63 protein-coding genes are annotated in these 53475 nt (G+C 61.5%); 44 read left to right on the plus strand and 19 right to left on the minus strand.

Annotated features, from left to right (window positions below; all coding sequences use genetic code 11):
• The first annotated feature begins 155 nt into the window (after positions 1-155).
• The 9 genes from OJ996_RS26595 to OJ996_RS23040 all read left to right on the plus strand — a co-directional run bounded on the left by OJ996_RS26595 (position 156) and on the right by OJ996_RS23040 (position 5123).
• Entirely contained in the window at positions 156-473 is a 318-nt protein-coding gene (locus tag OJ996_RS26595) for a hypothetical protein (RefSeq protein WP_425605572.1), read from the plus strand.
• Between the two features lie 55 nt (positions 474-528).
• Entirely contained in the window at positions 529-924 is a 396-nt protein-coding gene (locus tag OJ996_RS23005) for a hypothetical protein (protein WP_264516053.1), read from the plus strand.
• Between the two features lie 195 nt (positions 925-1119).
• The gene (locus OJ996_RS23010; RefSeq protein ID WP_264516054.1) at positions 1120-2067 is read left to right on the plus strand and encodes a hypothetical protein; all 948 of its coding nucleotides are present in this window, start codon (positions 1120-1122) and stop codon (positions 2065-2067) included.
• Positions 2064-2492, plus strand: coding sequence for a hypothetical protein (locus OJ996_RS23015; protein WP_264516055.1), 429 nt, complete (start codon positions 2064-2066; stop codon positions 2490-2492). Before OJ996_RS23010 ends, OJ996_RS23015 begins: the two co-directional genes overlap by 4 nt.
• A gap of 48 nt (positions 2493-2540) precedes the next feature.
• Positions 2541-2876 (plus strand): hypothetical protein, encoded by a 336-nt coding sequence (locus tag OJ996_RS23020; protein WP_264516056.1) that lies wholly within the window; start codon positions 2541-2543, stop codon positions 2874-2876.
• A gap of 46 nt (positions 2877-2922) precedes the next feature.
• Complete coding sequence (locus OJ996_RS23025) at positions 2923-3165, plus strand: hypothetical protein (protein WP_264516057.1); 243 nt, start codon at positions 2923-2925, stop codon at positions 3163-3165.
• 100 nt (positions 3166-3265) lie between these two features.
• Positions 3266-3508 carry a hypothetical protein gene (locus OJ996_RS23030; protein WP_264516058.1) on the plus strand — a complete coding sequence of 81 codons (243 nt, stop codon included), beginning with the start codon at positions 3266-3268 and terminating at the stop codon, positions 3506-3508.
• Positions 3509-3600: 92 nt separating this feature from the next.
• Positions 3601-3933 (plus strand): hypothetical protein, encoded by a 333-nt coding sequence (locus tag OJ996_RS23035; RefSeq protein WP_264516059.1) that lies wholly within the window; start codon positions 3601-3603, stop codon positions 3931-3933.
• Complete coding sequence (locus OJ996_RS23040; protein ID WP_264516060.1) at positions 3930-5123, plus strand: SGNH/GDSL hydrolase family protein; 1194 nt, start codon at positions 3930-3932, stop codon at positions 5121-5123. Before OJ996_RS23035 ends, OJ996_RS23040 begins: the two co-directional genes overlap by 4 nt.
• Here OJ996_RS23040 and OJ996_RS23045 read toward each other — a convergent pair.
• On the minus strand, positions 5092-5370 hold the full coding sequence (locus OJ996_RS23045) for a hypothetical protein (protein WP_264516061.1): 279 nt from the start codon (positions 5368-5370) through the stop codon (positions 5092-5094). The two genes, OJ996_RS23040 and OJ996_RS23045, sit on opposite strands and share 32 nt — an antisense overlap.
• A 154-nt stretch (positions 5371-5524) precedes the next feature.
• Here OJ996_RS23045 and OJ996_RS23050 point away from each other — a divergent pair, with 154 nt between their 5' ends.
• Both OJ996_RS23050 and OJ996_RS23055 read left to right on the plus strand, forming a co-directional pair.
• Entirely contained in the window at positions 5525-6052 is a 528-nt protein-coding gene (locus OJ996_RS23050) for an acyltransferase family protein (protein ID WP_264516062.1), read from the plus strand.
• Between the two features lie 108 nt (positions 6053-6160).
• The gene (locus OJ996_RS23055) at positions 6161-7798 is read left to right on the plus strand and encodes a hypothetical protein (protein WP_264516063.1); all 1638 of its coding nucleotides are present in this window, start codon (positions 6161-6163) and stop codon (positions 7796-7798) included.
• A gap of 11 nt (positions 7799-7809) precedes the next feature.
• On the opposite strand, the gene OJ996_RS23060 is transcribed toward OJ996_RS23055, so the two are convergent.
• Together OJ996_RS23060 and OJ996_RS23065 are read right to left on the minus strand one after the other, a co-directional pair.
• Positions 7810-8640, minus strand: a complete 831-nt coding sequence (locus tag OJ996_RS23060) for an alpha/beta fold hydrolase (RefSeq protein WP_264516064.1) — start codon at positions 8638-8640, stop codon at positions 7810-7812.
• Between the two features lie 43 nt (positions 8641-8683).
• Positions 8684-9436, minus strand: coding sequence for an SDR family NAD(P)-dependent oxidoreductase (locus OJ996_RS23065; protein WP_264516065.1), 753 nt, complete (start codon positions 9434-9436; stop codon positions 8684-8686).
• A gap of 206 nt (positions 9437-9642) precedes the next feature.
• Between OJ996_RS23065 and OJ996_RS23070 the strand changes: the two genes are divergently transcribed.
• The 4 genes from OJ996_RS23070 to OJ996_RS23085 all read left to right on the plus strand — a co-directional run bounded on the left by OJ996_RS23070 (position 9643) and on the right by OJ996_RS23085 (position 14508).
• Positions 9643-10320 carry a hydrolase gene (locus tag OJ996_RS23070; RefSeq protein ID WP_264516066.1) on the plus strand — a complete coding sequence of 226 codons (678 nt, stop codon included), beginning with the start codon at positions 9643-9645 and terminating at the stop codon, positions 10318-10320.
• A gap of 240 nt (positions 10321-10560) precedes the next feature.
• Complete coding sequence (locus OJ996_RS23075) at positions 10561-11808, plus strand: alginate export family protein (protein WP_264516067.1); 1248 nt, start codon at positions 10561-10563, stop codon at positions 11806-11808.
• Positions 11809-12129: 321 nt separating this feature from the next.
• Positions 12130-12687 carry an antibiotic biosynthesis monooxygenase gene (locus OJ996_RS23080; RefSeq protein WP_264516068.1) on the plus strand — a complete coding sequence of 186 codons (558 nt, stop codon included), beginning with the start codon at positions 12130-12132 and terminating at the stop codon, positions 12685-12687.
• 18 nt (positions 12688-12705) lie between these two features.
• A complete protein-coding gene (locus tag OJ996_RS23085) occupies positions 12706-14508 on the plus strand; it encodes an amidohydrolase (protein ID WP_264516069.1) in 1803 nt (600 codons plus the stop codon).
• Positions 14509-14984: 476 nt separating this feature from the next.
• Here the strand turns inward: OJ996_RS23085 and OJ996_RS23090 are convergent, their stop codons facing one another.
• Positions 14985-15518 carry a hypothetical protein gene (locus tag OJ996_RS23090; protein ID WP_264516070.1) on the minus strand — a complete coding sequence of 178 codons (534 nt, stop codon included), beginning with the start codon at positions 15516-15518 and terminating at the stop codon, positions 14985-14987.
• Positions 15519-15584: 66 nt separating this feature from the next.
• On the minus strand, positions 15585-17093 hold the full coding sequence (locus tag OJ996_RS23095) for an FAD-dependent oxidoreductase (RefSeq protein ID WP_264516071.1): 1509 nt from the start codon (positions 17091-17093) through the stop codon (positions 15585-15587).
• A gap of 134 nt (positions 17094-17227) precedes the next feature.
• Between OJ996_RS23095 and OJ996_RS23100 the strand changes: the two genes are divergently transcribed.
• Positions 17228-17617 (plus strand): hypothetical protein, encoded by a 390-nt coding sequence (locus OJ996_RS23100; protein WP_264516072.1) that lies wholly within the window; start codon positions 17228-17230, stop codon positions 17615-17617.
• Positions 17618-17779: 162 nt separating this feature from the next.
• Here OJ996_RS23100 and OJ996_RS23105 read toward each other — a convergent pair whose 3' ends face one another.
• Positions 17780-18286: a hypothetical protein gene (locus OJ996_RS23105; RefSeq protein ID WP_264516073.1), complete on the minus strand. Its 507-nt coding sequence runs from the start codon at positions 18284-18286 to the stop codon at positions 17780-17782.
• A gap of 133 nt (positions 18287-18419) precedes the next feature.
• Complete coding sequence (locus tag OJ996_RS23110) at positions 18420-19613, minus strand: alpha/beta hydrolase (protein WP_264516074.1); 1194 nt, start codon at positions 19611-19613, stop codon at positions 18420-18422.
• A 301-nt stretch (positions 19614-19914) separates the two neighbouring features.
• Here OJ996_RS23110 and OJ996_RS23115 point away from each other — a divergent pair, with 301 nt between their 5' ends.
• Positions 19915-20382, plus strand: a complete 468-nt coding sequence (locus OJ996_RS23115; protein WP_264516075.1) for a hypothetical protein — start codon at positions 19915-19917, stop codon at positions 20380-20382.
• Between the two features lie 21 nt (positions 20383-20403).
• Positions 20404-21192 carry a DUF2383 domain-containing protein gene (locus OJ996_RS23120; protein ID WP_264516076.1) on the plus strand — a complete coding sequence of 263 codons (789 nt, stop codon included), beginning with the start codon at positions 20404-20406 and terminating at the stop codon, positions 21190-21192.
• An 87-nt stretch (positions 21193-21279) separates the two neighbouring features.
• Here the strand turns inward: OJ996_RS23120 and OJ996_RS23125 are convergent, their stop codons facing one another.
• The 9 genes from OJ996_RS23125 to OJ996_RS23165 form a co-directional block, all read right to left on the minus strand.
• Complete coding sequence (locus OJ996_RS23125; RefSeq protein ID WP_264516077.1) at positions 21280-21753, minus strand: hypothetical protein; 474 nt, start codon at positions 21751-21753, stop codon at positions 21280-21282.
• 188 nt (positions 21754-21941) lie between these two features.
• Complete coding sequence (locus OJ996_RS23130; protein WP_264516078.1) at positions 21942-23081, minus strand: hypothetical protein; 1140 nt, start codon at positions 23079-23081, stop codon at positions 21942-21944.
• Positions 23078-24109 carry a hypothetical protein gene (locus tag OJ996_RS23135; RefSeq protein WP_264516079.1) on the minus strand — a complete coding sequence of 344 codons (1032 nt, stop codon included), beginning with the start codon at positions 24107-24109 and terminating at the stop codon, positions 23078-23080. The genes OJ996_RS23130 and OJ996_RS23135 overlap by 4 nt, the downstream gene beginning before the upstream one ends.
• A 340-nt stretch (positions 24110-24449) precedes the next feature.
• Entirely contained in the window at positions 24450-26489 is a 2040-nt protein-coding gene (locus tag OJ996_RS23140; RefSeq protein WP_264516080.1) for a glycoside hydrolase family 172 protein, read from the minus strand.
• Positions 26490-26598: 109 nt separating this feature from the next.
• Positions 26599-28824, minus strand: a complete 2226-nt coding sequence (locus OJ996_RS23145) for a xanthine dehydrogenase family protein molybdopterin-binding subunit (RefSeq protein ID WP_264516081.1) — start codon at positions 28822-28824, stop codon at positions 26599-26601.
• Positions 28821-29819, minus strand: a complete 999-nt coding sequence (locus tag OJ996_RS23150) for an FAD binding domain-containing protein (RefSeq protein ID WP_264516082.1) — start codon at positions 29817-29819, stop codon at positions 28821-28823. The genes OJ996_RS23145 and OJ996_RS23150 overlap by 4 nt, the downstream gene beginning before the upstream one ends.
• Positions 29816-30346 carry a (2Fe-2S)-binding protein gene (locus tag OJ996_RS23155; RefSeq protein ID WP_264516083.1) on the minus strand — a complete coding sequence of 177 codons (531 nt, stop codon included), beginning with the start codon at positions 30344-30346 and terminating at the stop codon, positions 29816-29818. Before OJ996_RS23155 ends, OJ996_RS23150 begins: the two co-directional genes overlap by 4 nt.
• Positions 30347-30472: 126 nt before the next feature.
• On the minus strand, positions 30473-31876 hold the full coding sequence (locus tag OJ996_RS23160; protein ID WP_264516084.1) for a cryptochrome/photolyase family protein: 1404 nt from the start codon (positions 31874-31876) through the stop codon (positions 30473-30475).
• A gap of 51 nt (positions 31877-31927) precedes the next feature.
• Entirely contained in the window at positions 31928-32188 is a 261-nt protein-coding gene (locus tag OJ996_RS23165) for a hypothetical protein (protein ID WP_264516085.1), read from the minus strand.
• 281 nt (positions 32189-32469) lie between these two features.
• Here OJ996_RS23165 and OJ996_RS23170 point away from each other — a divergent pair, with 281 nt between their 5' ends.
• The 8 genes from OJ996_RS23170 (at position 32470) to OJ996_RS23200 (ending at position 37566) form a co-directional block, all read left to right on the plus strand.
• Positions 32470-33552 (plus strand): DNA-directed RNA polymerase subunit alpha, encoded by a 1083-nt coding sequence (locus tag OJ996_RS23170; RefSeq protein ID WP_264516086.1) that lies wholly within the window; start codon positions 32470-32472, stop codon positions 33550-33552.
• 21 nt (positions 33553-33573) lie between these two features.
• On the plus strand, positions 33574-34080 hold the full coding sequence (gene rplQ, locus OJ996_RS23175) for a 50S ribosomal protein L17 (protein WP_319800710.1): 507 nt from the start codon (positions 33574-33576) through the stop codon (positions 34078-34080).
• A gap of 123 nt (positions 34081-34203) precedes the next feature.
• Complete coding sequence (locus OJ996_RS23180; RefSeq protein WP_264516087.1) at positions 34204-34749, plus strand: DUF5990 family protein; 546 nt, start codon at positions 34204-34206, stop codon at positions 34747-34749.
• Positions 34750-34782: 33 nt separating this feature from the next.
• A complete protein-coding gene (locus OJ996_RS23185; RefSeq protein WP_264516088.1) occupies positions 34783-35142 on the plus strand; it encodes a hypothetical protein in 360 nt (119 codons plus the stop codon).
• Between the two features lie 63 nt (positions 35143-35205).
• Positions 35206-35859 carry a hypothetical protein gene (locus OJ996_RS23190; protein ID WP_264516089.1) on the plus strand — a complete coding sequence of 218 codons (654 nt, stop codon included), beginning with the start codon at positions 35206-35208 and terminating at the stop codon, positions 35857-35859.
• A gap of 106 nt (positions 35860-35965) precedes the next feature.
• A complete protein-coding gene (locus tag OJ996_RS26600) occupies positions 35966-36337 on the plus strand; it encodes a DUF6331 family protein (RefSeq protein ID WP_425605573.1) in 372 nt (123 codons plus the stop codon).
• 193 nt (positions 36338-36530) lie between these two features.
• Entirely contained in the window at positions 36531-36947 is a 417-nt protein-coding gene (locus OJ996_RS23195) for a hypothetical protein (protein WP_264516091.1), read from the plus strand.
• Positions 36948-37122: 175 nt separating this feature from the next.
• Entirely contained in the window at positions 37123-37566 is a 444-nt protein-coding gene (locus OJ996_RS23200; protein WP_264516092.1) for a hypothetical protein, read from the plus strand.
• A 191-nt stretch (positions 37567-37757) separates the two neighbouring features.
• On the opposite strand, the gene OJ996_RS23205 is transcribed toward OJ996_RS23200, so the two are convergent.
• The gene (locus tag OJ996_RS23205; RefSeq protein WP_264516093.1) at positions 37758-38462 is read right to left on the minus strand and encodes an IS5 family transposase; all 705 of its coding nucleotides are present in this window, start codon (positions 38460-38462) and stop codon (positions 37758-37760) included.
• A gap of 588 nt (positions 38463-39050) precedes the next feature.
• On the opposite strand from OJ996_RS23205, the gene OJ996_RS23210 reads away from it, so the two are divergent.
• The 5 genes from OJ996_RS23210 (at position 39051) to OJ996_RS23230 (ending at position 42657) form a co-directional block, all read left to right on the plus strand.
• A complete protein-coding gene (locus OJ996_RS23210) occupies positions 39051-39437 on the plus strand; it encodes a hypothetical protein (RefSeq protein WP_264516094.1) in 387 nt (128 codons plus the stop codon).
• A 662-nt stretch (positions 39438-40099) separates the two neighbouring features.
• Positions 40100-40300 carry a hypothetical protein gene (locus OJ996_RS23215; protein ID WP_264516095.1) on the plus strand — a complete coding sequence of 67 codons (201 nt, stop codon included), beginning with the start codon at positions 40100-40102 and terminating at the stop codon, positions 40298-40300.
• Positions 40301-40834: 534 nt separating this feature from the next.
• On the plus strand, positions 40835-41335 hold the full coding sequence (locus OJ996_RS23220; RefSeq protein WP_264516096.1) for a DUF6714 family protein: 501 nt from the start codon (positions 40835-40837) through the stop codon (positions 41333-41335).
• A 122-nt stretch (positions 41336-41457) separates the two neighbouring features.
• Positions 41458-41946 (plus strand): DUF4259 domain-containing protein, encoded by a 489-nt coding sequence (locus tag OJ996_RS26605; RefSeq protein ID WP_425605574.1) that lies wholly within the window; start codon positions 41458-41460, stop codon positions 41944-41946.
• A 297-nt stretch (positions 41947-42243) separates the two neighbouring features.
• Positions 42244-42657, plus strand: a complete 414-nt coding sequence (locus tag OJ996_RS23230) for a hypothetical protein (protein WP_264516098.1) — start codon at positions 42244-42246, stop codon at positions 42655-42657.
• A 37-nt stretch (positions 42658-42694) separates the two neighbouring features.
• Here OJ996_RS23230 and OJ996_RS23235 read toward each other — a convergent pair whose 3' ends face one another.
• Positions 42695-42964, minus strand: coding sequence for a hypothetical protein (locus OJ996_RS23235; protein WP_264516099.1), 270 nt, complete (start codon positions 42962-42964; stop codon positions 42695-42697).
• A gap of 107 nt (positions 42965-43071) precedes the next feature.
• Between OJ996_RS23235 and OJ996_RS23240 the strand changes: the two genes are divergently transcribed.
• The 9 genes from OJ996_RS23240 to OJ996_RS23280 all read left to right on the plus strand — a co-directional run bounded on the left by OJ996_RS23240 (position 43072) and on the right by OJ996_RS23280 (position 47703).
• Positions 43072-43242, plus strand: coding sequence for a hypothetical protein (locus OJ996_RS23240; protein ID WP_264516100.1), 171 nt, complete (start codon positions 43072-43074; stop codon positions 43240-43242).
• 58 nt (positions 43243-43300) lie between these two features.
• Positions 43301-43546, plus strand: coding sequence for a hypothetical protein (locus tag OJ996_RS23245; RefSeq protein WP_264516101.1), 246 nt, complete (start codon positions 43301-43303; stop codon positions 43544-43546).
• 78 nt (positions 43547-43624) lie between these two features.
• Complete coding sequence (locus tag OJ996_RS23250; RefSeq protein WP_264516102.1) at positions 43625-44122, plus strand: hypothetical protein; 498 nt, start codon at positions 43625-43627, stop codon at positions 44120-44122.
• A 14-nt stretch (positions 44123-44136) separates the two neighbouring features.
• Positions 44137-44484, plus strand: a complete 348-nt coding sequence (locus tag OJ996_RS23255) for a hypothetical protein (RefSeq protein ID WP_264516103.1) — start codon at positions 44137-44139, stop codon at positions 44482-44484.
• A gap of 126 nt (positions 44485-44610) precedes the next feature.
• The gene (locus OJ996_RS23260) at positions 44611-45147 is read left to right on the plus strand and encodes a hypothetical protein (RefSeq protein ID WP_264516104.1); all 537 of its coding nucleotides are present in this window, start codon (positions 44611-44613) and stop codon (positions 45145-45147) included.
• A gap of 33 nt (positions 45148-45180) precedes the next feature.
• The gene (locus OJ996_RS23265; RefSeq protein WP_264516106.1) at positions 45181-45600 is read left to right on the plus strand and encodes an SMI1/KNR4 family protein; all 420 of its coding nucleotides are present in this window, start codon (positions 45181-45183) and stop codon (positions 45598-45600) included.
• Between the two features lie 277 nt (positions 45601-45877).
• Entirely contained in the window at positions 45878-46336 is a 459-nt protein-coding gene (locus OJ996_RS23270; RefSeq protein ID WP_264516107.1) for a hypothetical protein, read from the plus strand.
• A gap of 409 nt (positions 46337-46745) precedes the next feature.
• Positions 46746-47045, plus strand: coding sequence for a hypothetical protein (locus OJ996_RS23275; protein WP_264516108.1), 300 nt, complete (start codon positions 46746-46748; stop codon positions 47043-47045).
• A 55-nt stretch (positions 47046-47100) separates the two neighbouring features.
• Positions 47101-47703: a hypothetical protein gene (locus OJ996_RS23280; protein ID WP_264516109.1), complete on the plus strand. Its 603-nt coding sequence runs from the start codon at positions 47101-47103 to the stop codon at positions 47701-47703.
• 74 nt (positions 47704-47777) lie between these two features.
• On the opposite strand, the gene OJ996_RS23285 is transcribed toward OJ996_RS23280, so the two are convergent.
• Positions 47778-49043 carry a helix-turn-helix transcriptional regulator gene (locus OJ996_RS23285; RefSeq protein ID WP_264516110.1) on the minus strand — a complete coding sequence of 422 codons (1266 nt, stop codon included), beginning with the start codon at positions 49041-49043 and terminating at the stop codon, positions 47778-47780.
• A gap of 124 nt (positions 49044-49167) precedes the next feature.
• Here OJ996_RS23285 and OJ996_RS23290 point away from each other — a divergent pair, with 124 nt between their 5' ends.
• The 4 genes from OJ996_RS23290 to OJ996_RS23305 all read left to right on the plus strand — a co-directional run bounded on the left by OJ996_RS23290 (position 49168) and on the right by OJ996_RS23305 (position 53474).
• Positions 49168-51624, plus strand: a complete 2457-nt coding sequence (locus OJ996_RS23290) for a beta strand repeat-containing protein (RefSeq protein WP_264516111.1) — start codon at positions 49168-49170, stop codon at positions 51622-51624.
• A 131-nt stretch (positions 51625-51755) separates the two neighbouring features.
• A complete protein-coding gene (locus OJ996_RS23295) occupies positions 51756-52097 on the plus strand; it encodes a hypothetical protein (RefSeq protein ID WP_264516112.1) in 342 nt (113 codons plus the stop codon).
• A gap of 115 nt (positions 52098-52212) precedes the next feature.
• Positions 52213-52725 carry a P-loop NTPase family protein gene (locus OJ996_RS23300; RefSeq protein ID WP_264516113.1) on the plus strand — a complete coding sequence of 171 codons (513 nt, stop codon included), beginning with the start codon at positions 52213-52215 and terminating at the stop codon, positions 52723-52725.
• 107 nt (positions 52726-52832) lie between these two features.
• Positions 52833-53474: a DNA alkylation repair protein gene (locus OJ996_RS23305; protein ID WP_264516114.1), complete on the plus strand. Its 642-nt coding sequence runs from the start codon at positions 52833-52835 to the stop codon at positions 53472-53474.
• Position 53475 lies beyond the last annotated feature (1 nt).

Below are 53475 nucleotides of genomic sequence, written 5' to 3' on the forward strand. Positions count from 1 at the left end.
AATCCCGTCGTTTGATCCGCGACCACGAGGTAAGGATCGAACATTCGGAAGCGCTGATCTATCTCTCCATGACCAAGCGCATGCTCGCAAGAATCGACGCCTGACCATTTTTCAGACAGCTTCTTAGGAAGAATGGTAACAAAACTCGCGCAGGGGTGAGTCGCAGAAATCGTGCTGACTGGAGAGCCGTGAAAAAATTGTGGGACGAATTGGGCTACGGCGAGATCCTGAGCCAAGAAAACCGGCTGAGGATCGATAACGGCGTGGTTCCTAGGGTGGACGAGGATTGGATCGCGATTCATCCGGAGGACGAGGGCTTGCTGGGTGAGAAGATCTCTATCCACCATATTCTGGGTCTGTCACTAAGCGTTCCTGCGCCCCGAACCAGACATTATGACTCGCACAGGCCGGGTGGTCCCCGATACAATTGGGGACACGTGCCATCGCAATTGCCGATCTACCGCGACCGCTAGAGAACCTATCTGATGCCAAACAATGATTCACCCTGATCATCCTATCCAGACACTCTTGTTCTTCGTCGCCTCTGAGTTTGGAGACGCAGATATTTCAAGAATTGAGGGCTTTGTTGACAACCTAAAGGTGAGCCGTGCGTGGATGATCCATGCGCCAGTATTTGTGAACGAAGAGGACGAAGAGACATCGACTTTGGGGCTTTACTTGGATCTCTATTCAGCACTCCCGCCGGCAGATCTTCCTCTGGAAGTCGATCGCCAGGCTCTAGAAGAAGTGAAAGAGCTTGTTTCACACATCCAAGCCCTATCGAGAACTACTGGTCTTGCTTTTGATGTAACTTTGGATGAAGATGACATAGGTTCAATCGAGAACGGCGAGCTGGATCGAAACTTTCGTGTCGGGTTCTTGGAAGAGTGGGAGCGAGTGTTGGTAGAACGGGAGGGCGGGTGACATCTTCCGGATGCCGCGTTCACGGCGGCGCGGGAGCTCCGGCAGGGTCCGCGGAAGGGAGATACCGGATCTAACAGTTCAGCGTTGGCCGAGGATCGGGGCCGGTCGGCCAAGCCTGCGGTGGACCAAGCCTATGCTCGTGTCCGGCAGGGCCTGGCCGGCATCGGGCTCCGGCACGGTCGAGGTGCCAGGAAGGTGAAGACCTTCCTGCCCGGTGACTCGCTGCCAGCCTATCAGAAGGGAGTGGCGAAGCTTGCACGGGCAGTGCGAGACGGCGGCGGTGACGTGACCGGCCCTCTGCGGGATCACGCCGCGGACATCGCTGGCGCGGTGATGAACCGAGGCAAGCAGGACGAGGCTCGCTTGATCGCCAGCCTGCGCGGGGCCGAAGCAGGCTCCGCGGAGCCGGTCTTGCCCGGGGATGTGATGTCGCTCGAGGGCGATGCCAAGCGCACCGCGATTCAGGATGCCTTCGCGAAGCTCGCGATAGACCATTCATTCGGGCGCTTGGCGGACGTGAAGGTTCCGGAGAATCTGCTGCCGCTCTTCCGTGCCGTGAAGGAGACGACACGGGCGGTGCTGGGGGTGGCGCGTGAAATCGAGAGGACGGGAACAAGAGGTAACTCGGTGGCGAGGAAGCCGGATACTCTTCGACCAACGGCGGGCGCAAAGTCCATCAGCTCGGGGAGAAATGAAGATACAAGGAGAATAAGGCGAGAAGCCGCCTATTCAGAATTTGAAGCGATGATCGAAGCGCTTGGGCTTCCTCTTCTAATCACTCCGGAGGAAGCGAAGATGCGCAGGAAACCGTTGCATTTTGGGCGTGCTACAACAAAAGACTACAATCAAACCTACGACAATGCATATGAAGAGTATGAGGGTCGAGTCGTTATTCATCACTCGGTGGAACAGCGCTATTCCGAAGATCAAGGCGGGTTCATCGATCCGACGAAAATTCATTCGCTTGAAGTGCTTCGTGGTATACCGCTAGAGCTCGTGAGAGTTTTACACGGCAAGATCATTCAGATGGAGATGAATGACTTTCGTCGGAGGAATGCGGATCCGTCAGAGCAAGATCTTCTGGACTTTGCGAGCGAGATCGATGCACGATTTGGTCAATACTTTCTTCCTGTAATCGAATGAGAAAATACTATGAGTTGGATCTGGCGGCTCCGGGTGGGCCAGGCAGAAGGTCTGTTTCGGAAGGAGGACGTAATCCGAAGGTTTATTATTCTCTGCACGTCGTCTTTGAGAGTTGGTTGGGTGATGAACTGGTTCATTTCTATCCCTGTTTCCTCGTAAGCAAGGATTTGGGAGCAAAGTTCCAAAGTGCTGGATTGACCGGGTTCGAGTTGGCCGATTTCGAAACCGAGAAGGACAGTCAGTTCGATCTCGTTTACGGGGGTCTGAAGCTGCCTGATTTCTGGTGGTTGAAAATTACGGGTCGGCATGGAGCGGATGACTTCTTTCTAAGCGATCAGTACTGGATGATTGCATCCGAGGATGCTTTGGACGTGATTGGGACGGCGAATGTACCCACTTTGGCTGCCGACGAGTATCTCGTCTGACAGCACCCTGAATTGCCGGACGTCTTGTTCCCTCGTGTCACCTATGGAATGAATCAACAGATCTACTACGAGCTCACTTTGGCCGCTCTTGGTGGCCCCGGCAAGAGTTCCGAAGCAACTGGCGAGGGAGTTTTCAAAGACTACACCACGCTGCACGCTGTCTTCGAGAGCTGGCTGGGAGATGAGTTGCTGGAGATCCTTCCCTGTTTTCTCGTCACATCATCATTGGGCTTTCATCTCTCATCCGAGGGCTTCTCGGGTTTTGAACTTCATGATGTGGAAGTGGAGAAGGGCAGTCAGTTTGACTTGGCCTATCCCGGTGTGGATCCGCGCGGCGGGGCGGGCGCTCAGACAAGGTCCGCGGACAGGAGATCCCGGATCTAGCGGTTCGGCGTCGGCCAAGGATCGGGGCCGGTCGGCCAAGGTTGCGGTGGACCAAGCCTATGCTCGCGTCCGGCAGGGCTTGGCCGGCACCGGGCTCCGGGGCGGTCGCGGTGCCACGAAGGTGAAGACCTTCCTGCCCGGTGACTCGCTGCCTGCTTATCAGGAGGGAGTGGCGAAGCTCGCGATGAATGTGCTGCACGAGCGCGCCTATGCGGGGGACGCAGCGGAGCCGCAGGCCTACCGCGTGCGCGCCATGCGCTACGCGCGGACGGGGCCTGCCAGGGCGTGATCCGCTTCTTCAAGGGCGGGACATCGGGGATGTCTTCGAGGAGTTCTCGGAGGACGCGCTGGCCCGCGGACTGCACGACCGGCTCGTCGATGGCAGCGCGGTGCTGCGGGACCTGCGCAAGGTGGAGCAGGCCACCGGCATGGAGCTGCTGCCGCGCGATTACGGGATCGATCCCGCGGCGCCGGACCCGATGCCTCTGTTAGAAGGCTTCTCCAAGCTGGCGCGGGCACATGCCTGGGGCCAGGTGCGCACGGGCGCGTTGCCGGAGCGGACCTCGCGCTGGATGGACATGCTGGTGGCCACGCAGGCGAGGATGCTGCGGCAGGCGGGTGCACGGATATGATCTGTTAGATCCGGACTTGGAAATTTCCGAAGTGAGGCCGGCAAGGAGAGTGTCCGTTGCCCGGAGAGGGCAGGGGGTGGCATGCTAGGGGAATGGCTCAAATCACACTGAATGCCTCGGGCGGGATGAATGCCCCGGTGCTGGAAACGCTCGATGCCGGCTCGCGCTATCTCTTCTGGTTCTACGCGGATATCGCGAATGCGGGGCTGAACCAGCTGCATGAACTCTCGCCGCTCTCGATGCCCGTGCCTTTCTACAGCGAGGTGGCGGGCAGCGCGCCGGTCGCCTTCGATCTGGCGGTGGCCAGCGGCGGGCGGATGGAGTTCACCGCGGCCACGGGGCAGATGCATCTCTATCTCTCGAATGGCACGGCAGCCAATGCCGGCAACGTGATCGAGTACGGCTTCACCCGCATCCCCCGATGAGATCCTTCCTTCCTCCCACCGGCTGTTCGCCGGGTTGTAGTGCGGGTCTCGCGAAGACGGCGGACAAGCCCTTGCTGGCGCGGCTCGCGCTGGTGGGTGATAGCATCACCGAGCTGGGTGCCTCGAGCATGTACGTGCTGAATGCGGTGGGCGCATGGGGCTGGGCGCGTTGCTTCAATGGCAGCGGCTGGGACCCCGTGAGCAGCGGTAGCAAGCTGACCTTCGCCACCAGCGGGAAGCGCAGCGACGAGTTGAACGCGCTCTGGCTTTCCGCCGTGGTCGCCGCCAAGCCGGATGCCTGCGCCTTGCTCTACGGGGCGAACGATGCCGCGCAGCTGCGCACGGCATCCGCCTTCCTCGCAAGTTGCGGCGAGTCGATCGATACCTTGCGTGCCGCGGGGATCCGCCCGCTGATGTTCGAGGTGTTGCCGATGAGCGGCAGCGGCCAGGAATCGCGTCAGGCGAAGGTGGCGGAGCTCAATCTGGCGCTGCGCACCTACTGCCGCCAGCGCGGCGTGCCGCTGTGCCGCTGGGCGCATGTGCTGGAGACGACTCCGGACACGGGCATCGGCAGCGCGAGCTACACGCCGGATAACATTCACCCCAATGCGCTGGCCTCCTCAAGGCTGGGCCGCTACATGGCGGGCTTCCTGCGCAAGCACTTCCGCTTCGCGGACGTGTGGAAGAACACGAACTGGATCTCCCCGAACTGGCGTCTGGAGGGCAATGCCACCGATCCCTTCGGCTGGAACGCCTATCCCCCCTCGGGCGGGAGCATCGGTGCCAAGTCGATCATCCCCGACCCCGCCGGAAACTGGTGGCAGGTGGAGATGGTGAAGGGGACTTCGTCGTCGTATTTCAGCTTCGCTACATTTGGAGCGAATACTGTTGGGTCGATTGTGGGGAGAACCGTCGAGTCACTCTGTGAGGTTCAGGTCGTCGCGGGACAAGTTGGCATCAACTGCTTGCAGGGCTACGCAAGTCCCTCGTCCCAACTGCAATACGCCGTGAATAGTGCTGCGGATCCGTCTTGTAAGATTGACGCATCTGATGGGCTTTTTGTCCTGCGGCCGGGACCACGGCAGATGGCCGCCGGTCTAACATCAGTCTATGCCCTTCTGCTTGCTGCTCCCGTAGGAGCAACAGCCACGGTCAGGATTAGAAGGGCAGGGACTCGGGAGATTTTTTAATGGCGGGATTATGAGCAGAGACAAACTTGTAGAGATTGCGAATAATGACACTCCCCATGGAGTCGAGATTCCAGGGAACTGGCCAGGCGTATTGGCTTGGGTTCTGGGGCGCTTCGGGCTCGGTGTTGGTGTCGCTATTGTCTTTGGATGGTTTACGGTGAAGGTCTACGGGGACCTGCAGAGACAGAATGACAGGATCTTGGACGCGTTTCGTCAGCAGACATTGAGCAATGCCGAGCACGTTCATGCTATTCGGGAATTAGCGAAGAGAATTGAGGATGCTCATCGGCGAGCTGATGAGGGTCTCAAGTAGCATCCAGCCGTTGTAATTTGACGCTGGGAAGAATTCTGATTGGCGCGAGGGAACTGGCACAATAGCTAACCGTTCATCAGCCTGGCGAATGCAACGTTTCAATCAGATCGACATCCTCAGAGCGATTGCTGTGCTCTTGGTTCTTGGGAGGCACATGAGCAGTTGCCCTCCCGAGGTGAACATGGCGGTGCATAAGATGACCGAGGCCTGGATCCGCGGCGGTTGGATAGGAGTCGATCTCTTCTTCGTGCTTAGCGGATTCCTCGTATCGGGGCTGCTGTTTCGCGAGCATGATCGCTCTGGTAGAATCGACGCGAAGCGATTCTTGATTCGGCGGGGTTTCAAGATCTACCCACCGTTCTGGCTCTTGATCCTCGCCACGGTAGTTCTCGGGGCTTTGCGTGGTAGGGGGCTAGAATGGGAGAAAATCTGGGCGGAACTGCTCTTCGTGCAGAACTATTTTCCCGGAATCTGGGTTCATACTTGGTCGTTAGCGGTGGAAGAGCATTTCTACCTCTTATTGACATTCGCGTTTCTCTTGGCGTTGAGGTTTCGAAGAGACTGCCCTTTCTCGGTCATCCCGGTGGCGTTTGGTGTGATTTCGGTTTTGTGTTGAGTTTCCGGACCGAAGGAGCATTCCAATCTGGGACAACTCGAGAAGGTGTTCGTGGGAGGATTCCCCTTTGTTCCCTACGGCCAATTTGAAAAGCATGAGAAAAGAGCCTTGGCCGTAAAGGAGGCGGCTGAATCCAAAAGGAAGGAAGCCGAATCCAAGGAAAAGGAAGCCGAACTCAAAAAACAGCAGCTTGAGCTCGCGATGGAGGATGTCGAATCGAAGCAGAGGGAGGCGGAACTCAAGAAGCAGGAGCTTGAAACCACGGTGGAGCAAGCCGCATTGAAGAAGGCGGAAGCCGAATTCAAGGCGAAGGAGGCAGAATCCAAGAATGCCGAAGCCGAGCTCAAGACTCTGGAGGTTTTGAACTGGGAAAAGCGCCCGACTCCTCTTGCGGTTCCTGATGGCGTGGATGTGCCCGCCATGCAGATGCAGGCGCAAGCGCTTGAATCGGAGGTTCGGGAGCTCAAGACCGAGGTCAGGATCCTTGAATCCAAGTCTGAGTTGCTCGAATCCGCGTCAAAAACGCTCGAGTCCGAGTCCCAGTTGCTTCAGAGCGAGACCAAGGTGCTCCAGAACAACTCTCAAGTGCTCAAATCGGAAACTGTGGAGCTCGAGGGCGCTTCCCAGCAACTCAAGATGGAGTCCCAACCCCTCGTTGAGGAAGCATCCGAACTGCTAGGAGAACTCGCGGCCATGGGATACTTCGAGCCCGTGGACGATCGGAATCTGGTCATCACTCTCCCTAGGAACCGGACATGGACGCTGCCCACGGGGATCCATGCCGTGACCGGCGAATTTAAAGAAGATGCAGCAGTAGATGGAGCCATCACCTTCGGAACCATCACGCTCAGCGACCCAGCCTCGATCCATGTCGCTCCCATCACCACCGCCATCGCGATTCCTTCGCAGGTTCCTGCCGAAGGCATCACTGTCACGGTGGCGGGACTCAATCTGGATCGCATCAAGTCCGCCTACTGGAACTCCAACCTGGCTCCGGTGGACATCATCGGCCAAGGCAAGGAGAAGCTGGTGCTTCGCATCAAGACGGCGCCCCCGAATGGAACGAAGGAGATCCTGATTAGCGACTCCTTGCCTCCGGGGTTCAGTTCCAGCTCGCTGGATTACTCCCGCAGCATTGTAGGATCCGTCCCGGTGACGGTCCAAGAGCGGGCCTTGGCCCTCGCTTCGGCGGCGGAGAGCGTAAAGCCGGGTACCGCGACGCTGACCTTGTCCGGATTCTTCCCGGCGGGAACCACGGCCTCCCTCGGCGCGGATTCCACGCCGGTGAAGCTGGAGATTACGGCCGATGGCAGCAAGGCGACGGTCACGCTCGGCGCGATCTTCGACGTGCTGGTCCTGGGCAAGCCCTCGGCGAAGATCCCGCTCGTCTTCAAGTCGGGCAAGGACAGCGCCACGGTCAGCCTGAACTATGTGAATGCCAAGGTGTCGGTCGTCGGCATCTACCCCACAGTCCTCCCGGCGGCCTCGATCCCGAAGGAGATGAATATCGTGGCCCGCTTTGATCCGGCCTACAACGGGGATGCCATGGTGCTGGTCGGCGGTCTTTCGCTCGGTGTCCACAAGGTGGACGCGAGCGGGACCATCTCGATCAAGGATCTGAGCACGCGGATCACCCCCGATCAATTGGAGGCCTTGGAGAAGAAAGCCGATCTTGTCCTCCTGATCGGGAATGAACCCTTCAATCTGGAGAAGGTGATCTCCATCGTGCCACGTCCGAAATCATAGCGGGTTTGGCCCTACCCCCTCACAAACTCCAGCAGATCCCGGTTCAGCTGGTCCTTGTGGGTATCCGTGATGCCGTGCGGGGCGCCGGGGTAGACGAGGAGCTTGGCGTCCGGCACGAGTTTGGCGGATTCCAGCGCGCTGATGGCGATGGGGACGACTTGGTCGTCATCGCCGTGCAGGACGAGGGTGGGGATGTCGAACTTCTTGAGGTCCTCGCGGAAGTCGGTTTCGGAGAAGGCCTTGATGCACTCCAGCGTGTTCAGGTGGCCGCCCATCATGCCCTGTAGCCACCAGGCGTCGATGATGCCTTGGGAGGGCTTCGCGCCCGGGCGATTGTAGCCGAAGAAGGGGCCGGAGGGCACGTCCTTGAAGAACTGCGAGCGATCCGCGAGCTGCGCGCTGCGGAAGCCGTCGAAGACTTCGATCGGGATCCCGTTCGGGTTGTCGTCGCGCTTCACCATCAGCGGCGGCACGGCGGAGATCAGCCCGGCTTTCGCGAGGCGCTTGGTGCCGTGGCGGCCGATGTAGCGCGCCACCTCGCCCCCGCCGGTGGAGAAGCCGAAGATGACGGCGTCCTTCACATCGAGGTGATCGAGCAGCTGCGCGAGGTCATCCGCGTAGGTGTCCATCTCGTTCCCGCTGGCCGTCTGGTCGGAGCGGCCGTGGCCGCGGCGGTCGTGGGCGATGCAGCGGTAGCCCTGCCCGGCCAGGTAGATCATCTGCGCCTCCCAGCTATCCGCGGTGAGCGGCCAGCCGTGGCAGAAGATGATCGGTTGCGCGGAGGGATTGCCCCAGTCCTTGTAGTAGAGGGAGGTGCCGTCGGTGGTGGTAAAGGTAGCCATGGTGGTAGGAGATGGTAGATGTTGGATGGGAGATGGTGGAGGTTTATTTCAGCCCGCCGCTGATGGTGAGGGTAGTGCCGGTGACCCACACGGCATCGTCCGAAGCGAGATAGACCACGCCGGGCCCGATGTCCTCGGGCTGGCCGATGCGGCCCAGCGCGGTGGCTTCCCCTAGCTTGATGAAGGTATCCAGCAGACCCTGCGCGTGCACGCCGTCGGATTCGATCGGTCCCGGGTTCACGGAGTTCACGCGGATCTTCCGCGGCCCCAGCTCCTTCGAGAAGGTGCGGGTCAGCCCGTCCACCGCGGACTTCGTGGCATTGTAGACACCGGTGCCTGCGGGCGAGTCCATGCTCACGATCGAGCTGGTATTGATGATCGCGCCGCCCGCCGGGTTGAAGTGCTTCAGCGCCTCCTGCGTGGCCAGGATGGTGCCCAGCACGTTGATGTCGAAGAGCCGGTGGAAGTGCTCCGGCGTGATCGCCTCCAGCGGCTTGAAGTCGAAGACCCCGGCATTGTTCACCAGGATATCGATGGGGCCGTAGGCGGCCACGCTGTCCGCGATCAGCTGCGCGGCGTCTTCCGGCTTGGCCACGTTGCCTTGTAGGGCGATCGCCTTGCCGCCGGCGGCGGTGATGGAGGCTACCACCGCATCGGCGGCGTCCTTGCTGGCGGAGTAGTTCACCACCACGGAGGCTCCCTCCGCGGCGAGTGCCTTGGCAATGGCGGCGCCGATGCCTTTCGATGAGCCGGTCACGATCGCGTGTTTGCCGGCGAGTTTCAGAGTTAGTGCCATGGGGTGGGGATTGGGGTTGGAGGTTCAGCGGGGAGATTGGGGAGGGCTTGCCCGGTGTGACCGGGGAATTGTTTCCCGGCACGGGGAGGTAACCGCGGGGCGAGATTGGAGGGCCTGAGAAAATTTCCGGTCACGCCGCGGCGCGCTTCCCCAATCAGGGCAGTGAGGCGCGGTCCATCGCGCCCGCTCTACCGAATCCCACTGCCATGAATCCCTACCACAAGCTTTACACCGCCGAGGATAGCGTCGTCGTCTTCATCGATCACCAGCCGCAGATGACCTTCGGCGTGGCGAATATCGACCGCGCCACCCTCATCAACAACGTCACCCTGCTCGCGAAGGTGGCGAAGGAATTCAATGTCCCCGCCATCCTCACCGCGGTGGAGACGGAGTCCTTCAGCGGCTACATCTGGCCGCAGCTTCTCGATGTCTTCCCGGGCCAGCCGGTGGTCGAGCGTTCCTCGATGAACTCGTGGGATGACGAAGGCTTCCGCGAGGCGATCCGCGCCACGGGCCGGAAGAACATCCTGCTCACCGGCCTGTGGACGGAAGTCTGCGTGACCTGGCCGACCATCGAGATGCTGGGCGAGGGCTACAACATCTACGTGGTGGAGGATTGCTGCGGTGCCACCTCCCAGGCCGCGCATGAGGCCGCGCTGTCCCGCATGGTGCAGGCCGGTGCCGTGCGCGTCACCACCATCCCCGCCTTGCTCGAGTGGCAGCGGGATTGGGCGAAGCGCGAGCACTACAACAATCTCATGGGCCTGATCAAGAACCAGGGCGGGGCCTATGGCGTGGGCGTGGAGTATGCCTACACCATGGTGCACAAGGCGCCGCAATCCGCGATCAAGCCGCAAGTGGTGCCGCCGGGTAAGGGGCACTAAGAATTGGATCTTCCGCTGGGAGCGCGGAGCCTCCGGCCCGCAGAAGTCATCTTGCATACCGCTTCATGGCAGAGACGGCATTGCCTTCGCGCGACTCTGCGGAGAGCATCTCGAAGGCGATGCCACCCGTGACTTATCGATCTCACGCCAGATAACTTCTGCGGGCCGGAGCTTGTCCGAGAAGGCAAAAGGATTCGTGTCGGACCACTCCGCAAAGCCGGAGTTCCGCGCTCCCAGGCTATGCTCCGCTACTTCATCACTCTCGCCTGTCTCTCGACCGCCGGTGCCCGGGAATGGGAACTCGGCATCGAGGGCCATGCCCGGACGATGTACGAGAGCTATGACAACATCGACTTCGGACTCGGCCCGGTGGCGGATGACGATTGGATCCACCAGCGGGTGCAGCTCATGGCCCGGCTGGACCGCGGCGAGGCCTTCCGCTTCGCCGCGGAGCTCACCTGGGGCGAGATGTCCGGCAAGGAATCCCCGCTGGCCCCGCCGGATGAGGATGAGCCGGATCTGCTCCAGCTCTACCTGCAGGGGCGCGTGCCCCTCGGCGGGGCGGATGCGCTGGAGCTCCGCGCCGGCCGCCAGACGCTCTACTACGGATCTGGTAGATTGCTCGCCGCGCGGGAGGGCGCGAATCAACGCCTCTCGCACGATGCCGTGCTGCTCTCCTGGCAGCGCGGGGAGGACACGCGGGTGGATGCCTTCATCGCCTCCCCGGTGGAGGTGGAGCCCGGCAGCTTCGACAATGCCTCTCGGCCGCATGCCCGCCTGCTCTGGAGCCTCTATGCGGTCGCGCCTCTGCCCTGGGGGCGGGATCACTTCGTGGATCTCTACTACATCGGCCTGCGGGATGAGGATGCCATCGGCATCGGCCAGGAGACGCGTCACACCCTCGGCGCCCGCTTCTGGCGGGAGGAGGGGCCGTGGATTCATAATACCGAGTTGATCGGTCAGTTCGGCAGCATCGGCGAGCGGGACATCGCGGCAGGTGCGATCAGTCTCGGCTTCGGGCGCCGGTGGGAGAGCTTGCCTTGGCAGCCCACCCCGCAGCTCCGCGCGGACCTCATCTCCGGCGGGGACGATGGCCGCGGCACCGTGCACACCTTCAATCCGCTCTTCCAGGCGAACAACTACTTCAACGAAGGTGGCTTCCTCTCGCCCTCGAATCTCTACAATCTGAATCCGCTCGTCAGCCTGAAGCCCTGCGAGAGCGTGGAGCTCCAGCTCGGCGTGAACTTCCAGTGGCTCTTCAGCCGCAACGATGCCATCTACACCCCGCCGCTGCAGCCGCTCGTGAGCCCGGATCCGCAGGGGGATCGCTACCTCGGCACCTCCTTCAATGCCTCCGTCTCCTGGCAACTGCGGGAGAATGTGGAGCTCTTCTTGGGCTACACGCACCTGCAGGCAGGAGATGCGCTGGAGGCCGTGGGCGGGCGGGATGTGGACTACCTGCAGAGCAGCTTCAGGGTGGCGTTCTAACAGGAGTGAGCACATACGCGATTGTGGCTTCAGCGTGTAAGATGTCCCCCGTTCGCGGCGCAGCCGCTATGGAGTGCGGCGAGGATCGCCGCTTTTGTGCGAGCTCGCGGATGAGAACGGCGACGGGAGAGTGATCCAGTGTCCGCTTGGGGCATCCGTCTCCGGGATCTCCGCACGTCGCTATCCCACCCAGACCCTCCCCAAAGCGGCGATGCCCGCCGCACTCCGAAAGAGCCTGCGGCTCCAAGGGGGAACACTCGGGATGAAAATCGCGTGAGCGCGGTCACACGCCGTCCCGGTTTCCCAATCAGAAGGGGAGCCATGTCCCCGCCACCCGAAGACCACAGCGTGACCGTCGTCGTCCGCCGCCGCACGAAGCCCGGCTGCGAGGCGAGCTTCGAGGAGGAAATGCAGCGCTTCACCTGCTTCGTGCTCGGCTTCCCGGGGAACCGCGGCATCCACATCCTGCGCTCGGACCAATCGAACCCGCGCGAATACACCGTGGTCGATCGCTTCGAGAACATGGATGCGCGCCACGCCTTCACCGCCACGGAGGACTACCGCGTCTGGATGAAACGCCTGCGAGAGCTGAGCGTGGAGGACCCGCACATCGAGGAGATGGAGGGACTCGCCGGCTGGTTCACCATTCCCGGCGAGCCCGCCCACAAGCCGCCGCCGAAGCCGAAGATGGCGCTCGTCACCTTCATGGGCGTCTATCCGCTCACCTCGCTGCTGCCGCCCTTCTTCGGCAAGCTGCTACCGGCCTGGCCGCACCTGCTGCGGAATGTCCTCGTCACCGGCCTGATCGTCGCCCTGCTGACCTGGGTGGTCATGCCGAATCTCACGAAGCTCTTCAAGCGATGGCTTTTCAAGGCATAGCCCAACATTTCCAACTTTATGAACACACCTGATCTCATCCTCAAGAACGGCAGGGTCACCACGCTCGACCCCGCGAAGCCGAATGCCAGGCACGTCGCGATCAAGGACGGTCGCATCCTCGCCGTCTCCGATGACGAGATCGCGCCGGGCCCGGATACCAAGGTGATCGACCTGAAGGGCCATCGCGTGATCCCCGGCCTGAATGACTCGCACCTCCACCTCATCCGCGGCGGGCTGAACTACAACATGGAGCTGCGCTGGGACGGCGTGCCCTCGCTGGCGGATGCCCTGCGCATGCTGAAGCTGCAGGCCGCGCACACGCCCGCGGGCCAGTGGGTCCGCGTCGTCGGATCGTGGAGCGAGTTCCAGTTCATCGAGCAGCGCATGCCCACGCTGGAGGAGATCAATGAGGCCGCGCCGGATACGCCCGTCTTCATCCTGCACCTCTACTGCCGCGCGCTGCTGAACCGCGCCGCTCTCGTTGCCTGCGGATACACGAAGGACACGCCCGATCCTCCGGGCGGCGAGATCCAGCGCGACAAACAGGGCAATCCCACCGGCCTGCTCATCGCCCGGCCGAATGCGATGATCCTCTACGCCACGCTGGCGAAGGGCCCGAAACTCCCGGCGGAGCATCAGCTTAATTCCACCCGCCACTTCATGCGCGAGCTGAACCGCCTCGGCGTCACCAGCTGCATCGATGCCGGCGGCGGCTTCCAGAATTACCCGGACGACTACGAGATCATCCGCCAGCTCCACGGCCGCGGCGAGATGACCGTGCGCATCGCCTACAATCTCTTCACCCAGAAGCCGAAGGAGGAGAAGGACGACTTCGCCCGCTGGATGAAGATGACCAAGCCCGGCGATGGCGACAGCTTCTTCCGCATGAACGGGGCAGGGGAGATGCTGGTCTTCTCCGCTGCGGATTTCGAGGACTTCCTGGAGCCGCGCCCGGATCTCGCGCCCTCGCTGGAGCAGGAGCTGGAGACGGTGGTCACCGCGCTGGCCTCGAATAGCTGGCCCTTCCGCCTGCACGCCACCTATGACGAGAGCATCAGCCGCTTCCTCGATGTCTTCGAGCGCGTGAACAAGGAGGTGCCCATCGGCGGGCTGCATTGGTTCCTCGATCATTGCGAGACCATCTCGGATCGCAATCTGGACCGCGTGAGGGCGCTCGGCGGCGGCATCGCCATCCAGCACCGCATGGCCTTCCAGGGGGAATACTTCGTCGATCGCTATGGCGCGAAGGCGGCGGAGCGCACCCCGCCTGTTAGAAAGATGCTGGAGCGCGGCATCCCGGTCGGCGCGGGCACGGATGCCACCCGCGTGGCGAACTACAATCCCTTCAACTCGCTCTGGTGGCTCGTCAGCGGGAAGACGCTCGGCGGCCTGCAACTCTACAAGGAGGACAACCGCATGAGCCGGGAGGAGGCACTGCGCCTCTACACCGCGGGCAGCGCCTGGTTCTCGCGTGAGGAGAGCGTGAAGGGCCGCATCGCGCCCGGCCAATTCGCCGACCTCGTCGTCACCAGCGAGGACTACATGGAAGTGGCGGAGCACAAGATCCGCGACCTGGAATCCGTGCTCACCATCGTGGATGGCAAGCCGGTGTATGCCGCCGGGGACTTCAAGCAGCACGATGCGCCCGCCATCCCGATCCTGCCCGAGTGGTCGCCGGTGAAGCGCTTCGGCGGCTATGGCGCCCCGCTCTGGGATGGCCGCGTGACCATGTCCCAGCGCGGCGTGGCACCACGCGCGACACCCGCGCAGCAGCCGCTCTCCCAGCTCTGGGGCTCGGGCTGCGATTGCTTCGTGTTCTGAGATGGCTTGTAGGGATCAGGAACGGGGACATTCCTGTCCCCGTTGCAGCGGCATCGCCGCCTTGGACTGCGCGCAGCCTGCTGCCGCTTTCGGCAGGCAGCCTGCTGCCGTGAAGCAGTGAGGAGGGTCACGGGTTTCTCTCCGGGAAGACGCAGAGTTACCGGGGAGCTTTCTTGATTGAGAAGCTCGGCATCGACGGGCGGGGGATCACCGGAAATCGATAGTGCACCACCCGTGCTCCGCAGCAGGCTGCACGCAGTCCAAGGAGCCTGCGGCTCGGAAGAATCGCCACCACTTCTCCACGAGCTTCATCACGCTTGCCGTTGATGACTGGAATGTCGCCTCAGGAGTAGCGGAAGGACTCTCGTCCTTCCGGCTTCTCGCGTTTCCCCCGCAAATCGCTATCGTCTTCTCCATGACATCCTCCCCCAGCCGGAAGGACGAGAGTCCTTCCGCTACATCGCCTTGAGACCCGATCACTTCTCAGGCACGGGGGCGTCCTTTCCCTTGTCGGGCGATGCGGGGGCGGGCTTCTTTTGATAAGCCCGGTGCTCGGCGACGATCTTGGCGAGTTCCGCGCTGTAGCCAACCCGGCAGGACGGATCCTGCGGATCGACGAAACGGAACTTCTTGCCATCCTGGTCCTTCTCTTCCGAGACAAAGACATACCACAAGGTGCCCAGCATCTTCTCCGGATCCACGGCCTTGCCATCGAGATAGTGCCGGTAATCGAAAAGGTCGCCGACCTTCTTCTCGCCGCGGACTACATCGACGATGGTCGAGCGGAGTGCCAGTTCTTCCCACTCAGGAACGCTTCCGTGCTGCTGGACCTTATATCCATGGATGCAGACGAGATAAAGCTCGGGTCGACTCTCGAGGCCGCGGTGAAACGCATTGTTATGGAACCATTCATTCCATCCTACGAATTCGTCGTCATCCACGTGGTGTTCACCGGCGAGGAGGGACACGGCAAGACCCGGAAGAATGCACAAGGTGAGCCAGGGTTTCATAAGGCGTGAGATCGGAGCTTCTTCGCATGAGAGCCAATGCGGCGGAACTTGGCAAGAAGACGTGGATCACGCATCCCCGTGCCACTGCCAGCCGGGGTGGCGGATGAAGGCCAGGGTGTCCTTCACGTCGAGCCCGGCTTGCGCCTGCGCGCTGAAGTGCTGGCGGCGCGCCTCCCAGCGGGCGAGGTCATCCGGTGGCGGAGTGTAGCGGGCGCGGTAGGGGTGCTTGTTCCCCACGAGCATGACGAGGTGCCCCTCCAGCCCGAAGTCATTCTGCATGCCGGAGAGGCGGTAGCGGCAAAAGCCGTTCGGGCCGTTCTCCTCGTAGAAGTCGAGCAGGGCTGTTAGATTCCCGAGCTTCGTTTCCGCTCGGCAGTGGTCCCAGAAGGGCGTTTGCGGCGCGGCGTTCAGCTTGTAGTGCAGGGCGAGGAAATCGCGGATGTCCGTCCAGCCGCGACCGGTGAGCTCATTGAAGAGATCGCGCAGGCCGGGCGTGGGCATCAGGCGGCTGCGGTTCAGCATTTCCACCAGGCTCTGCAGATTCCCGCAGACGATCATCAGTGCGGTGGCTTCCAGCGGTTCGACGAAGCCGCCGGCATTCCCGATCGCGACGACATTCTCGGCCCACTGGCGGCGGTAGCAGCCGCTGCGGAATTTCACGATGCGCGGGGAGGCCGGGGCCTTCGGGTTCTTGCGCCGGAATTCCTCCGCCGCCTGCTCGTCGCTGATGAAGCTGGAGGAGTAAACGTAGCCGCGGTTTACGTGGTGCTCGTGCTCGATCTGCCAGGCCCAGCCCGCATCCATCTGCTCCGCGGTGGTATAGGGCAGGATCGGCTCGTCCGGCCCGCGGTCCCAGCCGCCGACCACGGCGCGGTCGCAGAAGAGGGCGTCGGAGAAGCTTTGGTACGGTTCCTCTAGTACCTTTCCCAGCAGCTCGCTGCGGAAGCCGCTGCAATCGATGAAGAAATCCGCGGCGAGGCGCTGGCCGTCTTCGAGCGTCACGGCGGCGATCGGTCCCTCCGGCAGGCGCTCGGCACCGGTCACGCGGCCATCGATGATCTCCACGCCGCACTCGCGCGCGACCTGCTCCAGCACGCTCACCAGCTTCTCGTTCTCGATGTGGAAGGCGTGCCAGCCCTCGATGTCCGGGCAGCCGTTCTCCTGTTTCGCGAAGGCCTTGCCATGCCACATGAGCGCGGAGGGCAGGCTGGTGCAGCGGAACTCATCGTCGCAGTAGTAGCCGTTCGGCATGCGCAGGTCCGGCGCGGTGTGGTCGAGCTGCTGGTCGAAGCTGTAGTCGAAACGCCCGCGCACTCCCCACAGGAAGCGGATGCCGAGCTTCCACGTGGGCTCGGCGAGGGTGTGGAAGGCCTTCCGGTTCAGGCCGAGGTAGTCGAAGAGGTGCTGCGGGAAATTCGGCGTGGTGCCTTCCCCCACTCCGATCACGCCGATATCCGGGCTGCGGACGATGCGGACATTCAGCATCGGCAGCTTGCGCTTCAGGGAGAGCGCGGCGAGCAGGCCGGCACTGCCCGCGCCGAGCACGAGCACGTCTTGGATGGGTTTCGCGGACATGGGGAAGGGTTTCCGCGCAGGATGGGGGAGGGGAAGAATCGCGGTCAATCCGACAGCGAGGCAGCGGCGGGGAGCATTGCCATCCCGGGGGCGAGCCGCTAGCAGGGCGGGTGATGGGAAGACACCTTGCACTCATGATCCCACTGCTCGCCCTCTCGCAATGCGCGCCTGTGGGAAAGGCAGTGCCGAAGGTATGCGAGGTGCATCGCATCGCTCTGGAGGAGAAGCATGGATACGGTCCGGATCCGGGGATCATGGCGGACCCGAACTGGAACTACACCCGCTATGCCTCGGAGGCGGAGCACCGGCATCCCCATGCAACGCCGTGGTACTTCGGCAATAGCCCCCATGAGAACTGGTCGGATCGGAGGACCGTGAAGGTCTGTCCGGATTGTGACCGGGAGCTCAAGAGATCCTACGCGGAGTACAACAAACTATCGCCGGCGGCAAAGGACAGTCGGTGGCAGAGGCACCTGGCAGCGGAGGTAGAGAGGGAGAAGAAGGTGGGGACGGATCAAAGGTAGCGGGACGACTTCGTCGTTCCGGCGGGGGGCGGAGCGGAGAACTCCTTGACGATCCCCGGGTGGATACACCTTGCCGGCGGCATGAAGTGCTCCCGCTACACGGAGAGTATGGCGAAGCGCGAGAGCGGCTTCTGGCGGACTGAAGTCCGCGCTCCCGGGATCTCACTTCTGCTCCGCAGGCTCGGCTTTCTTCGGCTCTTCCTTTTCCTTCTTCTTCTCGTCGGGCACGCGGGTTTCGATGCGCTCATTGCCTTCGGCATCCAGGAAGCGGAATTCCTTCTCGGTCAGCCGCACGATCGTCTGCGTCCACTTGGTGCCCACCGGCATGCTGCCGGCATCGCTGGTCTTGGTGACCTCGAAGGTGAGCTTGTTGCCTTTCACCGTCCACTTGGCCTCGGCGGAGAATTCCGTCTTCTGGCCGCCCACGTCGAATTGCCCCTTCGAGACGCTGGTGCCGTCCGCCTTGTAGGTATTCGTGCCGGTGGCGCTCATGCCCTCCTGCTTGACCTCGAACTTCCAGACGCCCACGAGCTCCTTGCTGTAATGGGCACCGGCCTTTTCCTCGGCGGCGGCCTCTTCGGCGGTCGGAGCGGGCTCCGCATCCTGGGCACGCAGGGCCGGAGCGGCGAGGAGCAGGCTGAGAAATGCGAGGGGCAAAGCGGAATTCATCGCCACATGTCAGCCGAGGAGCGGGGGCGAGTCAAGGGAGGCACCCGCGAAATCTGCGGAGACCCGTACGCAAGAAACCCCGCGATTCGCATCGTGGGGTTTCCGGCAATAGGGGGAGGACTTTCGGCGGGGATTATTCCTCGTCCGCGGGGTTCGGTCGACGCACCGCGGCATTGGTATCTCCGGGGAAGGCTTTCTTCAGGTTCCCGGCAGCGTGGTTCAGTGCCTCGCTGGCGGTATCCACCACGGCACCCATGCCGAAGAACTCGTGGGTCACGCCTTCGTAGTTCTTGTAGTCCACGGCCACGCCATCGCCTTGCAGCTTCTTGGCCAGTGCCTCGCCGTCCGAGCGCAGCGGGTCGATGTCCGCGGTGATGATGGTGGTGGGCGGCAGGCCTTGCAGGGTCTTGGCCTCGAGCAGGTTGATCTCATGGTTCTTCCAGTCCTCCTCCTTCGCGAGGGTGTGGTCGAAAAACCACTTCATCATCGCGGCATTCAGCGGGCTGGCGAGGCCGTGCTGGCGATAGGACTCCGAGTCCATGCTGGTGGTGGCCACGGGATAGACCAGCACTTGGTGCACGGGCATCTGCATGCCCTTGGCCTGCGCCATCACCGCGAGCGATGCGGCCATGTTGCCACCGGCGCTCTCGCCCACCACGGCCACCTTGCTGGCATCGCCGCCCCACTGGCCGGCATTCTCCAGCGTCCACTGGTAGGCCCCGAAGACATCCTGGTGCGCGGCGGGGAACTTGTGCTCCGGCGCGTGCCGGTAGTCGGTGGAGATCACCACGGCATTCACCGCCTTCGCCAGTGCGCGCGGCGTGGCATCGTAGGTATCCAGATCCGCCAGCACCCAGCCGCCGCCGTGGATGTAAAGGATCACCGGGAAGGGTCCATCGCCTTCCGGCTTGTAGACGCGGCCATCGACATCTCCGGTGGAAAGCTTGATCTTGATGTCATCGATCTTGCCGAGTTTCTCCGGAGACTTGCCTTGCTCTTTCATCAGCTTCGCCACCGCGTCCGCGGGCGAGGGCTGCTTGCGGGCCTCCCCAGGAGAGAGCTCGGTGATCGGCTTGCCGCCGAGGGAGATCAGCTTGTCGAGCACCGCCTGCATCTGTGGGCTGGCTTGGGCGCGCGGTTTGGTCGTCTCGGTCGGCGCGATCGCTGCGGGGCCGTCGACCACTTCGGCGCCTTTGATCGCGTCCTCGCCGACCACGGGCGATCCGGGTGTGGGCCCGGGACCATCGGCGGCATGAGCGGTCAGGGCACAGCCAGCGGCGATCGCGATGAGATGGAAACGATGCGGATAATCAATCGTTGGTTTCATGGCTCGGTTGTCAGTTGAGATTTCGCGTCAATCCATCGCTCGCCCCATGCCAAGCGGCCACGACCTTGGTCCTACGGCACTTCCGCGATTCCGGAGCACGGCGAAGTACGCAGAACGCAGTAATTGCGAGCGCGTTCTGCCCGGGGGCAAACGGGCGTTGCATAATGCGAGTCCGGGAGGGGCATCGCGCACCTTGCGGCCGCTGCCTCCGCGCCCGCTCCGATTTCCCGCTCCTTCCTTACCAATCACTTGCCGATTGCGCGGAGCGATGGCCTATTCCTTGCGATAGGAGGAATCTGTCATGAATACCCGAGCAAGCGATCACTATACGGCTCACGGAGCCGACCTGGATCCCCAAGGGAACCACAAGCGCGACACGCGCCCCTCTCGCGACATCCCGCAACCGCTGGATGCCGAACAACACTGGAACGAACTCCACCGCAGCAATGGCCGCCGGCACGAGTTCATCGAACGCGCCAAGAAGCACGTGAAGAACGCCTCCGTGAAAGACATCGTGGGCGCGGCGGCCGTCGGGCTTGCGCTCGGCTACGTGCTCTTCTCGCCGCGGCGTAGCAATGGCCTGCGCCAGCTGCTCCTGGGCTCGCTGCTGCCGGTCGCCACCAAGGGCGCGCACGATGCGTGGGACAGCGTTCGCAAGAACCGCACGCTCTCCGACATCGGTGATCGCGTGACGAACTTCAGCGATTACATGGGCGACCGCGCTCATGACCTCGCCCACCGTGCCTCGAAGCTACGCAGCCGCTGGTAACCCTTTACCCCTAGAGTCCCCGTGAGCATTCGACCTGCTGACATTCACCCCGACGAGTGGGTGGAAGAAAAAGTGGTGACCGGCAAGCAGCGCTTGCTCGAAGCCCGCAACGAGATCGAGAGCGCCGTGGTGGAGCATCCGCTTCGCTCGGTAGGCATCGGCTTCGGCATCGGCTATCTCGCCCGCAGCCTGCCCATCGGGCGGGTGCTGGTAGGCGTGGTCCGCCTCGCAGCCCCCGTGGTCCCCTATGCCCTGCTGGCTGTGGGTGCGGCGCGGGCCTACGAGATCCTGCGCAGCGACCGCAATCCGGACCGCGCCCTGCCCTTCCGGGGCGCACGTCCTGCCGGTCCGGTGGCGCTCGATCCGGTGGATGTGTGCATCAACAGCTGCAACAAGCTGCTGCGTGGTGAGCTCTCTGCCATCGATACCTACACGCAAGCCATTGCCAAGTTCGGCGTGGGTGCGGATCGCGATACCTTGCGCCATCTGCTGGCCGTTCATGAGGATAGCGCCAGCCGCCTGCGCCAACACATCATGGAGATGGGCGGGCAGCCGTCCTTCGACTCCGGGATCTGGGGTGACTTCGCGAAAGCCGTGGAGGGCACCGCCCTCGCGCTCGGCGAATCACCTGCGCTGGCCGCACTTCAGGCCGGGGAAGAACATGGCGTGCGCGAGTATGAAGCGGCGCTGGAAGATCCTCAGGTGATGGAAGACATCAAGAGCGCCATCCGCCAACACAACCTGCCGCGTGCCCACGAGAACATCAACACGCTGCTGCGCCTGAAGGCGAAGGAAGTTTCGGTCCTCTGACGGGGGGACCCTCTGCGAAAGAAGAGCGGTGCCCGGGCTGGGCACCGCTCTTTTTAATAGCAGGGTTGGAGGGTCCACGGACCTTTGTCACACCGGCAGCTCCGCGCCGGCGGGCAGGGTGCCATAGTAGAGTCCCTGCGTGCCCGCATAGATGGCCTCGAAACGATCGAGGAAATCCTTCGGCGTCTGCCTCACCACCACGTCGCGGCCGTTCGAGTAGTGGTAGATGTATTTGCCATCATAGATACCCACGTGCTTCTGCGGGATGTTCCCCATCGTGTGCTTCGAAAGGCTCACGTTGGTCCGCGCGGTGACGAAGGCGATGCAGGGGAACGGCGCCGCCTCCTTGAACTCGCCCACCTCCGGACAGTCCGCGAAGAGCTCATGCACGCGCAGGCAGGCCCCGCCTTTCTTGCCGCGGCGGTGGACCTTGCAGTCGTAGCCGGTATCGAGATTCAGCACGTGTCCCACGAAGTGCGCGCAGTGGTTCGCGCTGCTGTCGTGGAAGCCGTTTCCGCAAAAGTCCCCGATCGTTTTCCCCAGTGTCTGGCTCAATTTCATATCCCCCCATCATGGGCAGGAATGAGCTGTTAGATCGATGCTACGGCTAGGCTTTTAGCACGAAAGGTGACGGCAAGGAGCGATTTTTTTCGAGTCAGCGGATGATGTGCGGCCGCATCCCGTCGTCCCGCCTCCCTCGTTCATACCCCGTCCGGACCGCCGAGCCATTTCCGCTCGGATACATGCTCTCAGTCATCCCAAGCGCGGTTCACCATCTCCGCCCAGCGGGCTCGCGCGCGATCGTGTGTCGGACCAACGATCTCCTTCCGCCAAGCCTCCTCCACCGCCGCCTTCGCCCGCATCCTCTCCGCCTTGGGGATCTCCTTCCACGAAGGGTCCAAGGTCTCCTTGAAGCGTGTCTCTGCCAGCGTCCTTTCAAGATATCGATTCTCACCGCCGACGATTCTCGCCGAGCGTAACAGGCTTGGATCGGGCTTGCCTTGGCTCGACAACGCGATCGTCGCCCATATGTCCAAGTGATCCAGATCCGCTGAGATGTTACTCAGGGTGGAGCCCATATGCGACTCCTCAAGGCTCGTCAGCGCCACCGTGCGGTAGAGCTGAACCTGATCTGCCGGGTCGGTGGAATCCCAGGACTGGCTGGATCGGAACCATTCCGCGGCCGCTACAGGGGAACGCTTGGCCCATTCAAATAGTGCTGAATCTGATCCAGACATCGTCCGGTCATCATGCTTCGAGAGGAAATCCAGCAGCTTCCTGAAATCGAAGTCCGGAGGATACTTCGGATCCGCGGTGTAGGCCTTTTCATTCTTCCACGCTTCACCCAGCACCTCGATCAACCTCTCCGCCGAAACGGCAGCGGCGGCCTGAATCATATAATGAAAGGCGATGTCAGAGTTGGATCCCAAGGTGTCTCCGTTCTCCTGCCAGAGCTCATAGGCCTTCCAAGGATCCTTCTCCGCCAGTCTCCCGTAGACATGGCGCAGAGCCCCATCCCGCTCCGTGCTCTTTTCCATCACCATTAGATGCTGCAGGGCATCCCAGCGTTTGCGGTCGATCAACTCGTCGATCACGATGTCCAAGGTCCCCAGCTCGTCGGTGGGAACCAAGAGCCAAGCCCACAGGGATTCGTCGTCGCATTTCGCGATCACGCGCCGCTCGAGCCGGGCCTCATTTCGTGGAGAGCGCGCATCCCAATCTCGGGCGTCTGCTCCCGCGTTGGCAGGAGCGGATGTCCGTGCTTTCGCACTCATGACCGCTCCAGTCTCTTCCTGTAGCGGTCCTTGCAATCCGAGGGTGATGCCTGCCGCCAGCGCGGCAGCGCAAGCGACGACCAGTGACAGACGCTGGAGTCCTGCTTCGCTCATCTGGGCGGGAGCTCAGGTACAGGGAGTCCGAGTGCGGGATAGTAGCGTGTCAGATCCAAGGCGAAGGGGTCCTTGCTCCTCCCCTTGTTCGTAATGGCGGCCGCCGCTTTTGCCCGTTGCTCCGGTGAATATTCCTCCAGGATCTTCACGATCTCCGCGTTCGGCGTTTCTCCATCCGCATACATTTCCAGCATCGCAGCGAAATCCCGGGCATGCGAAGAAGTCGCTGGCCAATCGGGCCAAGCGCGGAGAGCGGCAGGAGCGTCGTCCCTGCTCCAGCTTTCGAAGAATCCGTGCAGCTCCAGTCCTTGGCTCGCGATCGCTTGTGCCGCACCGCTCTCGATCCACGGAGCGAGCTCATCGGAACTGTAGAAGGATACCACATGATGCGGATACATCCGTGGATCCACTCTCAGACCCACCGCATCGTAGTCGCAATAGCTGAAAAGTTCCCACGGTACCTCCAGGCAAGCTTGCTTCAGTGTCCCGTCGTTCGCCTTCGCGCGATTCTTGAGGGCCTCCATCAGAGTGAAGGGATCGCAGGGTGGCTGGCGCTTGCTGTGGATGATGGCCTGCCATGCCGCTTCCGGATCCGCCATGGCCCAGGCCTGCATCGCGATCAGGCGTAGATCGGGAAGGTTCTGCTCGATCCACTCCACACCTTCCCGTTGTATCCGCTCCACCAGTTCATAGGCGGCGAGCCGATACTCCATCTCGTAATAGTCCTTCTGCCGGTAGTAGTCCCGATCCACCTGCGATTGGTCTTCCCGGAGCTTCCCGAGGCTAAGAAGGCGTTGCTTCAGATCCTCCTCCGGCACCTCTTCGATTATCACTCCCGGATTGGCTTGGTAGTCTCCACTGAGCTCCTCCATCGCCTGCTCCATCGTGAACCTCGGCCGCTCTTCTCGCTCTCTACCTTTCGCTACCTCCTTCCGGTCCCCGGACTGCTTCGCCGCCACCACCGCATCCGAGGACAAATATCCCGCGACCGCGAGCAAGGGCGGCAGCAGCCACAGACGCCGCTTCATGGCAGATGGATCGAGATCACCGCCATGATATGCCTGGGTCCGGCGCTACCGATCAACTCCAATCGAAGTGTAGCGGAAGGACTCTCGTCCTTCCGGCTGCTCGCATCCTCCCGCACATCGCCATCGTGTTCTCTCTCAGCCCTGCCCCAGCCGGAACGACGAAGTCGTCCCGCCACGCCTAATGGGTCAGAGTAACGAGCGACGACATTCTTGTCGTCGGGGCAAGCGTGCCTGCCGGGAACAAAAATGTCCCCGCTCCTTATCGCTCCGCGGACCCATCGCAGATCGCCACCGTCTTCTCTCCCGATCCCGCCCCAAACCGAACCACCAATCCTCCACGCTACGGCTCCACCAGCTTCACATAATCCACCCCGGCATAGAACCTCGGCCCCACCGCCGCCGGATTCGTGCCGCTCAGCTCCACCTTCACCTCGAAGGCCCCGTCCACCGGTGCGAAAGTCCCGAGCTCGAACTCTCCCGATGCCTCGACCGTCGGCGCATAGCCATCGAAGCTCTTCTCCACCTTCTGCCCGTTCACGGTGAAGGACAGCACGCCGTAGTCGTTCGCCTTCGTCGCCGCCATCAGCAGCTTGCGCGGCTTCGCGTCCGGGGCCGGCACGCGCAGGGTCACGGCGTCTCCTTCCTTCCCACCGCGCACCAGCAGTTGCGAGCGGCGGCTCCACTTGCCGGGCCCGAAGGGCCGCATGTCCTGCACCTCATGTACGAGACCTGCCGTAGCAGCTGTCACCTTCAGCTCCTCCGCATCGATCGCGCCGGGGAAGGGATTGGGCAGCCGCTGCGCATCCGCCAGCGTCGGAATCTTGGCCAGCGCCGCCTCCGGCTGCGGCTTGCGGTTCGAGCTGCCGCCGGGGAAGGCATACCAATAGGTCGTCGCCGCGTAGATCATCTGCGTCGGCGCCCAGGAGATCAGCTCGATGTCGAAGTCCAGCGAGCTGGTGTAGGGGATCGCATCCAGATTCCGCGTGCGCGTCAGGATGTTGTGGCCCTGCGTCATCTTCTCATCCACCCGCGTCTGGTTCGCGAAGGGCGTCTGCATGATCCCCCGCGGCGCGAAGGAGTAGTTGTAGTAATCCTCCGTGCCCGTGCCGAGATGGGAGGGCACCACCTCGCCATCCACGCGGATCTTCTCATCGCCCTCGCCATACCAGGTGGCCACCTCGTTGTAGAGCGAGAGCACATCGCCGACATACACGCCCTTGCCCTTCAGCTTCACGAAGTCCCAGTCCCGCTGCGGCGGCGTGATCAGGCCGGCCTCGTAGTGCCATGCGGCGTGGAAGTGCATGCTGCGCCCGTCCCAATGCCAAGGCTCCGTCTCGCAGCGCAACTCGCTGCCGATCTCCTGCTCCCCAAGATTCTCGACGATCACCAGCGCGCTCTTCTGGAAAGGCATGGTCCAGCGGCAGACCAGCGTGCCATCCTCCTTCACCGTGCGGTACCAGCTGTCCAGCCGGTTCAGGCCCGCCCCGCTGCCGAAGAAATCTCCCGCCGGGCACCACACCGTCTCCTGCCCGTCGAATTGCATCCGCACGATCACCGAGCGCAGCACCTGATCCAGCGCCACACCCGCAGGCGGCGTCAGGCGCAGCTCCAGCTCCTTGATCGCCGCGGGCCCGGCCAGATCCAGCGTCGTCTTGCCCTGCGGCTTGATGCTGCTCTTCAGCGCCGGCTTGCCATCACCGCGGGCTGGCGCGGTCTGCAAACGCGAGGCCTGCTTCTGCACCGCGGCGCCCGCCTTTTCCAATGCCTCCCGGCTGAAGCTCGCCACCTTCGTCCCCGGCGCATACTTGCGGTAGTTGATGATGTAGTAGCGCGGCCCGCTGCCCTGCTCCTCCCAGGTCACCTTGCAGCGCTTCGCGAAGGGGATCGGCAGCATCCAGGTATTCCCGCCATTGCCCTCCGCCGTGTAGCCCGGGTGCGGCATCACCATCGGCTCCGGCAGCTTCAGCTCGCCCGCCATCAGATCGTAGGCGGGGAAGCTCAGCACCGGCTCCGCCTGCTCGTCCACATAGATCCGGATCGTCCCTCGCTTGTTCTGCACCGTCGTCAGCCAGAAGCGCGTCAGGCAGCCCGGCCCCTCCGCATCCAGCATCACCTTCTCCGTGCGACCCGCGATCGTCTCCGTGCGGATGAAGTTCGTGTGATCGTCATTCGCGAACCAGCCCGGCTGATCCGGCGCCACCGTGCGGCGGTCGTGACTGCTCGCCTGCAGGCATTGGTAAGAAGGCTCCGGCCACCGCGCCACCGCGGAGTAATCCGCCATTTCCGTGAGCAGCGAATCCAGGCTCACCTCGGCCCGCGCATGTGGAAAGGCAAGCAGGCCCATGCCCACGGCAAGGATGCGGATGGAGAAGGTATTCATCGTCCCGCGATCAAGCGGCCCGGACCGCCGCCTGCAAACCTCGCCGATCGCCACCCGGAAACAAGCTGTGATGACAAGTTGGCAGCAACGGAACGATCTTCCCGGCCATTCAAAGAAGCTTGTCCAAAGTAATTGGCAGGGATCTTACACGCTTTCCGGTCGCATGGAAAACCGCATTCGCCACCGCCGCCGCGGTCCCCACGATGCCGATCTCACCCACGCCTTTCACCCCCAGCGGGTTCACCACCGAATCTTTCTCTTCCACGAAAATCACCTCGATGCTTCCGACATCCGCGTTCACCGGGATATGATACCCGGCCAGATCGTGGTTGATGAAACGCCCGTGCGCATGATCCATCACGCTCTCCTCGTGCAGGGCCATGCTAATGCCCCACACCACTCCGCCCATAATCTGGCTTCGCGCCGTTTTCAGATTCAGAATCTGCCCCGCCGCCACCGCACATACCACCCGGGTCACGTGAAGCGTCCCTAGGTCTTCATCCACCTTCACCTCCGCGAAGACGGCGGAGTGTGTCTTGATGCTGACCTTGCGCTGCTTGAGGAGCGAGGGGATTGCCAGCGTCTTACGGCTGATCTCCTTAGTTCCCGTCCGCTGCAGCACCTCCGTGATGCCGTGCGAGCGGGACGCGTCTCCTTTGATGGCGATCCGTCCATTCTCCAAGATGATTTCCTTCTCATCCACGCCCGCCAACAGCGATCCATCCAGATCCTTCGCCAGCCGGATCAGACGTTTCCGGATCTTCAGGCAGGCCTTCTGCACCGCCGTCCCCACGCTTGCCGCGGTGAAGGAACCTCCTTCCAGGGGAGCCATCGGCAGACGTGAATCACCGAGTTGTGGCACCACGTCGTCCACGGAGAGCCCGAGGGTTCTTGCCGCGATCACCGCCATCATCGTGTAGGTTCCCGTGCCGATGTCCGATGTTGCCGCGCTTACCGTGAGCTTCCCGTTCGCGCCCAGCACGGCCTTCGCACTGGAGGGTACTTGCATCGCATCCCAGACTCCTGTCGCCACGCCCCAGCCGATGAGGATGCTCCCGTCGCGCATGCTGCCGCAGTCATGCCCGCGGCGGTGCCACTCGAAGCGCTCCGCACCCTGCCGATAGCACTCGAGCAGTTGCTTGCTGGAGTAGGGTTTTTCTTCGTTCGGGTCCTTTGCAGCGTGGTTGAGGATACGGAACTCCAGAGGATCCATCCCTAGCTTCCACGCCAGTTCGTCGACTGCGGATTCCAGCGCGAAGACACCGGAGGCCGCACCCGGCGCGCGCATGTCGCAGGGCGTGTTCACGTCCAGCGCTGCGATCCGGTAGCCCAACCTCACGTTCGGGCAATCATAAGTGCCGCCCGACCAGTTGACGATCTGCTCGACGTAATTCTCGAAGCGGGAAGTCGCGCCGAGGGCATCATGTGCCACGGCGGTGAGATGCCCGGCAGCAGTGGCCCCGAGCTGGAGATCGTGGATCGATGGCGGCCGGAACCCGAGAGCAAACATCTGCTTCCTTTCAAGCACCACGCGTACGTTCCGCTTCAACTCACGCGCTGCCAGCACAGCCAGAAAGGCCACATGATGCGGTCGCAGGCCCGAACCGAAAGCTCCCCCCACGAAAGGGGATAGCACCTGGAGCTCGTCTTTTCCGAAGCCGAAGACCTGGGTCAGATACTTTTTATCGTTCATCACGGCTTGGGTCTTGTCATAGACCGTCAGGCTGCCATCACGCTCCCAGATCGCGGTCGTGGCGAAAGGTTCCATCGGGTTGTGATGCTGGGGGGAGGTCGAGTAGCGTTCTTGAATCGAGGCCGGGGCTTCCACCAGCGCGATCCCCACATCACCGCGCGGCTCCGGGGGCTTGCCCATGCCCGAGCGGGAGTCCGGCTCTTCAAAGGACTCCGGCCGCTGCTCTTCCAGATCGGTCGCGTGTGCCTCCTGCTCACATCGCAGCCGCACCAGTCCGGCTCCGTGCCTCGCGGCTTCCAGCGAATCGGCCAATACCAGCGCTACCACTTGCCCGGAAAAGCGGATGACATCGTCGTGCAGAGGGCGGAATGGACTACCATCCGGACCGACCTGATCGCGGTAGTTTCTCTCCAGCCACGCTAGCGATGGCTGATCGTCGTGGGTGAAGATGTAGACTACTCCCGGACAGGCAAGGGCCGCTTCCGTTTCGATCGAGAGGATTCTTCCCCGCGCGATTGGCGCGTCTACGATGCGACCGTAGAGCAGACCATCCCCGCGGAAGTCCGAGGCATACTTTGCTTTTCCCGTGACCTTTGCCGGCCCGTCCACCCGGTTCACGTTTCCCATTGCCGCCCCACTCATGATTCGGACGCTTGTTTGTTGGAGGCTTCTTCGAGGGCCCGCACGATCGCGCGCCGTGCCAGTTCGATTTTGAAGTCGTTGAAGCCGCGGCCCCTCGCATCCTGCATCAGGACATCGGCAGCCTTCTGGAAATTCTCACGCGCCGGTGCACGGCCGGTGAGCACTCGCTCCGCCCTTTCATCGCGCCAAGGCTTGTGAGCCACCCCGCCGAGGGCCAGCCGTGCGGTCGAGATCGCCCCGTCCTCGATCTCCAGCGCCGCCGCCACGGACACCAGAGCGAAGGCATACGAGCGCCGGTCGCGCACCTTCACATAGGAGTAGTGGTTCGCGAAGCCCTTCGGCGGCAGATCGATGCAAACGATCATCTCGTCCGGTGCCAAGGTGTTCTCGATATCAGGTGTGTCGCCGGGCAGAAGATGGAAGTTCGCGAAGGGGATCGCGCGGCTGCCACGGGCACCCTCCACGATCACCACCGCCTCCAGTGCTGCCAAGGCCACGCACATGTCAGAGGGATGCACCGCGATGCAGCTCGCGCTGCCGCCAAGCACCGCATGGATGCGGTTAAAGCCTTTCAGCGCCGCGCACCCGCTGCCCGGGCTGCGTTTGTTGCAGGGCGTGGCCGTGTCGTAGAAATAGAAGCAGCGAGTCCGCTGCATCAGGTTGCCGCCGTTGCTCGCCATGTTGCGGATTTGCGGGGAAGCACCCGCGAGAATCGCCGCGGCCAGCAGCGGATACCGCTCGGCCACCGCCGGATGAGCCGCCGTCTCCGCATTCCGGGCCAAAGCGCCGAGCCTAAGCCCGCCGTTCTCCAACGCGGCGATCTCGTGCCAGGGTAGGGGATTGATGTCCACCACGCTTGAAGGCTTCTCAATGCCTTCCTTCATCAGATCGAGGAGGTTGGTTCCGCCTGCGATCACTGCGGCTGATCCGGTCTTGCCCAGTTCGCGCTGGCACTCTGGCAGCGTGGCCACCCGTGAGTAGGTGAAAGGATTCACAACGTTTCCTCCTTTTCCAGCGTGCTTCGGATTGCATCCACGATGTTCGGATAGGCTCCGCAGCGGCAGAGGTTGCCGCTCATTCTCTCGCGCATTTCGTCGTCGTCGCGTGGCGCACCCTCATCCAGCATCCCGATCGCCGAGCAGATCTGACCAGGCGTACAGAACCCGCATTGGAATGCATCGTGATCGATGAAGGCTTGTTGGAGGGGATGCAGCTCGCCATCTTTCGCGATTCCCTCGATCGTCACCACCTCCGCACCCTCGCTCATCACGGCGAGAGTCAGGCAGGAGTTGATCCGCTTGCCATTGAGCAGCACCGTGCAGGCCCCGCATTGGCCGTGGTCGCAGCCCTTCTTGCAGCCCGTGAGGCCTGCATCCTCTCGTAGCAGATCCAAGAGGGTCCGCCACGGCTCCACTTCGTATTGGGAATCGGCTCCGTTCAAGCGGAGCCGGACGCGATGTTTCTCCAGAACGTCGGGCGTGGGGCCAAGCGCGGAAGTTCGAGGAAAGACGACGGAGTTCATGAAGATTGAGCTGCCAATCCTCGCACCGGCCATGCCACTAGCCTATCCCTACGCAGAGGCGGCTACTCGCCTCCTAACGAGTTAGCAGTGTGGGCAAGATGCATGAGCTCCTTGCTCTTCGCATCCTCACCGCTTCCCCTCCCGGTGCTTCTTGAAGATCGCCAGGGTGCGGTCGCGCTCCTCGTGGTGATCCACGCAGGGCAGGGGATAGCCCTTCGCGATCGGTCGACCGTCCTTCGGCGGTTCCATCAGACGGTCCACGGGCACATCCTTCAACTCCGGGACCCAGCGCTTGATGTACGTGCCCTCCGGGTCGTGGCGTTTCGCCTGCGACCACGGGTTCTGGATGCGGAAGTAGGGCGCGGCATCCGCCCCCGTCCCGGCGCTCCACTGCCAGCCGCCGTTGTTCGAGGCGATCTCCCCATCCACGAGGTGCTGCAGGAAGAACTGCTCCCCCAGACGCCAGTCCACATGCAGGTCCTTGGTCAGGAACATCGCCGTGATCATCCGCAGGCGGTTGTGCATGAAACCGGTGGTCAGGAGTTCGCGGATGCCGGCGTCGACGATGGGGAAGCCGGTGCGGCCTTCCTTCCAGGCCTCGAAGTTGGCGTCGGGTTCGGCCCACCAGAGACCGTGCCAGTCGTCGTTGAACTCATTTTCAAGGACTTGCGGGTAGTGCCAGAGGATCGCCATGTAGAACTCCCTCCAGGCCAGTTCCTTAACGAAGGTATCGGGGCCTTCGCCACCGCCGGCCTCCATCACGCGCCTATATATAGTGCGGGGGGAGAGCAGGCCGAAGCGCAGGTCCTGCCCGAGCCGGGAGGTGCCGGGGACGGCGGGTGAATCGCGCAAGTCCTTGTAGTTCTTGATACGGGAACTGACGGCGGTCTTCAGGCGCTGCAGTGCGGCGCGCTCCCCGCCCTCCAGGATCTCGCAGCCCTCCGGCTCCGGGAGCTTCCAGTGGGCATTCGCGGGCAGATCGAGGGACTTGATGCCCTGCGGCGTGTTGAGCGCCTTCGGCTTCGGGAGGGGTTCCGGCTTGGGCAGGGTGAGCCAGTTCTTCGAGTAGGGGGTGAAGACGCGATAGGGCTTGCCATCTTGGGTCAGCACCTCCTGCGGGGTGTGGAGCGTCACGTCATGAAAACCAATGCATTCCACGCCGAGGCGCTTGGCCATCTTCTCGACCCGGGCTTCCATCTCGCGGCCGAAGGGGTCGGGGTCGCGATTGAAGCTCAGGGACTTGGCGCCGCTTTCCTTGATCAGCTTTTCCAGCTCCTCGTCCGCAGAGCCGCAGCGGATGATCAGGCGGCCCTCCAGCGTTTCGAGGTTCTTGGCCAGTGATTCCAGTGACTTACAGAGGAATGCCTGGCGCTTCGGGCCGGTCCAGACGTGGTTCTGCTTCCAGTCGCTCAGGATATAGACCGGGAGAACGGAGTCCGCGGAAGCCGCGGCGTGGTGGAGGGACGGGTTATCGAGGATCCGGAGGTCCCGCCGGAACCAATGAATCGTCTGCGCGCTAGGGGAGGGCATGCGGGCTAACAAAGCCATGCACGCTAACAGCGCAAGGGGGGAAGCCGGTGATCAGGGGGCACCGAGCATTTTCTCGGCTTTTTTTACGGTCACGTTGCTGAGACGGCCGTTCACGCGCTTGGAGCCCTCGAGGAGGGACTTCAGGTCGCTGAGGGTCTTCTCCGCCGCATCCAAGGCCTTCCTTCCGCCGCCGTATTGCTTGTCCGAGAAATACTTGGTGAAAGTCACGCCGCCCCTGCTGACGCAGAGACGCCATCCTTGGAATGCCGTGTTCTCGTAAGTGAACCGAGTCAGGTTGCGCTTCGATTTCATTGTGGGACCGAGTTCGAGAGCATTCATATGACAACATGCCACCGAATGCGGGGGATGGCCACTCGATTTTTGTTTGAGGAATGTTAGAGACTCTCCGGAACCGCGCATTCATGCGGATTTCCACGTATTTCGGGCGGTGAAAAAATTCGTTGCCAAGCCCCTGCCGTTCTCCTTTAGTCCCCGCCCGCGCGAGCCTGAACAGCCGCCGTAGGTCCTCCTGGCAGGGTATCACGCCCCTGCCACCGCTCGCAGGAGGGTAACCCGGCTACCCCTAATATACAATGTCTGCCGCCAAACTTGCTCGATTCGAGCTCCCGAACCGCCTCGTCAAGCACGAGGACACCGCCACCGAGGTCTACGCCCAGTTCACCGCCGAGCCCTTCGAGCGCGGCTACGGCCACACCCTGGGCAACTCGCTCCGCCGCGTCCTCCTGGGCTCGCTGGAAGGCGCCGCCATCACCTCCGTGCGGATCGCCGGCGTGCAGCATGAATTCTCCAGCCTCCCGGGCGTGGTGGAAGATGTCACCGACATCGTGCTGAACCTCAAGAAAGTGAAGTTCAAGCACCACGACAAGGAGCCCCGCATCCTCACGATCAAGGTCGAGAAGGAAGGCGTGATCACCGCCGGTGACATCCAGGACGACAACATCTACGAAGTCGTCAACAAGGACCAGATCATCTGCACCCTCGACAAGAAGGTGAAGTTCGACTGCGAATTCGAAGTCCGCGTCGGCCGCGGCTTCTTCACCGGCGACGAGAACAAGCGCAAGGACCAGCCGATCGGCGTGATCGCCATCGACTCGATCTTCTCCCCGGTGACCCGCGTGAAGTACGCGGTGGACACCACCCGCGTGGGCCAGATGACCGACTACGACAAGCTCGTGCTGGATATCTGGACGGACGGCCGCATCAGCCCGCAGGACGCCCTGCTGCAGGCCTCCGCCATCATGCGCCACCACCTGGACGTCTTCGTCAACTACGACGAGAACGCCGTGGACTTCGAGGAAGCCCCGACGGAATCCAACGAGGAGAACGCCGCGCTGAAGAAGCTTCTCAACATGAGCGTGAACGAGATCGAACTCTCGGTCCGTGCCGCCAACTGCCTCAACAACGCCAACATCACTTCCGTGGGCCAGCTCGCGATGAAGTCGGAGGCGGAAATGCTCAAGTATCGCAACTTCGGCAAGAAGTCGCTCAACGAGATCAAGGACAAGCTCTCCGAACTCGGCCTCGGCCTCGGAATGTCCCTGGATCCTTCGTTGCTCTCCGGCCCGGTGCCGGCCGTCCGCGGCCCGCGTCTCGGCGTCGAAGAAGAAGCCCCGGTGGGCCTTGCCGACCTGATCGCCCAGAACCTCGACGACTAATTAAGAAAGGGACCGCACCCGATGAGACATCGCCGCAATACCACCAAGCTCAAGCGCACCGCCGCCCACCGGCGCTCGCTGCTTGCCAACCTCGCCTGCAGCTTGATCGAGCATGGCAGCATCCGCACCACGCTCGCCAAGGCCAAGGCCCTGCGCCCCGTGGCTGAGAAGATGATCGGCCTCGGCAAGCGTGGAGATCTCCACGCCCGCCGCCAGGCTGTCGCCTTCCTGCGCCAGAAGGACATCGCCAAGAAGCTCTTCGAAGAGGTCGCCCCTCTCTCGAAGGACCGCCAGGGCGGTTACTGCCGGATCACCAAGCTGGGTGCCCGCATGACCGACTCCGCGCCGATGGCCGTGATCGAGTGGGTGGACCAGCCGGCTGTCGAAGAGACCGCCGTGGCCGCTCCCGCCGCTGAAGAGCCCGCCGCCGTGGCTGCTCCCGCTGCTGCTGAAGAAGCCGCCGAAGCCAAGCCCGCCAAGAAGAAGGCGGCGAAGAAGGCGAAGGCCGCTGACGAAGCCGCGGAGTAATCCGCAGGTCGTCGAGAGACTGATTCCTAAGACCCCCGCCGGAGCGATCCGGCGGGGGTTTTCGGTTTGAAGGCGGGATCATCCATCGCTAATCTTCCGATCATCGATCGGTGGGAAATCGCCATGAAGCGTGATCTATCAGAGCAGGTGGTCCGGATGCGCATTGTCGTCAGTGCGCCGCTATCCGGGGTGACATTCGCGGTGCAGCGCGGCAAGGCCGGTTTGCTCGCGCCGACGGTAAGCAGTGCGGAGTCGCTCGAGTTCGAGTTCTCGCTGCGTGTCGCGATGGATCCGGCCCAAGGGTTCAATTTCCTCGGTGAGTTCGCGCAGGGCCCGCGGACCGACCGCTTCATCTATCTCAATTCCGGAACCTATGCCGGCCAGCCGCATACCACCTGGGCCCGTCGCGCGAAATTGAAGCTGGCTTCCATCCCGGCGGCCTTGATTGAAGGCGCGATGACGTCCCCGGGGCAGGTCCTCGAAGCAAGGCTCGCCGGAACGGGAAGCGACGGCGGACCGATCTGCGCGACCGTGAAGCCGGAAGCCCTCGAATGGCGCTTGGTGAGAAGTGCCGCCGCCGTGGCTGCTCCCGCTGCTTCTGCTGAAGCAGCCGCCGAAGCCAAGCCCGCCAAGAAGAAGGCGAGCAAGAAGGCCAAGGCCTCGGAGTAAGCGCTTGGTTGTTCAGACGTAGGCCATCCCGCCATGAGTGCCACTATCACCAAAAAGGTCACGAAAGAGAAGCTGGCGAAGATTCTGCCTCGCGCTTACACGGACCGTTGGGGGTCGGTCAATGTTCCTGAGCCGATCACGGTGATCGTATTCGATGACTCCGTCGTCAAGTCCGGCACGCTCCGCAAGGCGCTGCACCGCGTTGGCGACAGCTTGGAATCACTTGTTCTTGTCGGGGGAGACTTCACCGATGAATCTCGCGCGATAGCGAGTGAGATAAGAGCCTTCCTGCTAGCTCAGAGTTGCTATGGCTGGACAGACGAGAGCTATCAGCAGATTCGCAAGATCATCGGCTCGAAAGTGAAAACACCAGACTTGAGACGCGATGCTTGATCATTCGCTGAAGCCAGCCCGGTCATTGGGCTGTGGCATCCGCTAGCAGATGCCCCGCAGCCAATGGATGCCTTCCCCATCCTTGAAAAATCTGTCCGTAGTTGTGATGTTCTCCAGAAGTTGATGCAATTCGTCCGCTGCCTCCGATACCGCGATCTCCCCAAACCGAAGTGGGACGAGAACGAGGAGGCATCGCTGGAGAAAGAGTTCAACGAGGTCTACGACCAGTTAGTCGCGGCGCTCAGCGAGCTCTACCTCGTGGATGACCAGGCGGGTTCGGGGCCGGAGAATGCCGTGATCTCAATGTCCCGCTACGATGTGTCGATCTGCCGTCACCACAACATTGTCGCGGATTCTCCCGCTTGGCACCCTGATCTCGTGATGACGATGCATGCCGTTCTTCAAGAAGTGCCGGCAGGATGGACTTTCGGGATTGATGCGACTGAGTTTCCTCCGGGCCAAGCGCACGTCGTGATTCAGCGCGATGGAACCGTATCCGGATGGTCGGAGTTCGGCGCCAGAGCAACTCTCGGTCGGCTTGGCTTCCCTCCCCGGCTTGGATTGCTTTGGAACACCTGGTGTTTTCTGGTCAATTGGGTAGACGACTTGCGCAGGCGCCTTGCGGTTCGGCGAGCGTTGAAGGCCCCCCGGCCAGAATGCATCGTCACCAAGGACGCCGCGAAGACCGGCGAACAAGATGTCCCTCCTAACGCCTGATCCGCCGCGAGTCCAAGCCGTTATGAACATTCAACCACCAACCTGCAGTCGAAGCCACGCTCACGGTAGGGCTTAGGTGAACTTCGACGCTCGATCTTGAACACACATGACGCGAGCCGCCGACCATCTCGATGCTTCATTTCCCGCGTCGTTTATTGGCTTCACTCGTCACTGTGAGGCCTATTGCGTAGCAGGGTGTTGTGGCTTGGATGCCTTTTCCTTCGATGATTCGACTCTTGAAAGTGCCATCATGGCCTACGGGGTAAATGCAACAGAGTCAATGTGCGCAGAGTCCCAACAGGCTGCCTTACAATTCTCGCACGAAACTCGCCAGTGTTGGTCATCCCAGGATGATTTTAATGCGATATGGGATAATGGTTCAGAACTGTCCAAGTGGATTCTAGAAATCATTGGAGACACTCGACGGTTAACCCCAAGACTGAGCAAACAAGCGGACGCAGGGAAGGAGCCGATTTGAGTTCGAGAAACTGATTCCCAAGCTCCCGTCGGAGCGGTCCGAGGGGCGGCGGTTTGAAGGCGGAATCATCAATCACCAATCTTCCAATCATCAATCGGACTGCGGCTGCGCTGGGGGATGGTGGCGGGGGAGGGGCGTCCCTTCGACTCATCCTTGAAGTCCGGAGGGATGGCGTGATAACTAAGCGGTCATGATGAAGCGCTTCTTCCTGATCACGGCCTTGTTATTCGCCCAAGTGGCGCTCGCGGAGGAATCCAAGTTTGTCGATGACGCACCGAAGGGATTCATCCACGTCCGCGAAGAGAGCGATGGGGTGGAATCCCACGACTTCATCAGGGCCGATTGTGTCGTGCGCCTCCTACAAATCTCGGAGGAGGACGCGGGCAAGATGCGGCACTACATCCGGCTGTACACCACGGGCACGGAGGGTTCTTCCCATGACATTGAATCCGCGACCCGGGAGGAGGCCGAGAAAGTTCGCGGCAGACTGCTGGAGATCCTGTCCGCGGCCACCGCTCCCGCCGCCAAGGCCAAGGAAACCATCAAAGCGAAGCCCGCCAAGAAGAAGGCGCGCAAGAAGCCCAAGGCTGCGGTGGAGGCTGTGGAGTGAGCGATCAGCTCACACCGCATGATCCCATGCGATTGAGCTCTGCCGGTGTTTGTCTTGTAGTTCCGCAGATTCCGGTTTCCCCGAGATAGTGTGCAGTTCCACAGTCCATTGAGGCCTTGTGTATTTTTGGGGAACTTCCAATAGTCGAGTTGTTCTGCCGAAAATAAGTCCTCTCATGACATTCGAAGAGCTCCGTAAGAAGTACACCGAAGACGAACTGTCCTATTTTCCCGGCGATGCTGGTCTCCGATTCGATGCGTTTTCACCCATTCTCTCAGATCTCTACGAGGACAAGATCGTCTATTGTGAGAGGTTTGTTGCTGTCGTTTCGCTTCGTGACATTGAACTTTCACCAAAGGGGTTTGGCGCGACATGCACCCCTTTTCTTGCCTTCGAGAGACCAGGAGATTTTCGCTCGCTCATACCGGACAGAGAATGGAGTTTCCGGGGCCCTTGGGACTGGATGAGGCTCATCAAGAACTCGATCAACGTTCCCTACGCCGGGTGGACCATCTGGCCAGAGAAAGATCGCGTTAAAGAGGTAATCAGATCGTTGTCGATGGGAGATCTTGAGGCCGCACTGAAATTAACCCTGAAAGAACCCGAAAAGGCAGGATAAGTCGCGGGTGGCCACCGCCGCCGACGCCCCAGGTTGAGCGAGGGCTTTCTTCCCACCTTTGCCACCTCTAATGGTTCTGCTATAACGACGTGGCCTATCTATGCGCCGCGACGAACCCGGTCATTCCGCTCACGTTGCAATCGACGCTCTTGCGGGCTAGGTCGCTGAGCTTTAGGGCGTGTTTGAAAACCTCATGAAGTTGCCAGCCAGTCCAAGCACGCAGCAAGCAGGATGAAGTTGAAGTAGGTGTCGGCCAGTTTGTCGTAGCGCGTGGCAATCCGCCGGTTGCGCTTGATGCGCTGGAAGAAATTCTCCACGTGGCGGCGGTGGCGGTAGTAGCCTTGGTGGAACGGTGCGGGGATCTTCCGCCTCGCCGTGCTGGGGATGCAATGCCGGCTGCGTGAACGGTGGATCGTGTCGCGAAGCGGTCCGCTGTCGTATGCCTTGTCGCCGACAATCCTCACTCCCCGCAGCCCCGCGAGGAGATCCGGTGCCGCCTTCGCATCGTGCACGTTGCCGGGAGACAGGGAGGCTCTGACCAAGCGGCCTTTGCCGTCCACCACCGCGTGCAACTTGCTGTTGAGGCCGCCCCGGCTTTTGCCGATGGCCTGCAATTCCTTGCCGCCGCACCCGCCATGGGCGTCCTTGTGAACCTTGAGGTGGGTCGAGTCGATGAATCGCAACGCGCCGGTCCTGCCGCGGGCCAGGTATTTCAAGATCTTCTCCCAAACCCCTTTCGAGCACCATAGGCGCCAACGCGAATAAACCGTTTCCCACGGTCCGAAATCCGGCGGCACCGCCCTCCATGCACAACCGGTGCGCAAAACGTAGATCATGCCTGTCGTCAACATCCGGTGGCACGAGGGAGGCCTGCCACCAATTGTTGTACTGTTCACCCTCAGCGGGATTCTGGACTACGTTAATTTTTTTAGCGCCAGCCAGAGCGCGTCGGACAGATGGAAGTACGAGTTGGGCGGTTTCATCGGAAGATGAAATCAAAACGTACGAGCCGGGCAGTACTTTCATTCTTCCGTGGTTTTCAAACACGCCCTAGTATTCTGCCAGAAATTAGAACCCGATGGCTCGCTACGATTTGCAGGAACCTCGACTTTACGCGGACTTCAACGGGTGCTTCGGGGATATTCTGTGTCTCTCCCATGGTGACACATGTCGGACTCAGGGTGGCAACGAGATTGAGCTTCGCGAGGGGATGATCGTTACCGCATACGATGAGGACGCCAATGCCAATGGTGAGCGGGACGATCTGATTGCTACCGGGGTTGTCGTGCGTTCCCACGAATCGCTGAGATGCAACTGCTCTGTTTGGTGCCTCCGGGTTGATGAGAATGGTGTGCGGAGCGAGTCCGAGATCCCAGGATCAGAAGCAGAGCAAGCCGCCGCTCCGAACCGCTCAACAGCGCCCGGTTTGAAATCGGAGATTCCTCTTCGCGGCTCGGAGGGCTAAGACCTTCGGCGGAAAGGTCATGAAGAAACTCGCGTTTGCAGCGCTTGCAATCCTGCTGTGTGGAGTGGCGCTGAAGCTGCGATCTTGGAAGGCGCAGATGGATGCGGACGTGCGACGCACCAAGAATGACACCGAAGCGATCCGAAGGGCGGTTCTGGCCTACCGGGACGAGGATGGAGTGCCGCTGGATTCCAAGAGCGACCCATTTCGCGTTCTTACCCTCGGTGATAATGTTCGGCAGATTCCATTTCTTGTGCCTCTTGATTCCGGTCATTGGCCCGGGAATCGATATTCCGATCCGTGGGGACGCCCTTACGCTTTCGACCTGTCGCAACCAGACAATCCGCAGATTCGATCCTTTGGACCAGATGGACGCCAATCCGCGGATGATATCGGCGGATGGTGACACGGAACAAGGATACCTCAATGTCTCCAAGAAAGAAAATTCGCATTCCGAGCGATGGGTGAATCAGTTCATGATTCAGGACGAGTATGGCGACGACCTTGTCCATCGGAACAAAAGCAACGGCGGACAAGGCGGCTAGTTCGCTGCGCTCTGGACGCCTGATGCCCGCCGTGCCACAGTTCAAACGGTGGGCCGCAATCCAAGAACTCTGCCATCAACAATCATGAGCCAACCTACGACATTTCGGAACGTTTGGTTTCTCCCTGGAGAAGATACTTGGCGACGATGGAGCCTCTTTGCTTACGAGGACATCGGAATCCTGACAGTTGGAGACGGGCATATCGAATTTGTCGGGCGGCGGCGTCATGTTTCCATCAGCTCGATCGATGAATTGAAGTTCGGCACGCAGGGCCGGGATTTTATCAACAATTGGGTTCATATCGAATCGGGAGACCAGACGGTATATTTCGCAGATGGGGGCTGGTGGGGATTTCGAGGACACTTGGCACATGGGACACGCAAGATTCTACGAGCTGTTCTAGCCTCATTCCCGACAACAACCGCCGAGCAAGCCGCCGCTCCAAACCGCTCGGAAGCGCCCAATTTGAGTTCAAGGTCCTCCGCTCGCGGTTCGGAGGGCTAAGACATTGGCTTCATCATATATGAGCACCGAGTATCAAGTTCAGACCTTTTCTGGTGGTGAGGTTCGGTTCTGGATAGAGCGGGGATCGTCCATTCATTTGAAGGCTGTGTCGCCGCATGGAGATCCGACGGAGCTTACCTCTGAGGATGCCAGAGAAATTGCTGCAGCGTTAATCGCAGCCGCAGAGCAGATGGATGTTTCACCGAAGCAGATTTTATGAGAGAGGACACCTTATGGCCTAGGCATGCGCTGGAGCGAACCCGGCATGGTCTCGCGGTTTGCAATCGTGGCGTTCCGCGAGCCGGGTCGCTGAGCTTGGGTCCTTAGGCCGTTCCGCGCGATGGGCACATACAATACTCTCCACATTTCACTGACTTGCCCGAGGTGCGGTGCGGTCGTCGAGACGACCGTTGATTGTTACTTTGGCTACGTCGGCGGGATGCAGGAATTGAGGATCGGCGACCGCTATCCTTGGAGAGAGTGCGTGGAGCCTCAGAACGGTGGCAGACCGGAGGGCGGCTCTGTGGACGGTGAGGGCTACGTGGAGTGTCCGCGTTGTCAGAGAGATGCACACTTGCGGGTTCTCGTTCGTGATGATGTCATTGTCGGCGTTGAGCCAGACCCGGAGAGACTAGGATATGTTCCAGATTGAAAGGCCTAAACATGCGCTGGAGCGAACCCGGCATGATCTCGCGGTTTGCAATCGTGGCGTTCCGCGAGCCGGGTCGCTGAGCTTGGGTTGTTCTGCTTAGAAATGCACTCCTCCTTCATTCCATACAGCCAACTCCAATCCTGCGGGTATGACCTGTCGACGCCTGATGCGGCTAGGTTTGTCGAGATGTGCAAGCGAGTTGAGGCTCTGTTGGCCAGCATCGCCACGGAGTTTCGCGAAGTTCCAGCTCCTCGCATTACGCTTCACGTTGCCCGGGCATATGATGATGAGTGGGGCGTTTCCAAAGAGCGCGGAGAAGAACTTAAGGCTAAGGATTTCGAGACTTCTTGGCAGGAGGTTTCCGATTCCAAGATCGAGGATTTCCAAGAGTATTTCACGTTCTCCGATTCTGAAGGTTGGCGATTCTATCTGCCTGCCTTCATGTGTCATTTTCTTCGCGACTTTCCGAACGGAGCCTTTGTCGCGGTCTGCACCGCCGTAAGACGACCGGGTGATCGACTGGAACTGCTGACAGAAGGGCAGCGGCGATGTGTCGACGAGTTCAGAGAACTATGCGATTCTCACCACATCTGGTCCCCATGAAACTCCAGCCACCACGAGCGGATGCAGCCAACCGGCTGCCGTTAGTGCTTGGTCCTTCACGTTAGGCCAGATCATGGCGACACTGGTTCATCCGCAAATCGAACAAAAAACGTAACACGTCTATGGGAGCATGGGGACCACACAGTTTTGAGAATGACCGGGCCTTGGATTGGCTTGGCGATTACCTCGACAGTCCCTCGGACGATAGGCTGCGTGCCACATTTGATCCGCCGTCGAGGGGAAAGCCTCCAGGGCTCATCGCCAAACTCTTTGGGGGCCAGGCCAAGTCGTCAGCGGTTCCCCCGGATGAAGAGCAGGTATTGGCTGCGGCAGAGGTCATTGCTGCGATGCGGGGACATCCGCTGGCCGATGCGCCGGATGGTTTTGCACGTCTGACACTTCGCCCGCCACCAGACGACCTTGTGAGTGCGGCCATTCGAGGAGTTGACTTGATACTCGACGAATCGTCCGAGTTGAATTCGCTGTGGCGTGGAGCCGACGACTTCTCGACGGCGCACAGGGGAGGTCTGCCGCCTGAGGAGGATTCCGAGGACTATTTGGCTTGGCTTGCTGGCCTTAGGGATCTTCGTGAGCGACTGACCCGGCCATGAAGCCACCATCCAAAGCGGGGCCGAATAAGTCGCGCCTGGCAGCCGCCGCGAGCTGGTCTGCTCCAGTGGTGGATTCCGGCGTCACCTCAGACCGCTGGTTGCGTACACTTTGATCGCTAGACGACTCGAGCGCCTTTTACCGATTTCTGCCGTGAACACAGCAGAAGCAACGCTGCACGACTCTTCGAGAAGGCATGCTAACCCTTCGATCAGCTCAAACGTTCGCCAGGAATGAGTGATGCGAATCTCCAGCCAGGAGCCAAGAAGAAGACCCGTTGGGGGTGTCTCGCGCTTCTCGTGATTCCGACCTTGATCTTTGCTGCGGCACGGTTGCACCAGGTGTGGTGGGAGCGACAACCGCTTTCAGTTCATCTGCGGAGTGTTTTCAAGGAGTCCGGGTTCAGCGTGCCGGAGTATGTTTCCGAGATCTCCGGATCGAAGGGGTATGTCGATTTTCAAGGGGATTTCATCGCGTGTGTTTCATTCACTGTTCGCCCCGGTGACATCGACAGTTTTGTCATGTTGCCGTCGCCGCCGTGGAGAAATCCTTCCGCGTTCCTCCCCTTGGACAAGGCCGGCAACTGTGGGGATTTTGAAGTGCCCGCTGGAACGCTGATGATCGAGGAGTGGGAACCGGGAACCGAGTACATGTGCAAGTATGCGGTCGATCGGGAGGCGAACAGGGTCTACTTCTACCGCGCGTCGTGGTGAAGGGGCTGAGGTGGGTTCGGCGTGCATTAACGCGGACCTAACCCGGCTGTCGCGAATCGCCTTGTGCGGGCCAGTTCGCGGAGCTTGGGTTGCTCTGGAGAAGAATGACCGACCACCAACAGCTCGCCGTCGCGTGTCGTTTTGGTTCTGCATCGAAGGCGGACATCGAGGGCTTCATCCAATCCGTGGTCGAGAGCGGCGGCGAATACGACAACCGGCTGTTAGAGGCGTATGCCAGTGATATCCGGCAGGCCCGGGCGAAGATGCTGGAGTTCATCGGCTTCTCGTTTCCCGGTTTCGAGCTCACGACGGGGGGAAGGCCTTCAGGTATGCAGGAGGGAGCTCAGGAGGCAGATCGGCCTGCTGCTGGACCGGGAGCTCACGCCATCCGAGTTCTGCCAGTTCTTCAATGCGATGGAACGCATGCTGGTGGTGGCCTCCGATATGACTCCCGGCGAGGTTCCCTTCCTGGGCAATCTGTACAACGCCTGCGACTGGTGCGACGATGGTTGGACGCTGGAGAATTCTCCTTACCTGGCCGAGGAGGCGGGGCGAGTTGCTTCTGAGATCGACAGGGCTGAGTAAGCGAATGAATGTCGCAAGGCTCCTTTGGCCGCCGATCCCTGAACTTGGGTAACTGTGTATGCCTCTCTCCGAAAAGACCAAGCTGCGGCTTATGATGCCGTTTGCGATCTCGCCGATCATGAAGTGGGGCGCGGGTCCGGGTATTGTCGGATTGATCCTGATGGCGATCGGTGTCGTGAAGGAGGTGGGTTGGTTGATGGTTGCGGGAAGCATTCTGGCGGCGCCGGTGTTCTGGTGCTATTTCGTCGTCGCCTTCGTTTTTCTTCCCTATCTCGTGTTCGACAGGCTGAGGAAGAGATCTTAAACACTCGGGCATTCCGTGGATGAGAATGATCCAGAAGCGATGATGCGCGCGGGCCGCGGCCCGGATGGCGATACCGGTGTGAAGCGCTGGTTGCGGGAGCGCTCCGATGACGAGTGCTTTGCTTTCGTCAGTGCCTGCATTCGCTTCCGTGGCTACGGCTACGAGCAGCGCGCTCTTGATCTGGCCACCTCTTGCATCCGGCAGCCTGCGCATGCGCTGGTCGTCTTGCGTGCCGGCCTCGTGGATCCGGACGCCGGCAGCATCAAGTTTTGGCTCGCGTTCGGCATCAAGAAGCTGGGTGGCCGCAAAGTCCTCGCGGAAATTTCGGCATTGCTGGATGCCAAGCCTTCGGCGGTGGACAAGGCTCTCTATTGGCTTCCAGGGTTGCTGCCGTCCACGGATGAAGCATCCCGCGCTAGCTGCCAGATCCTGCGCGCCGAGGCTCAGCGCCGAGGGATCATTCGCGGGCCTGCTTCTACTTGCACGCCGGATGGGCGAGTCCTCTTCCATGATATTGATGGGCCACCGGACGTTGGATCGAGTCCGGGCTTTCATCGGGGTTCGGGTGGGCTGTAGTATCCGGCACGGAGATGAAGATGCTGCTTGCTGCTGCCGTGCTGTTGGCGATGTGTTCCTGCGGGTCGAGCGGGGTCGCGTCGCGTGGGCGGGAGGTGCAGTATGTGAACAAGACCAAGTTCGTGGGCGATGAGGCATTCTGTGTCGTCCATGACAAGCGGATGAAGCTGGCTCCGGAACTTGAAGGGCCGGGCGCCGACGGGCTGCCGGGTGATTTCATGGAGCAGCATTGGCAGCAGTTCCCGAATGATGGTTACTTTTATCCGGCATGCTCCCCGGCGAGCGGAGAGAATGTCTGGGTGTGCCCGGCGTGTTCGAGAGATTCTGCCCGGATGAAGGGGAAGATGGGGTTGCTCCCGTGATGTCGGCTTTACTCATGGCATGGGGTCTGAGCATCATTCGATCAGCATTCATCTCCAGAGCGAGCCATCGGAAGCTCGCGCACAGCAGTCGGAAGAGTCCTGACCCTTGAGGCTTGATCAAAAGAAATGCCCAACCGTATGCCCAATCCGGATACACCTGCCTGTGAATGCCGCTGGTTTGAGCGGGCTGTTGCCGACGATTCCATTCCGGTGGTCTTCGATGAGTTGATGAATGAGTATCACCTCCTCCATCACAACGGGCGCGGGCACCTTTTGTTTTACCATTGTCCGTTTTGTGGAGGACGCGCACCGAAGTCTCTGAGGGCTACCTATTGGACGGAGGTTTCGATGGAAGAATCCGTCCGACTCCATGCGCTCACGAAGGACATCAGGACCCCCGAGGAGGTGTTCTCCACGTTTGGTCCGCCGGATCAAGATTTCGAGTTTGGAAGCGGATGCACAACGCCGGGTTCACAAGAGGAAGCGCCGGAAACCACGCTTGGCCCCCGCCGGGTAGTCTATAAATCCCTCTCCGAAACAGCCGACGTTCATGTGCTGATCGATCGGTATGATCGATTGAAGTTCTCATTCAGACGCCGGTACATCGGGCCCAAGCGGAGCAATCAGGCGGATCCTGGCACGCAGCAGTCTGCTGGGGCCTGATCCTTGATCCTCGTTCAAAGAAGTGTCCCGAAGATGAGACTCGCCGAAATTTGGACCGGTGCACCTGTGACAGAGGGGGAGATCACCGCGATCCGCGCGGTTGCGCCTGAGTCAATCGCGAACGAGCTCGAGCGCTTCTATCGCAAGTGCAACGGAGCCGAGCGGGGATTCAATGAAGTGGACTATGCGGCCGACAAGTTCGACTGTCTGCGCATTGACGCGGTGGACATCACCATCAATCCGGAGACACGGAGAACACTGGAGGAGTGCTTTCCGGGTTATTGGGTGATTGGGAGCGATGCGGGGGCTCAGTTGATCGCGTATGACATGGATGCGGAGCTTCCATGGCCGATTGTTCTGATCCTGCCTGGAGATGATGCTCCGCCGACTGTGCTCGCAAGAAATCTGGATGAACTGTGCGAGCTGTACTTCAGTCCTACTGATGCGGGGTAGGCTAGGGTCGGACAATCGGACGCGGGCAAGCGTACCCCGGGCCCGGAATTGGAGTTCGCAGCTGCGTGTCGGGGTGCTGGATACCTAGAAACTTCACCCGCAGGAGCGTGTTCCCCGTCACTCCCCTCGTTCGCGAAGGTCTGGGTGGGCCCGGCGTGTTCGAGAGAAGCTGCCCGGACAAAGGTGGAGATGGGGCTGAGATGATCCCGATGGGCGGAGATTTCAGGCTCCCTTTCCGCCCGATGATTGCCTACATATGAGTCGTTTGTTGAAAGAGATGAATCTAGGGCGACTAGTCAAGCGTTTGGTCCATGGCGGTTCGAGCCATCTGGATGGTATCGAGATGGAAGTCGTGGAGGCGGTCTTGGCCCAGCTTCCGGAGCAAGAATCGCAGGCGATCCGAATGCAGTTGGAGGATCTGGAAACGGTGCAGAAGGCGGCAGGGAACCGCATGGTCTGCATGTGGTACCGGGGCTCCGCCCGCTCGCCTTTGTTAGAAGGCGGCGAATTTTGTTTGGCGCGCCTGCGCATCGCGGAGGAGAAAGTGACCGGCACCATTCAGCTGATGGTGCACCGGGGGCGCCTCCAGTCATTCGAGTATTCCCGGGGCCGGCCCGGCCCTGACTTCACGATCCGCTCGGTGGAGATCCGGCCCGCGAAGGTCGCGTCGGTGGCTGCGGCAATCGACCGGCTGGAACACGATGAGCCGAATGACGATTCGGGAAATCATTCATAAGCCACGAGATGCCATCGTCACAGGGCGCCGATGAAGCGAAGTATGCCGCTTACCTCGCTCACGAGCGGCACATGTTCGCCTAGTGCCTTAGCGCTTACGGAGGCATTGCTCCGGACACGTCGGTAGCCCGAGCGGAAGAGCTCTACCCCTATGCGCCGGTAACGGATCCCTACCGCTGGCTCATCTTCCATGACGAGGCATGGAACTGGGCCATGTTTGATCTCCTCGGCGAGGGCTATTGGCGTTCACGACCCGAGTTCCAGTCTCCCTCTTCCGAATACCGTGCCGAGTCCAGCAGGCACCGTGACTCCGGTGCTTGAGCCTGCGCTTGCCGACCGGAAGGCACGGCCCCGGAATTGGAGTTCGCAGCTGCGTGTAGGGGTGCTAGATACCTAGAAGCTTCACCCGCATGAGCCTGTTCCCCGTCACTCCCCTTGTTCGCGAAGTTCAGGGCTTGATCGTTCAGGCCTTCGAGGTCTCGGAGCCGGAGGCGGAAGAGTTTGCGGCGGAGCTGGTGGCTCTGGCGGAAGGGTGGGGCAGCCGTGAGAGCGCTGCGAGCCAGGATTGGTCTTACCGGGTGAGGAAGCATCTGGGGAAAGCCGGGAAGCTGAAATGGCGCTCCGAGGAGGAGCGGGCTGGCTTCGAGGCGGCAGAGAGCGAGCGGCATGCGAGGTATGAGTTTCTGATCGATACCAAGCACCGCGCGTGATTCCGGGCTTCATCCCTGTCCGGGAGCCGCTATGCTCCGCGTGTCCGGAGAAGATATGAGGTTCACCACCATCGCCATTCCGCTTGTCTTGGGTCTCGCGCTTGCGAGTTGCGGGGAGAGTACTGCCCAGCGCGCCAGGCGGCTGAAACTGGACGCTGCGAGAATTCAGAATGAGACGACCCGGGCGATCGTCATGGAAGACCTGAAGTTCATGGTGGATCTCGACGAGAGGGAACAATTTTTCGCCCGTCTCAGGAAGGACATGGATCGGTGCAAGATCATCACCGATGAGCTGCGGACGATCGACCCCGGGGCGGACCTCGCTGATCTGGAGAAGAACACCAAGCTGATCCTTCTGAGGATCAGAATCGATGAGGAGCAGAACAACAGTCGCCGCAGGATTTCGGAGAGCCGCCGCGATTCTCCCCGGAGCGGTGAGGTCCGTTCGACCTTGAACGAGTCAATCGCCCAGATCGAGCGGGAGATCGAATTGATCGAGGAGGCAGGCGAGGATGCCAGCGGGGCCAAGAAATTCTTGGAAGAACTGAAGAAGCAGAAGGCCGCGGAAGACAGCAATGCCGAAGATGCCAAGGGCATGGAGTCCGGGGGGAAGAGCGGGGAGATGGCCCCAACGGAGTCGGAGCAGGTGCCGCGCTAGCGGTTGGAGGGCAAGCGGAGTCGAATGCGAAGATGGAGTTCGATCAATCTATCCAATGGCGATGGAAGCTTGCGTTATCCGCAGCCTTTCTCTTCACGCTGTCCGTCACGCCGCTGGGGCGGGTGTTTGGATTCACGCTCGTGGCCCTTTTGGGGCTGCTCCTGGTCGCCGTCATCGTTGTGGCGGCGTGTTCGATTCTCGCGGGTGAGAAGAGAAAATCGCTCGCTTGGGTGGCCCTCATCGTGGTGGGGGCCGATATCGGCTATCTGATGCTGCCTATGCTGATGAACGAGCGAGGCTAAAGGGTAGGCCTTCGGCCCTGGCTCCACGGCGCCCCTGCGGCTTCCATGAAACAGGGCGATCGCGGCGGGTCTGCTTTCGACGCCGAGCTTTTCGTAGAGCGCCTTCACGTGGGTCTTCACGGTCTCCACGCCGGTGCCGAGGATGCAGGCGATCTCCGGATTCGACTTCCCTGCGGCCACCCATTCGAAGACCTCCCGCTGCCGTGGCGTGAGACCGGCGGCGATGGCCTCTCCCGAAGCCGGGGCAGGGGATCCGGACAGGATCAATTCGAAGCTGCCCGGCGCGGGCCTGATCCGGATCTCCAGCCTGCCCTGCTTCCCCGTCAGGCGCAGTGGGGGGGCAGGAGCGGATCCCGGGGAAGAGGATGCGGCGATCCGGGCGCGGGCCCAGGCCCGCAGTTCCTCCGGCAGATGAGCTGCACGCCGCCGGGGGAACCATCTCTGCAAGAGTAGCTCCGCCTCGGGACCGCTCTGCAGCAGTCGCCCGTCCGCATCGATCCGGATGCTGGCGTTGTCCGCCCTGCCGATGGACTCCAGCGCCGCCGTCACGTGGTCCCGCAGGAGACCGAAGAGGGAGAGGTCCTTGCGAGTGAAGCTCCGGCGTGAACGGTTGATGACGATTGCGTGGGTGTTCCCACCTGCCGGGCGGAAGTCGACGCCGCAGTTCTCCTCGATGCCGAGCGGGCGGCAGAAAGACTGATAGATCTCCGTGCGATGCCAGTCGCGGACGGAGAGGAAGTCGGTGACTTTTGTCGGGCCGCCCCGCGGGTCTTCCAGGCAGAAGCGTACGCCCGGGTGCTCGCGATGATGCGCCGCCAGCACGGGCAGGTAGGCCGCCAGCGAGGGCCCGGTGCGCTCCGCCAGCAATCTCATGCCGCCGCCGGCGAAGAACTCGAAGAAGTAGCCGTGCTCCCCGCCGACGAGTTTCTCGGCTGCGAGCATCGCCGCCTCCGCCACGGCATCCGCGGAGCTCGCTTGATGGATCTCCAGAACGCACTGGCTGAACAGACGGAGTTGCCGGGAATCGATCGTCTCCATGAGCTACGATCCGGGTTTGTGAAGGGAGTCCTGATCGTTGTCAGTTCCAAAATATCCCTCTGTCTAGGGATACCGGGTGCCCGGAGCGGGTGGTAGATGGAGCGGCCTGCCACCCACCCCTTGTATGAAATCGCCCTTCCTGCGGGTCCTGTTCCCGCTCGCCTGCCATCTGCCCTACTCGCCCTGCTCCGCCGCCAGCGCCAGCTGGTCCGCCACGCCTGCCTCGGGCGATTGGCATGCGGCCGCGAACTGGTCACCCGCCAGCGTGCCCGTCGCCGTGGAGGACACGGCGACCTTCTCCGCGACCTCGCAGCCGGGCGTGTTCCTGAATGCAGGAGCCTCCCCGGGAGCCATCGTTTTCGCCACGGATGCCCCGGCCCATGGGATCGCGGTCAATCCCGCGGCGGCGGCCAGCGTGACGATGGAGATCGGTGGAAGTGGCATCACCAACGGGAGTAGCTTCCAGCAGCATTTCCTCGCCAAGGCGGATGCCGTGAACGGGACTTTCGGGACGATCCGCTTCGCCAATGCGGCGACGGCAGGAGCCAACGTGAGATTCACCGCCGAGGGCGGATCGGCAGCCACGAAGTCCGGCGGCCTGGTTCACTTCACGAACACGGCCACGGCAGGCACGGCGTTGTTAGAGAATCTGGCCGTCACCGTCACCACTGCCGCCCGCGCGGGCACGACGCGCTTCTCCAACCAAGCGAGCGCTGGCAATGCGACGCTCCACAACTATGGCGGCACGATCGGATCGGTGCCCATTTCGCTTTCCGGCAGGACCGAGCTGCCGGACAGTTCGACGGTCGGCAACGCGACGATCGTCAATCAGGGCGCGACCACCGCGGGCTCGGTGGGAGGCCTGTTGCGGCTCTCCAACAATGCCTCCGCCGGGAGCGCGAGCATCACTAACAGAGGTGGCTCCGTTACGGGCGGGCGCAGCTATGTGCTGGCCTTCGATAGCTCCACGCTCGGCAATGCGACGCTGGTCAATGAAGGCGGAAGCGCCGGCACGAGCGGGGCTATCACCCAGATCCAGAACAATTCCTCCGCGGGCGCCTCCACGATCACGAACAAGAGCGGGAATTTCTCCGGAGGAGGTCAGGGGCAGACAGGCTTCTACCACACCTCGAAGGCGGGAACGGCCGTGATCCATTCCGAAGGCTCCCATCTCAGCGGAGCGGGTGCCAGCCTGCTTTTCACCAACAGTGCCTCTGCGGAAGACGCGACGATCACCAACAGCGGAGCCACCAGCGCGACCGGCGGCCAAGGGTTCACCAATTTCTATCTGAACAGCCACGCCGGCACCGCGGCCATCACCAACCACAGCGGAACGGTCAATGGCGCCAGCGGAGGCACCACCGAATTCCGCGACAGCTCCAGCGCCGGCGACGCGGCGATCATCAACAAGGGTGCCACCGTGAGCGGGGCGCGAACCGGATGGACGAAGTTTCACGACAACTCCACGGCCGGCAATGCGACCTTCACCAATGAAGGCGTGGTGGGTTCCGCCTTCTATGGCGGCGCGACTGCCTTCTACGACAACAGCAGCGCGGGAACAGCCACCCTGAACTGCATCGGAAAAGGCGAGATCATCTTCGAAGGGAACTCATCCGCCGGCACTGCGCGGGTGAACATGAGCCACGCCTCCTGCGCGCTGCGGATCGACGCTCACAACGCTCCCGGAGTCTCGATCGCCACGCTGGAAGGCGGCGGCCAGATCTACATCGGAGCCAATACCTTGGTCGTCGGCGCTAGCAATCTGGCCACCACATTCAGCGGAACCATCCACGGCGCCGGCAACCTGACCAAGGTGGGAACAGGTGAGTTCCTCTTCTCCGGGGTGGGGAACCATACCGACCCAACCCGGGTGGAAGGCGGAACGCTCACGCTCCGGAGCAGGGGGTTCAGCAGGATCTTCAAGGTCGCCGCCGGAGCCTTTCTAAAGTTCGAAGGGAAGCCCCTCGGGAATCTCGATTACCACATCGACGAGCTGCACCTCGCCGGAGTGCAGCAAGCCGCCGGCGTCTGGGGTTCCCTCACCTCGAGCGCTCCTAACAAGTCCGCCTTCCTCTTCGGCAACGGCACCTTCGTCGTCGCAAAAAATCCCGAGCCCTACGTCGCCTGGGCCCAACAGAAGGGCGTGACGGACGCTAACGACGTGCGGACAGCGGATCCCGACAAGGACGGGATGCCGAACATCATGGAATACGCTTTCGACGGAAACCCCTTTTCCCCCGAGCCCCAGGCGAAGATCGCAGGCAAGCTGGCCGCGATCGAGAACCAGGGAACTCCCGTGCAGGTGATGACGCTGACGATCCCGGTGCTAGGAACCGCGGAGACGACGGCCTTCACCGGCACGGGAGCGCTTTCCGCAACTGCAAGCGGTGTGAGCTACCGGATCCAGGCCGGTGGCAATCTCAGCTCGTGGTCCACGCAGGTATCGGAGATCCCGGCGGCACAGGCCACGGCGCTGCGGGATAGCCTGAACCTGCCGGCGCTCTCGCCGGGATGGAGCTACCGGAGCTTCTCGGTGCCGGTTAGCGGGCCGGCGGCCTTCCTACGCGCCGTGGTGGAGTGAGGGGCCTCGATCTGGCGTCCGGTGCACCGAGTTGACTTCCCAGATTCCATTGACAAGCCTTTTGTCGGGATCGACCGGGATGCTGCCACACTGCAGCACGGCCGCCGATCGATCCGAGGAGGAACTAGCCAATGAATGACGGAGAACCTTTCTTTCTGGGCATTGGCATCTTCGCGGTGGTGATGGGAGTCATCTCGGCGCTAGCGACAAGCGATCGCGGGAAGAAGCGATGGCTCAAGGTCTCCGGTCCTCTCCTGGCGGCGATCGCTCTTCCCTTGGTGCTATTTTTCCTGATGGGCTTCTGCCAGTGGTACGATCAGCCGGATCCGAGATTTCTCGATGCCATCCGCTCCGGCTTGGCCGCGACATTGATCTATGGCCGTGTCGTCACCGTCGGGTGCACGGTGATTTCATTGATCTTCTTCGGCACGGTCTTCTGCGTGGTGCGGGTCTTCGAGAGATCGGGCCGCTAAGCGAGGGTTCACGCAGAGAATGGCGAGGTGCTGAGTTCAGATCGTGTTAAGGAATATGATGCGTGTCCTGATTTCAGGTGGTCCCGGTTCGGGGTGCACGTCGACGGCTGCGGCTGTGGGTGCCGCTCTGAAGTTACCGGTTTTCGATTCGGACTCGTTCTTTCACAAGGCGAGCGACCCGCCATTCCAGCAGCAGAACAGTCCCGAGGAGCGACGCCAGCTTTTGAGGTCGGCACTGGAGGACAGCGATGCCTGGATCTTGAGCGGCTCGATCGCGACATGGGGTTTGGTCGAACTTGCGCCGACGCACGGGGTGTTTCTGGAGGTTCCCGTGGAGGAGCGTTTGAGGAGGCTGGAGGAGCGGCAACGGATGCTATTCGGAGCGAGGATCGAGCCGGGAGGCGACATGGCGGAGGAGCATCGGGCATTCATGGAGTGGGCACCCGGTTACGAGAGCCGGAGCGGTGCGGGCAGGAATCTGAGAACCGACCGGGACTTCCTGGAGACACGGTGCGAGCGCTTCATGGCCATTGCCGGGGTGATCCCTTTCGAAGAATTGGTCGGCGGGGTGATTGCGTTTCTCAGCGGAGAAGCGCGGCAGGATGATGCGGTGGTGGCTGCACGCTGAAGCAGGTGTCTTGCCGCCGGGGGGGCGGCTTCATCTCTTCTGCGATTCCGCGCTTGTTCCCGCGCAGGCTGTCGCCGAGCTTCGGCGATAGAGGAGAAGCAGATACGATGGCCATGTCTGAACAAGCGAAGAAACTTGTCGCCGGGCTTGCGCAGGGAATCCTGCTGCTGGGCGAGATCAAGAAGCGTGGTGCGGAGATCAAGAAGGACCACGATCTGGCGATGGAGCTGTGGGCGTCCGGGGAATTCCGGCCGCGTATGCTGGCGACGTTGATCTTCGACAAGAAGCTGCTGACGGAGGCTGTGATCGAGCAGCTGGCGGCGGACATGTCCGCGCACGGGATGGAGGAGCGCTGCCAACTGGCGGACTGGTTCATGGCGAACCAACTGGCAAAGGGCAAGAAGCTGGCGGCGCTGATGCTTGGCTGGGGGGGTCATCCTTCGCCGATCCTGCGTCGCTTGTTCTGGTATCATCAGGCGCGCCTGCGCTGGGTGGGACAGGCTCCGCCTGGGAACAGCGTGGAGCTGATGAAGTCGCTGGAGAAGAACATGGCGGAGGAAGAGCCCGAGGTGCAGTGGGCGATGAACTTCTGCGCCGGGCAGATCGGGATCCACGAGCCGGAGTTCCGGGCGAGGTGCGTCAAGCTGGGCGAGGCGCTGGGGCTCTACAAGGAGGAGAAGGTGTCGAAGAATTGCACGCCGTCCTATCTACCGGAGTTTATCCGGATCGAGGTGGCGAAGCGAGGGTGAT

It is taken from the genome of Luteolibacter rhizosphaerae, assembly GCF_025950095.1.
GTDB lineage: Bacteria > Verrucomicrobiota > Verrucomicrobiia > Verrucomicrobiales > Akkermansiaceae > Haloferula > Haloferula rhizosphaerae.

Bases quoted from the DNA above. Each gene is read 5' to 3' on its own strand.
- OJ996_RS23015 (WP_264516055.1), top strand. From the start codon at position 2,064: ATGAGAAAATACTATGAGTTGGATCTGGCGGCTCCGGGTGGGCCAGGC.
- OJ996_RS23020 (WP_264516056.1), top strand. From the start codon at position 2,541: ATGAATCAACAGATCTACTACGAGCTCACTTTGGCCGCTCTTGGTGGC.
- OJ996_RS23035 (WP_264516059.1), top strand. From the start codon at position 3,601: ATGGCTCAAATCACACTGAATGCCTCGGGCGGGATGAATGCCCCGGTG.
- OJ996_RS23040 (WP_264516060.1), top strand. From the start codon at position 3,930: ATGAGATCCTTCCTTCCTCCCACCGGCTGTTCGCCGGGTTGTAGTGCG.
- OJ996_RS23045 (WP_264516061.1), bottom strand. From the start codon at position 5,370: ATGAACGTGCTCGGCATTGCTCAATGTCTGCTGACGAAACGCGTCCAA.
- OJ996_RS23050 (WP_264516062.1), top strand. From the start codon at position 5,525: ATGCAACGTTTCAATCAGATCGACATCCTCAGAGCGATTGCTGTGCTC.
- OJ996_RS23060 (WP_264516064.1), bottom strand. From the start codon at position 8,640: ATGGCTACCTTTACCACCACCGACGGCACCTCCCTCTACTACAAGGAC.
- OJ996_RS23065 (WP_264516065.1), bottom strand. From the start codon at position 9,436: ATGGCACTAACTCTGAAACTCGCCGGCAAACACGCGATCGTGACCGGC.
- OJ996_RS23070 (WP_264516066.1), top strand. From the start codon at position 9,643: ATGAATCCCTACCACAAGCTTTACACCGCCGAGGATAGCGTCGTCGTC.
- OJ996_RS23075 (WP_264516067.1), top strand. From the start codon at position 10,561: ATGCTCCGCTACTTCATCACTCTCGCCTGTCTCTCGACCGCCGGTGCC.
- OJ996_RS23080 (WP_264516068.1), top strand. From the start codon at position 12,130: ATGTCCCCGCCACCCGAAGACCACAGCGTGACCGTCGTCGTCCGCCGC.
- OJ996_RS23085 (WP_264516069.1), top strand. From the start codon at position 12,706: ATGAACACACCTGATCTCATCCTCAAGAACGGCAGGGTCACCACGCTC.
- OJ996_RS23090 (WP_264516070.1), bottom strand. From the start codon at position 15,518: ATGAAACCCTGGCTCACCTTGTGCATTCTTCCGGGTCTTGCCGTGTCC.
- OJ996_RS23095 (WP_264516071.1), bottom strand. From the start codon at position 17,093: ATGTCCGCGAAACCCATCCAAGACGTGCTCGTGCTCGGCGCGGGCAGT.
- OJ996_RS23100 (WP_264516072.1), top strand. From the start codon at position 17,228: ATGATCCCACTGCTCGCCCTCTCGCAATGCGCGCCTGTGGGAAAGGCA.
- OJ996_RS23105 (WP_264516073.1), bottom strand. From the start codon at position 18,286: ATGAATTCCGCTTTGCCCCTCGCATTTCTCAGCCTGCTCCTCGCCGCT.
- OJ996_RS23110 (WP_264516074.1), bottom strand. From the start codon at position 19,613: ATGAAACCAACGATTGATTATCCGCATCGTTTCCATCTCATCGCGATC.
- OJ996_RS23115 (WP_264516075.1), top strand. From the start codon at position 19,915: ATGAATACCCGAGCAAGCGATCACTATACGGCTCACGGAGCCGACCTG.
- OJ996_RS23125 (WP_264516077.1), bottom strand. From the start codon at position 21,753: ATGAAATTGAGCCAGACACTGGGGAAAACGATCGGGGACTTTTGCGGA.
- OJ996_RS23130 (WP_264516078.1), bottom strand. From the start codon at position 23,081: ATGAGCGAAGCAGGACTCCAGCGTCTGTCACTGGTCGTCGCTTGCGCT.
- OJ996_RS23135 (WP_264516079.1), bottom strand. From the start codon at position 24,109: ATGAAGCGGCGTCTGTGGCTGCTGCCGCCCTTGCTCGCGGTCGCGGGA.
- OJ996_RS23140 (WP_264516080.1), bottom strand. From the start codon at position 26,489: ATGAATACCTTCTCCATCCGCATCCTTGCCGTGGGCATGGGCCTGCTT.
- OJ996_RS23145 (WP_264516081.1), bottom strand. From the start codon at position 28,824: ATGAGTGGGGCGGCAATGGGAAACGTGAACCGGGTGGACGGGCCGGCA.
- OJ996_RS23155 (WP_264516083.1), bottom strand. From the start codon at position 30,346: ATGAACTCCGTCGTCTTTCCTCGAACTTCCGCGCTTGGCCCCACGCCC.
- OJ996_RS23160 (WP_264516084.1), bottom strand. From the start codon at position 31,876: ATGCCCTCCCCTAGCGCGCAGACGATTCATTGGTTCCGGCGGGACCTC.
- OJ996_RS23165 (WP_264516085.1), bottom strand. From the start codon at position 32,188: ATGAAATCGAAGCGCAACCTGACTCGGTTCACTTACGAGAACACGGCA.
- OJ996_RS23170 (WP_264516086.1), top strand. From the start codon at position 32,470: ATGTCTGCCGCCAAACTTGCTCGATTCGAGCTCCCGAACCGCCTCGTC.
- rplQ (WP_319800710.1), top strand. From the start codon at position 33,574: ATGAGACATCGCCGCAATACCACCAAGCTCAAGCGCACCGCCGCCCAC.
- OJ996_RS23180 (WP_264516087.1), top strand. From the start codon at position 34,204: ATGAAGCGTGATCTATCAGAGCAGGTGGTCCGGATGCGCATTGTCGTC.
- OJ996_RS23185 (WP_264516088.1), top strand. From the start codon at position 34,783: ATGAGTGCCACTATCACCAAAAAGGTCACGAAAGAGAAGCTGGCGAAG.
- OJ996_RS23190 (WP_264516089.1), top strand. From the start codon at position 35,206: ATGGATGCCTTCCCCATCCTTGAAAAATCTGTCCGTAGTTGTGATGTT.
- OJ996_RS26600 (WP_425605573.1), top strand. From the start codon at position 35,966: ATGACGCGAGCCGCCGACCATCTCGATGCTTCATTTCCCGCGTCGTTT.
- OJ996_RS23195 (WP_264516091.1), top strand. From the start codon at position 36,531: ATGAAGCGCTTCTTCCTGATCACGGCCTTGTTATTCGCCCAAGTGGCG.
- OJ996_RS23200 (WP_264516092.1), top strand. From the start codon at position 37,123: ATGACATTCGAAGAGCTCCGTAAGAAGTACACCGAAGACGAACTGTCC.
- OJ996_RS23210 (WP_264516094.1), top strand. From the start codon at position 39,051: ATGAAGAAACTCGCGTTTGCAGCGCTTGCAATCCTGCTGTGTGGAGTG.
- OJ996_RS23215 (WP_264516095.1), top strand. From the start codon at position 40,100: ATGAGCACCGAGTATCAAGTTCAGACCTTTTCTGGTGGTGAGGTTCGG.
- OJ996_RS23220 (WP_264516096.1), top strand. From the start codon at position 40,835: ATGCACTCCTCCTTCATTCCATACAGCCAACTCCAATCCTGCGGGTAT.
- OJ996_RS26605 (WP_425605574.1), top strand. From the start codon at position 41,458: ATGGGAGCATGGGGACCACACAGTTTTGAGAATGACCGGGCCTTGGAT.
- OJ996_RS23240 (WP_264516100.1), top strand. From the start codon at position 43,072: ATGGAACGCATGCTGGTGGTGGCCTCCGATATGACTCCCGGCGAGGTT.
- OJ996_RS23245 (WP_264516101.1), top strand. From the start codon at position 43,301: ATGCCTCTCTCCGAAAAGACCAAGCTGCGGCTTATGATGCCGTTTGCG.
- OJ996_RS23255 (WP_264516103.1), top strand. From the start codon at position 44,137: ATGAAGATGCTGCTTGCTGCTGCCGTGCTGTTGGCGATGTGTTCCTGC.
- OJ996_RS23260 (WP_264516104.1), top strand. From the start codon at position 44,611: ATGCCCAACCGTATGCCCAATCCGGATACACCTGCCTGTGAATGCCGC.
- OJ996_RS23265 (WP_264516106.1), top strand. From the start codon at position 45,181: ATGAGACTCGCCGAAATTTGGACCGGTGCACCTGTGACAGAGGGGGAG.
- OJ996_RS23270 (WP_264516107.1), top strand. From the start codon at position 45,878: ATGAATCTAGGGCGACTAGTCAAGCGTTTGGTCCATGGCGGTTCGAGC.
- OJ996_RS23275 (WP_264516108.1), top strand. From the start codon at position 46,746: ATGAGCCTGTTCCCCGTCACTCCCCTTGTTCGCGAAGTTCAGGGCTTG.
- OJ996_RS23280 (WP_264516109.1), top strand. From the start codon at position 47,101: ATGAGGTTCACCACCATCGCCATTCCGCTTGTCTTGGGTCTCGCGCTT.
- OJ996_RS23285 (WP_264516110.1), bottom strand. From the start codon at position 49,043: ATGGAGACGATCGATTCCCGGCAACTCCGTCTGTTCAGCCAGTGCGTT.
- OJ996_RS23290 (WP_264516111.1), top strand. From the start codon at position 49,168: ATGAAATCGCCCTTCCTGCGGGTCCTGTTCCCGCTCGCCTGCCATCTG.
- OJ996_RS23295 (WP_264516112.1), top strand. From the start codon at position 51,756: ATGAATGACGGAGAACCTTTCTTTCTGGGCATTGGCATCTTCGCGGTG.
- OJ996_RS23305 (WP_264516114.1), top strand. From the start codon at position 52,833: ATGGCCATGTCTGAACAAGCGAAGAAACTTGTCGCCGGGCTTGCGCAG.